Origin of the sequence: Propionispora hippei DSM 15287, from assembly GCF_900141835.1 — a bacterium.
GTDB classification, from domain to species: domain Bacteria; phylum Bacillota; class Negativicutes; order Propionisporales; family Propionisporaceae; genus Propionispora; species Propionispora hippei.
In genome coordinates, this window is the sequence record NZ_FQZD01000006.1 from 1 (window position 1) to 57,671 (window position 57,671).

The following is a 57,671-nucleotide window of genomic DNA, read 5'->3' on the forward strand; positions in this document are numbered from 1 at the left end:
CCAAAAGGACGGGCAACAGCAATTACACTCTTGCCTTTGGAAACATCAATTCCTACTGCGTTCATAAAGTACACTCCCATTACAGATTTGCAATTGGCGGCCCAGTCTTCTATCGTTGCCGATTCTGTCTGTTTGGTGACACGGACGCACTGGTGAACAGTGGTTCTACCTGCATAAATCGAACGCTGTGAACGAGAGGCTGGCTGACTGGCTTATAACCGGACGTGGTTAGTCCTTGGAGTGATACGTCGGCCTACTGCTCTCTCATTCTAACAGCTTAGGCAACAATGCGGTGAATAACATGGATGTCCATGTTTTGAACCGTAAATATATAGTAACAGGAGTGACATGGGATGCTAGTCAATACCAGACAAATGCTCAACATGGCCAAAAAGAATAAATATGCTATTGCCCAGCCTAATGCCTGGGATTCCCACAGCCTGCGGGCGATTATCCGGGCCAGTCAGGATAGCCGTTGCCCGGTTATTCTTGGCTTGGCGGAAGCCCATTTTGGATACTTAAGTCCGGAGGAAGTGGCCCATATGGTTTCTTTCTATGCCGGCAAGACTGATATTCCGGTGGCGCTTCATCTGGATCACGGCGCCAGCTATAACGCCATTGTCCGGGCGATCCGGGCTGGGTTTACCTCGGTGATGATTGACGCCTCACAACTGGCGTTTGAAGAAAATATCAAGGTTACGGCGGAGATTGTTAAAATGGCCCATGCCGTTGATGTGACGGTGGAAGCCGAGTTGGGCTATGTCGGCGTTGGTCTCGAATACGAAAAGCTTGATGCTGTGGCCAAGGATCTCTTTACCAAGCCGGAACAGGCCCGGGAGTTTGTCACAAGGACAGAAGTGGACAGCCTGGCTGTCGCTATCGGTACGGCTCATGGCGAGTACAAAGGAGAACCGCGGCTCGATCTGGAGCGGCTGGTAGAGATTGCCGCTGCTGTCAAAGTACCACTGGTGCTGCATGGCGGCTCCGGTACCGGCGACGAACGGCTGGAGTCGGCCATCCGTTGTGGCATCAGCAAGGTTAATATTTTCACCGATCTGACCAAGGCGGCTGCGGCCGAAACCCGCCTTGTCCCACCGTCTGTCAGTTATCCTGATGAAGGAATGCTGGGAGAAGAAGCTGTGATTGACTGCCTGCAGCATTACTTCCGTGTATTCGGCTGTGTAAATCGTGTCACTGATACCAGCTATGAACAGAAATTTACCATGTGCACCGATTTTACCGCCGGTGGTTCGGCCTGATACCAGGAAATGGGGAGCTATAGAATTGTATGAATGAATGGGAAAAAGACCGGCTTGCAGTGAAAGTGGCCAGCATGTATTATGCGGATAACCTGACACAGGATGAAATATCCCGTAAACTGGGTATTCACCGGACGACGATCAGCCGTTTAATTAAAACTGCCAGGCAGGAAGGGCTGATCACGATTGCAATCCGGGATGATCTGAAACCGTATTATGCCCTGGAAAACAAGCTGGAAACTTTGTTTGGTCTAAAAGAGGTGTATATTGTATCTTCCCAGCGGGTTCAGGAGGATTCGGAACGGCAGGCGCTGGGTAAGACCTGTGCCGAACTGTTGGCCCGTATTGTCCAGGATGGTGATACCATCGGGATTAGCTGGGGCAGTACTATGAAAGAGGTGGCCAATGCCCTGAAGCCGTCGCCCAATCAGCGGCCGACGCAGAGTCAGATTGTAGCTTTGTGCGGCGGTCCGGGCAATCTGGAAAGCGACAATCATGTCAACCCGATTGTCGGGAAGGTAAGCCAGGCTTTTAAGGCTAAGCCATATTACTTTTATGCGCCGATTATTACTTCCAAGCGGGAAACTAAGGAAGCCATTCTGCAGGATGACAGTTGTGTAACCGTCACCAATCTGTGGCATAAGGTCAGGATTGCCGTCGTCGGCATCGGGGCTTTTTCCGAGTCCAGTTCGGTGCTATCCACCGGCTATATTACACTGCAGGATCAGGAAGCATTGCGTCAGGCCGGGGCCGCCGGCGATATCTGTTCGCGGTTCTATGACCTGGCAGGGCGACGCATTCAGTTGGATTTAGCTGACCGGACGATCAGCGTTGATCTGGATATTCTGAAAGGCCTGAACTACTCGATTGCGGTAGCCGGAGGGGCTCACAAGGTGCCGGCGATTCTGGGAGCGCTGCGCGGGCGGTTTGTTAATGTCTTGATTACCACTGAAGAGACGGCCCGACTGTTGCTGGAAACCGCCAATGAAACGGTGGAAGCTGCGGAATAATCTGGCTGCGGTGACGTAGTCTGAAAAAACAAAGAATACTACTTGCCAGACGGAAGCGGATATGCTATATTTATCTCTAGAGTAGATAACTGGCGTGTTACGGTAACGGCATTAGCCAGTAAGGATAAGCGGGGGAAGGGAAGCCTGACTCAGATTATTCTTACTGGCTATTCCCTTTTATAAGCAGGGAGGAGTCATCATTGTCTACGATACAGGGACCATTTTCGGTACAACGGGTTTTGAGCAACAATGCGGTAATTGCTAATACCGTAAATGGTCAGGATGTCATTTTACTCGGTAAGGGGATGGGATTTGGCCGCAAGGCGGGCGATTTACTGACCAATCCGAAGTATGAGAAAATTTATGTGGTTCCGGCAGGGGTAGCGGAGCAGCAGGCGCTCAATTTGATCGAACAGGTCGATCCGGCAGTGATCCGGGTTACCGAAGAGATTATTGAACTGGCGAAAGAGCGTCTGGGCCAGGCCTTGCATCCCCGGATATATGTGGCATTGACCGACCATATCAATTTTACGCTCATTCGTTTGGCCCAGGGGATGGAAATAAAAAATCCGTTCATTTCCGAAATTGAGGCACTGTATCCTGACGAATTCCAGGTGGCCCAGCAGGGGGCCGGTCTGTTGACTGAGAAGCTGCGGGTAACCATTCCCCGTGAGGAAATTGGTTTTATTGCCCTCCATCTGCATGCCGCCAGACATAACCGTTCCGTCAGTGAAAGTTTGAAGTATTCCCAGATTATTAATAAGGTGCTGCAGCATATTGAGAAAAGGACCGGTTCCCTGCAGGAACAGGGCAGTTTGAATTATACCAGGCTGCTGACTCACCTGCAAAGCTGTATTCACCGGCTGGTTACCTTAACAACCATTGAAAATCCGTTCGTAGAGCAGTTGAAGCGGGATTTTTCCGAGTCCTACGAGCTGGCCTGCCAGGTTGGCGAGATGATCGGCCAAGAGCTGAAGCTCAAGGTGCCCGAGGCCGAAATCGGCTATCTGACCATTCATTTGGAGCGGCTTCGCAGCAAATTTGGCTAAGATAAGTGCATAAGTACAACGTGTTACTGGTAAAGCAGGCATGAGTTGATAGAGAGGAACGAATCGTTGTCCTCCCTACGGCTCATGCTTTTTTATTTCTCTTTTAAGGAGGTGACTGTGCTGCCTGGCAAAGCAAGTTTGTTGATGGTAAATCCAATAACAATAGATAATAATTTGAGAGGAGAAATACTATGTTTAAAAAATCTTTCGGTGTTTTACAACAGGTAGGTAAATCATTGATGTTGCCTGTAGCGTTGCTGCCGGCGGCGGGGCTGCTGCTGGCCTTCGGCAATGCGTTCCAGAATCCGGCGGCCATCAGCTTGCTGCCAATGCTGGACAATCAGGTGGTTCATGCGTTGGCCAAGGTTATGGAGCAGGCTGGCGGGGTTATTTTCGGCAATCTTTCCTTACTGTTTGCGGTAGGTGTGGCTGTCGGCCTGTCCGGCGGCGAGGGCGTTGCCGGGCTGGCGGCTATTGTCGGCTTCCTGATTATGAACGTGACCATGGGCCTGGTGGCAGGTATTACGCCGGATATGATTGCCGGCAATCCAGCCTATAGCAGTGTACTGGGTATACCGACCCTGCAAACCGGTGTTTTTGGCGGTATTATTGTCGGTATTCTGGCGGCCCAGGCGTATAAACGGTTTTACACCATTGAATTGCCTTCCTATTTGGGCTTTTTTGCCGGTAAGCGGTTTGTGCCAATTGTTACCGCTGCTGCTGCCCTCATTCTGGGTATTGTGATGACGGTGGTCTGGCCGCCCATCCAAATCGGTTTGACTTTGTTCTCCCGCAACATGATTGATTCCAATAAGACGTTGGCGGCTTTTGTTTTCGGCGTTATTGAGCGGGCTCTGATTCCTTTCGGACTTCATCATATCTTCTACAATCCGTTCTGGTATCAATTCGGTGAATATGTCAGCAAGAGCGGGCAAATTGTAAACGGTGACCAGAGTATCTTCTTTGCTCAGTTAAAGGATGGCGTTGCTTTTACCGCCGGTACGTTTATGACCGGTAAATTCCCCTTCATGATGTTTGGTCTGCCGGCAGCGGCGCTGGCCATTTATCATGAAGCCAAACCGGAAAAGAAAATCGCCGTGGCCGGTATTATGGCTTCGGCGGCGCTGACTTCCTTCCTGACAGGCATTACCGAGCCGATTGAATTTTCCTTCCTGTTTGTGGCACCGGCTTTGTTCGGGATTCACACCCTGTTTGCCGGACTGTCCTTTATGCTGATGCATATTTTAAATGTAAAAATCGGTATGACCTTCTCCGGTGGTGTTATCGACTATTTACTGTTTGGCGTCATCCCCAACCGCACCGACTGGTGGCTGGTTATCCCGGTAGGTCTGGCGTTCTCGGCTATTTATTATTTCGGTTTCCGTTTTGCCATCCGCACCTGGGATTTAAAGACCCCGGGGCGTGAAGATGACAACGAGGCAGAAGCAGGCAATGAGCAGGGAACGTCGGGCAGTCTGGCGGCCGATGTGCTGGCTGCGTTGGGGGGCAAAGCCAATCTGACTCACCTGGATGCCTGCATTACCCGGCTGCGGGTTAGCGTAAAGGATATCGGTGCGGTAAACAAAGATCGCTTAAAAGGCCTTGGCGCTGCCGGTGTCATGGTCGTGGGCGACAACTTGCAGATTATCTTTGGACCTAAATCGGATATACTAAAAACACAGATTCAGGGCATCCTTTCCGGCAAGGAAGCTGCCGGTCCGGCCCCGGTCGTACAGCAGGCTGCCGAAACGGCCGCCGACGCTGCTCCTGGTGTGATTGCTTCCTTCGTAGCTCCTTTGACCGGCAAAGTATTGCCGTTGACAGAGGTTCCCGATCAGGTATTTTCGCAAAAGATCGTAGGCGACGGTTTCGCTATTGAGCCGGTTAACGGGGAAATTGCTTCGCCGGTTGACGGAACGGTGACCAGCATTCTGGACAGCAAGCATGCCGTAGGCATTACGGCGGACAGCGGGCTGGAATTGATTGTTCACTTTGGTATTGATACGGTTAATTTAAAGGGAGAAGGTTTTACTTCGTTGGTCAGTCAGGGTGACAAGGTGAAAGCCGGACAGCTCATTCTGAAAGCCGATCTGCCTGCTATTCAGGCTAAGGTACCTTCGGTCATTACTCCGGTAGTGTTTACCAATTTGGGCGAGGGTTCCATCGTGGTTGAAGCAGGGAAACAGGTGAAACGCGGCGAACGTATGAATGTAAAAATACAATAAGCCGATATTCATGCCATAAAGAATTTTTCAGCACAAGGGCATCAGAAGTTTTCTGATGCCCTTGTGTTCTGGTATGCCGCAATAGAGGAGAGGTTCCCTTGAAGAATATGTTCCAGTATTTGCAGCAAATTGGACGATCTTTGATGCTGCCGGTGTCGGTTTTGCCGGCAGCCGGACTATTGTTGCGCTTTGGTGAGAAAGACTTGCTCAATATGCCTGCCGTCCGGGAGGCGGGAATGGCGGTGTTTGCCAATCTACCGCTCTTATTTGCGGTCGGGGTGGCTATTGGTTTTTCCGAAGGTCAGGCTGTTGCCGCTTTAGCGGCGGTTGTCGGCCATCTGATCTTTTTAGCGGTGCTCAAATCGGTAAATCCCGCCGTGGACATGGGCGTTTTTTCCGGTATTGCCATGGGTCTGATTGCTGCCGTTTTGTACCGGCGGTTTCACCGGATCAGGCTGCCGCAGGTGCTGGGCTTTTTTGCCGGAAAGCGGTTTGTGCCGATTGTGACGGCGGTGGCGGGGGTAGTGATGGCGCTCTTGCTTCAGGTTGTCTGGCCTTTTATGCAGGCCGGCATTGATACCGTTGGCCATTGGGCCGTTAATTCCAGTGCCGGGCCGGCCTTGTTTGCCGCCGGCAAGCGGCTGCTTATTCCCATCGGCCTGCACCATGTCTATTATCCGGCATTTCTCTATGAGTTCGGTCACTTTGTCACCAGTGACGGTACCTTGATTCGCGGTGATTTTAACCGCTATTTTGCCGGTGATCCCACGGCGGGTATTTTTATGGCCAGTGAGTTTCCGATTATGATGTTTGGTTTACCGGCCGCCGCTCTGGCTATCTACTGCAATGCCCGGCCGGAGCGGCGCAAGGCGATTGGCGGCCTGATGGCCGGCGGTGCGCTGACTTCTTTTTTGACGGGGATTACCGAGCCGATTGAGTTTACCTTTATTTTTGTGGCGCCGCCCTTATTTGTTTTTCATGTGCTCATGGCCGGTGTGTCGGGATTGCTAACAAGCTGGCTGGACATTCATCTGGGTTTTACTTTTTCAGCTTCCTTTATTGATTATCTGCTGTCCTATAAATATGGCCATCATCAGTTATGGCTGTGGCCCGTGGGGTTAAGTATCGGCCTTTTATATTTTGCTGTATTTCATTTTTCCATCAATTACTTTCAGCTGAAGACGCCGGGGCGGGAAGAGGAGCCACTGCCGGAGCAGGAACTGGACGTACAGCAAACGGCGCGCCGGCTTTTACGGACCTTGGGCGGCAAAAATAATATTGCTGCGCTGGATGCCTGCATTTCCCGGTTGCGGGTGACGGTGCGGCGGCTTGAGGCCGTAAAGAAAGAGGATCTGAACGGTTTGGGTGCTGTCGGGATTATGGATGTGGGGAATAATTTTCAATTTATTTTTGGCACCCGGTCGGACGGTATCCGGGAGGAGATGGCTGCCTTATGGGGCGGTATGGAAGAAGAAACGGTGGCGGAACCTGCTTGCCCTGTTTTGCCGCCACAGGCAAGCAGCCGCGTTCATGCCCCTGTCAGTGGGCAGATTCTTCCTGGCAGTAGTGAGCGCGTTATAGCGATTTGTACGCAGGACTGCAGTGTGTTGTCACCGGTAGACGGCAAAATACTACCCAGTAAAGAACCGGCAGCGCTGATATTGGATACCGGTGCTTTCCGGCTAAACATCCGGGTGGAAGCTGGTCTCGCTGCCCCGGTCGTGACAGCGGGACAGATTGTCAGCCAGGGACAACCGATTCTTAACTTGGCAGCAGACGAAAGTATAGTAATCACCGGAGTGAACGACGCTGACGGGAAAACGGTGGCTGTCACGCCGGCTGAAGAAGTAACCGCCGGTGAAGATGTAATCATGCAGGTGGAGGGCTAACTGTGTAAAAGCCTGACTGTGCCAGTCAGGCTTTTTTAGGTTTCAGCTATTATAGTGCCGGTTTGGGAGATATCGTAGCCACCCATACCGGCCAACTCATTATGGAAGCTTTTTGAACGTAAAATGGAAAGCAGTGTTTGAAATTGCGGTTTGGCCATATCTTCCTTGCGGATGACTAAATCATAGCGTTCCTTTTTTAAGGGGATAAAATCGACAGTAAGTACCTGAAGCGCCGCCTTTTCGATGCCCAGTCCGACATCGGCCTCTCCACGACCCACACAACTGGCTACTGCCAAATGGCTTAACTCTTCATGGCTATAGCCGGTAATGGCGGCATGTTCGATGCCTGCCAGCCGAAGCTGTTCATCCAGCAGTACCCGGGCGCCGGCACCGTGCTCACGATTTACAAAACGGATACCCGTCCGGGCCAGGTCCTGCCAGGTATTGATTTGCTTCGGATTGCCTTTGGCCACATAGAAGCCTTCCATCCGGTGTACCAGATTGATAATCAGCGTACGGTGTCCCGGCAGCAAATGGCGGACATAAGGGAGATTGTAGCTGTCAGTATCGCTGTCCCAAAGATGAGCAGTAACCGCATTGGCCGTGCCACGGTAGAGCGACAGTAAGCCGTCGACGCTACCGATGTATTTCCGGAGAAATTGGATATGGGGCATTTCCCTTTCCAGGTGTTTGGTCAGAATGTCAAGAATAATATCCTGGCCGCAGAGAATCAGGCCGTCATGAGCAGCAAAAGGGACATCTGGCGGATAGGTTTTTGCCGGTGCAGCGACAGGCAGGCCTTTAGATTTATTAATATAAATCTCCAGATCCGGCGCCTCTACTCTAACCTTCCGGCCAATCCGGTAGGCGGTCAAATCGCCGCGTTTAATCATTTCATACACGGTGAACCGTGATATTTTTAATATTTTTGCTACTTCTTCGGGAGTGTAAACCGTCGTTTCCGTCATGCTATCAACTCCATTCGATTGAAATAAACCGGCTTGCGGGTTTAGCCCGGCAGCTACTATAATATTACTAGACCGGAATCCTTCTTAGTCAGGAAATCGCCCAACCGGCAGCACATAGGCGGTGCTTCGCCGGGAGATACTTTCTCATAGGAATGCCAGGTTACTCTGCTAATTTTGAACATGGTGCTTTTCATATACGACACAAAGGGAAAAGGAGACGGGATTTATGCAAATCAGCGGCAGAAACAAGCTGCAGGCCACGGTGAAGGAAGTGGTGAAGGGAGAGGTGATGGCCAAGGTAGTTATGGATTATAAAGGAAATGAAATTGTAGCTGCCATCACAATGGACTCGATTAATGAGTTGGGTTTAAAGCCAGGCGATTCGGTGGCAGCCCTGATAAAAGCCACTGATGTTATGGTTATTAAATGACAATTAGTTTTTATGGAGAAACGTACCGGAGATTGGGTCCGGTACGTTTCTTTTTATTTTACAATATGGAAGGTATTGTAAAAAGAGGAGATTTGGAATTTTTTAGAAGGAAACATCCACCTGCAGACGGTAGACATTGTCTTCCACCTGGGATTTTCCATTGGCGGTTGAACCATGACTTTGAGGGTTGTATTTTTCATAGAAGAGACTGGCCGAAGTATTTTTGGTTAGCTGCCGCTTGGCGGTGACGCCCCAGTAAGTATAGTCTCCGTAAGAAATGCTTTTATAAGCGCTGGATAAGCCGTTATAGGAAGTAGTACCGATGTAAGAGGAATAATCCAGAGCATATTGCTGAATATCGCGGTATTCCACGCTATATTGCATATCACCCGGTTTTTTAGTTGCCGGTGTACGGGCGATCAGCTTCCAGGCTTTATCATGATCGTCAGCCAGACCCCAGATATATTCGGTGCCGGTATACAGGTAATTTTTGAATAGCTTGGTATTAGCCGTTATGGAGTAACCGGTTTTATTTCCGTTTTTTAATAACTTATAAGTAGTCAGGTCACTGCCGAATATCGGTGAATCGGTTGTATACCACATGGCCCCCACATTTACCTTATCAATCGGAGTCATAACGGCAATGCCTTTCACGTTATAATTGGCGCCGTTGTCATTCCGGTCATTGAGATTGCCATAAAAGGAAGTGAAATTCACCCTGCCCGATTTGTTTTGCAGTTTAACGCCTTGCAAGCCCGGATAGTTGCGGGCCCGTCCGCCATCAGGGCGATTGTCGGCAGCCGAATAGCCCGCGTCACCGACGTTGTGCCCGTCATCCATGCTGACCGCCAACCCTTCAAAGATAGTGAATTTCTGGCGACCCATGGTAGCCGACCAGTCGGGTTGTTTGTAGGTCAGGCTGGCAATGTCAATCTGCACGTCATCCGGTACAGTAGTGTAACCGGTTGTAGATTTTGGTCCTGTACTGAATAATGATTCACCTACTGTAATGCGGGTGTCAAAACGCCATTCGGAGCTGAATTTATAACCGGCGTTTAAGCGTATACGGTACTTGCTGGCATCGAAGTCATCCTTGTTAAAGTTGGCCTGCTTGTCGAAACGGAGTCGTACATCACCGCTGAAGGTCCAGGGGTCGCTGGCGGTATTGGCGGTAGCTGCAAAGCCGGCGGCAGGGATGTTTGCCAAAGCAGATATAATCAGTCCTATTAATACTTTTTTTCTCATAATGTCTCCTCCTCAATTACAGTGCAATCGGATATATTTCTATTATTACTAATAAAAGAATTGTAGGTTTGCAGCAGTGGAAACGGACGATGATCCATTGGCGTTGCGGTGCCAGGATGGAGGCGGTTCGGCAACTTCACGCCCCTTTTGCAGGAACAGGACTTCATTGCCCATTGCCAGGGCCTCTTCCGGCGAATGGGTAACCAAGATAAAGGGGATTTGCCAGATTTCCTGCAGTTTCTTCAGCTCGTCCTGCAATTCGTAACGGGTCTCGGCGTCAAGGGCGGATAAGGGTTCGTCCAACAAGAGAATTTCCGGTTCGGACATCAGAGCCCGGGCCAGGGCAACCCGCTGTTTTTCACCGCCGGACAATTGATGAATGGTCCGGCCGGGCAGGTGTTCGATTTTAAGCAAAGACAACAATTTTTGATAGAGGACATGGCTTTTGGGGGTGGTTTTCTTAACTCCGTACCAGATGTTGCTGCTGACATCCAGATGGGGAAAGAGTGCCAGGTCCTGAAACATATAGGCCACGTTGCGGTGTCTGGGGGGTAAGAAGGTACGGGGCGCAGAATTGAAAAAGGTTTTATTGCGGAATACGATCTTCCCTTCGTCCGGTTTAAGCAATCCGGCAATGGAACGGAGAATAGTTGTTTTGCCGCAGCCGGAGGGACCAAATAATACAAGTATTTTGTTTTCCATAGAAAACTGGATGCGCAGCGTAAAGTGCGATAATTTCTTGGTAATATCAACGGTAAGCATCGAAGTCATCCTCCCGGCAAAACATTATTTTCTTATTTTCCGAGCTTCCAGTGGTTTAAGCCGAAAATTAAAGAGAAGGTGGCGGCACTGATGATCAGCACATACAGACCTGCTATGGTTAAATCATTGGATTCGGCGGCGAAGTAAATCGCCAGCGGAATGGTTTGGGTTTTCCCCGGAATATTTCCGGCAATCATGATGGTGGCGCCAAATTCACCTAAGGTCCTGGCGAAGGAAAGCACCATGCCTGACAGCAGGCCCGGCCAGGCCAGAGGGACGGTAACTGTCCAGAAAACCCGCCATTCACTGGAACCCAGTGTCCGGGCTGCATCCTCCAAGGTAGGGTCAATGCTTTCTAAAGCGCCTTTAGTACTCTGATACATCAGGGGAAAAGAAACAACTGTGCCGGCTAAAACGGCGGCAGCCGGCGTAAAAATAATCTGGGTATCAAAGTATCTGGTCAGCAGGATGCCGACGGGGCCCTGTTTGCCGATTAAAACCAACAGGACAAAGCCGGTGACTACAGGCGGTAGTACCAATGGCAGGGTAAACAGGGCTTCGATGGCTGCTTTACCCGGTATTCGCAGATTTTTCATTAGATAAGCGGCAGAAACGCCCGACAGGAATACAAATACCAGGGAAATGAACGCAACTTTGAGGGAAAGTAGCACGGGCTGCCATTCAACTAAGGCCATAGGTCATTCATCCTTCGCAGTAGTTTTCTATTGGCTCATGGTAAAACCGTATTTTTCAAAAACAGCTTTGCTCTCCGGAGAGGCCAGGTAGGCAACGAACTCTTCGGCAGCTTGCAACTGTTTGGTCCCTGCCAGAATGGCGATGGGATAAATGATCGGCTTGTGAGAACCCTCCGGTGCCGTAGCGGCGACTTTTACTTTATTGCTGACGGCCGCATCGGTTTTATAAACAATGCCGGCTTCTACATTGCCTGTTTCCACATAGGTCAATACAGTGCGGACATCCTTGGCCAGAACCAGCTTATCCTGAAGTTGCTCCCAAATGCCAAGCTTTTTTAAGACTTCCTGGGCATATTGGCCGGCCGGAACTGTGGCTGTTTCACCGATACTTATTTTGTGAACCTCCGGCCCAGTCAAGTCTTCATATTTGGCGAGAGAAAGTTTGGAATCTTTCGGAATAATCACAACCAGTTTATTTTCCACCAGATTTTTGCGAGTATCCTTATTGATCAGATTTTTATCGGACAATTCATCCATTTGTTTTGGTGCGGCGGAGATGAAAACATCGGCGGGAGCTCCTTGTTCGATTTGCTTTTGAAGAGAGCCGGATGCCCCCAGATTATAGACCAGCTTGATATTGGGATTTTTGGCGGCAAAGTTTTTTTGAATTTCTTCCAGGGCATCTTTCATACTGACGGCTGCCGATACGTTAAGCTCAACAGTCTTGGCTGGCTCGGGCGCTTTTGGAGTGTTGCCGCAGCCTGCCAGCAGGGCGGCTGTAAGCAACACGGTGAGACATACTAACCACAAACTTTTCTTCATACTTGTTCCTCCTTGTTTGTTTACTAGCCGGAAGTGATTTCCGGATGTGTATTTGCAACACCGCAGGACGAGGCTGGGAGCTTAGAAGGTTTTATGTTATAAAGCGTTTGGTTATGTTAGTCTGCGGTGTGACAAAGCGGAAGAAATAAAAAAATCAACTGGCGCACCGAGTGCCAGTTGATACTTCTTCGTACCGTTTGTTTAGTACTTTGTCCGTATCCGGGATATGAGTGTCCCGGATAGGCGTATATGTTTTATATTGAGTATTATAATGTGTAATAAAGTAAAAATGCAATAGATTTTCGTGAGTTAATATTCTGTATATTTATTTTTGTTAGTTTATATTCGTTTAAGAAGGGGAGGCGATACCCGAGACATCGCTTTAGCGGAGTCGATATTTGTATTTTTATGAAGTGGCTTAGAGGATTTTCCAAGAAAATGTAGTAGTTTGTAGGATGAAGAATTAGCAGTGATAGGCTTACAATATTATGTTTATAAAGCAGGGTCTTGGTTGTCTTTAATTCGGTGAAGTACAGGAGGAAGTGATAGGACATGGCCGGAGGACAAATAGTGGGTGTGCAGGAACTGGCAGTGGGATCAGTATTGGCGGATGCCGTAATATCGCCAAACGGCAAGGTGCTGCTAGGCAAAGGAGTCGAGCTAACGGGACGTCATATTCATTTGCTGCAGACCTGGAATGTCTCGCATGTTTATATTGCGGGACAGGAAGAACCTTGTGATGAGCGGAAAGAAGATAAGGGACCGCTTCCGTCCCGTCAGCAAATATTCGAGGAAGAGTATGGCTATATATCCAATAACGTGCAACAGGCTTTTGAGTTTATTCGCAAGCAGAAGCTGATTCCTGTTCCCGCACTGAAAGATTCGGCTTATGATATCCACCGGTTATTGTTGAGTAACCGATCCCTGATCGCATGTTTGACGGCGACACAGGAAAGCCCGATGACTGATTTCATTCTGCAGCATTCGATGAAGGTTTCCTTTTTAGCTAGCTTTATCGCCCGCCAACTGCGCTGGAACGACCAGGAAGTCCGCGATGTGGCATTAGCCAGTCTGCTTCATCACGCCGGCAATATTATGGTGCAGGACGATGAAGTGGCCCACAATAAAGCTTATATTGCTGAAGCGGCAGCTATGCTGCGAAAGACTAAAGGCCTTTCCGGTGAGACTATTTTAGGAATTGTCCAGCACCGGGAGCATGTGGACGGGACTGGGGTTCCCACTGGGGTTGACGGCAACCGGATTCATCCTTATGCAAAGGTGATTGCCGTAGCCGATGCTTTCCATGCACGGGCCTGCCAAAATAAATTTGGAGCGCCATTTTCCAGCTTGGATTTTTTATCAAAAGAGATGTTTGGCAAATTGGACCCTGTGATTTGCAATGTGTTTATCAGCCGGTTTCAGGATGATTTACTGCAAAATAAAATTATTCTGGCTGATGGCAAGGAAGCGGAGATCGTATATTTTCGTCCTAATGGTTCCAATATGCCTGTGGTAAGAACGGTGGATAATCAAATTATTGATTTGTCCCAGCAAGGGTTTTCCGCAATTCACCGGATGGCAGTGCCCTTTTAGCGGCGCTTTGTTTCAGGAGACATATGACAGCAGGGTCGGTGCGCAGGTACCGGCCTTTATTTTGTCTATCAGTTGCTACCGCCGCAATTTATTTTATCCTTCTATTTTATTGGGCTGGATAAATAGGTATAATGTAGTAGAAATGCGGAATAAATATGTAAACTTCTTGAGCGAGGTGACTGCCATTTGAAAAAGAAGTTACTGGAAATTGTCAATGCTGAAGATAAAAAAAATCCCTATACTGATGATCAAATAGCCGGAATATTGAAAATTCGGCGCGACGAAGTGACTTCACTGCGCAACGAAATGCAGCTTCCTGACTCAAGAAAGCGCCGGGAGCCTTATTTGCTGGAGGCCTTTCAGACCATCCTGGCGAAAAAGGCGAAAATCTCCGACCGGGAACTGACGGCTGAATTGAATAAGGAAGGGTTTATCGTGTCGCGCTTTACCGTAGGACAACTCCGGCGGGAACGGCTGTCTGATATGCCAACGAAGGGAAGTGACACAAAACCGGTGGAGGTTGCCGGCGAGAGCGGGGAAAAACTACCGGAGATTAACCGGCAGGCTGCGGCTGCCTTTAGACAGGTGATCGGCTGGTCGGGCACTCTGAAGCCACAAATTCAACAGGCGAAGGCGGCGGTTCTGTATCCTCCCTTTGGTCTGCATACCCTGATTTTGGGGCCGACCGGCTCGGGGAAAAGCTATCTGGCAGAGGCTATGTACCGGTACGCCGTGGAATGCGAACGGATTTCCCGGAAAGCAAAATTTATCGCCTTTAACTGCGCCGATTATGCGGAAAATCCTCAGATGCTCCTGTCCCAGTTATTTGGCTACGTCCGGGGAGCCTTTACCGGCGCGGACGGCGCGAAGGAAGGGCTGGTTGAACAGTCTGATGGCGGGGTACTGTTTCTGGATGAAGTCCATCGGCTGCCGCCGGAAGGGCAGGAATTACTATTTCATTTGATTGATAAAGGCACCTTCCGGCGTATGGGGGAAACCGGAGAACCCCGTAAGGTGCAGATACTGGTTATTGCGGCGACTAGTGAAGAGGCCGAATCTTCTTTGCTGTTCACGTTCCGGCGCCGGATTCCCATGGTGATCGAACTGCCGCCCCTGGCCGAACGGACGGTGCTGGAGCGGTATGAAATGGTGCGGGACTTTTTAAGCAAGGAAGCCGATCGTATCGGAATGAAAATAAAAATTCCCCAGCCGGTGCTGCACACCTTGCTGCTTTATGACTGCCAGGGCAATGTCGGTCAGTTGCGCAGCGATATTCAGGTGGCTTGCGCCAGGGGATTTCTTACTTGTCTGAGTGAAAGACATAAGATGGTGGAAATCAATCTTCTGGATTTGCCGCTTCACGCGCGGCGCGGTTTGACCCATGTACACAGCCGGAATCAGGAAGTGGAAAATCTGGTGCGCGGCGATTTGGTCGTCAAACCCGGCGACAAAGGGGAAAGTCTGCTGCAAATGGATGATCTGTATGTGCTTCCCCGGGAAATATATGACTTTATTGAGACCAATTATCAGGAACTGCAGGCCAGAGGGCTGAATCAGGAAGAAATCAACCGGATGATTGATAGTGAACTGGAAGCCCAATTTCGTCAGTTTGCTCAGAAGGTCAATCATTATGACCATACCATGATCTCGCAAAATCTGGTCGATCTGGTGGGGCAGCCGATTGTTGATCTTGCGGAGACGATGGTCAAAGTGGCAGAAAATGAGCTGGGCAAGGTGGACAAGCAGCTTCTCTACTATTTGGCCATTCATATCGGGGCTACGCTGGAACGCTTGCAAAAAGGCAAGCCGGTGGTCAATCCGCAGCTTGCTAAGGTTAAAAAACAGTATATTGAGGAATATAGTATAGCCCAAAAGATGCTGGCCGCCATAGTTGATAAGACGGAGTTTACGCTACCGGAAGATGAAATCGGGTTTATTGCCATGTATTTACGCGCTATGACCCATCGCGAGGAGAGCCGGCAGGGCCGGGTAGGGGTACTGGTTATGTCCCATGGCAAAGTGGCCGCCGGCATGGTGGAAGTTGCCAACTGCCTGCTTGGTGTTCACCACGCCCGAGCCCTGGAGATGTCTCTGGATGAACGGCCGGAAGCAGCCTTACACAAAGCGGTGGAACTGGTTAAGCAAATTGATGAGGGTAAAGGGGTACTGTTGCTGGCTGATATGGGTTCGTTGATTACCTTTGGCGAACTAATCACCCAAAAGACCAACATTCCCACCTTTACCGTTCCCCGCGTAGATACCGTTATGGTTTTAGAGGCCGTGAGACGGGCTATGTTGCCGGATACGCAGCTTAGTGAAATTGTGGAAACCATTGATACCGACAAAGTGGGCTTAGGCAGGTTTATTGCCCAAACGGACAATACAGGTAAACCGCACAACAAGGCGATCCTTACCATTTGCATCACCGGGGAGGGAACAGCGAAAAAGTTTAAGCAGCTTATCGAGAAAATGGTGCCCGAGCTATGTGGTCAGGTGGAAATCATCACATTGGGAATTACCGGTAAAGAGGATATCCAGGAGCGAATTGAAAAGATACAACAGACCTATACGGTAGTCGCCATTGTAGGCAGTCTGCGGCCGAAGAACTCTGCCATACCTTTTGTCACAGTGGAGGAAATGTTGGACGGCCGGGCTGCGTCACGGCTGCGGGACATTGTGCTGGGCAGTGGTTTGGCCGTGACGAAAGTGCGGTCGCCGCTGACGGATTTTGTTGACCCGGAACTGATTATTGTTCGACCGGCCTATACCACCAAACAGGAGGTATTGGATTGTTTGGCCAATCTTTTGATTGAAAAGGGCTATGTAACTCCCGAATTTCTGCTGGATGTGTATAAAAGGGAGGTCATGGGATATACCTTATTGGAAAGCAAGGCGGCCATTCCTCATGGCAGTCTGGAGAACGTAATCAAGCCCGGCATGGCTATCGCCATACTGAATGAACCGATATACTGGTCCGACGACGGTATGGCAGAGACTGTTGCCATGCTGGCTATCACGGAGCAAGCCACTGAGGAAGTCACCTATGTTATCACCTTGTTGGAGGATGAACCCTTTTTAAGGAGTCTGGCTCATTTTCAGACGGCGGAGGAAATAAAAAGTGCTTTTTTGGAATTCAGGCTGCTATCTTAGTTTTGGTGAGAGGCAGCATATTGCATACTATGTGCGGTGAAAACCGTCATCATAGTATGTTTTTTTTTATGCTGCGTTAGCGGTGAATATGGACGGCGCATAATCTGCCAAATGCCTGGCATGAATCTTGCAACCTAAGAGGGGTGAGCGGCCACTTGGCAGTGGCGGTTATTTTTAAACGGTAGATAAAGGAGTGTTTTTGATGAAAGCAGCCATGTTTTACGGACCGGAAAACGTAAAGGTGGAAGAAGTACCGGTGCCGGTAGCCGGACCAGGTGAATTGGTTATCAAGAATCGGGTGGCACTTACCTGCGGTACCGATGTCAAAACCTATGTGCGAGGGTATCCGCTGTTTAAACCGCCCTACGGTTTTGGTCATGAAGCGGCAGGAGTAGTGGCACAGGTCGGCGAGGGAGTTGCCGGCTTTCAGGTGGGAGACCGGGTGGTGGCCCACAATTCCGCCCCCTGCAATGTTTGTTTTTACTGTAAGCAGGGGCAGCATTCCATGTGTGACCATATCACGTTTAACCAAGGGGCGTTTGCCGAATATGAGAAAATCCCGGCGGCCATCGTTAAGCAAAATGTGTTTCATATTCCCGACACGATGGATTTTGCCGATGCCGCGCTGGTAGAGCCTTTTTCCTGTGCGGTCTATGGTATTGAGCAAATTGGTATTGAAGCGGGCGATACCGTCGTTGTCAACGGTGCCGGGCCAATTGGACTGATGTTTGTCCGTCTGGCCCATTACCGCGGGGCCAGGGTCATCGCCACCGACCTTTCCGACGAACGTTTGGCGCTGGCTAAAAATATGGGGGCTGCCGTTACCATCAATCCGGGACAGACAGGCAATGCGGTGGACCTCGTTCGGAGCCATACGGAAAATCAGCGGGGAGTGGATGTGGCCATTGAAGCCGTCGGACAGACGGAATTGTGGGAAAAAACCATAAACATGGCCCGCAAAGGCGGCAAAGTGCTGCTCTTTGGCGGAACAAAAGCAGGAACCGCTGTTTCCATTGATGCCAACTTGCTGCATTATTCCCAATTGACCATTAAGGGAGTCTTTCACACGACACCCAGACATGTGCAGATTGCCTTCGATTTGATCAAAAACGGAATGATTACAGCCAGGGATTTTGTTGGCAACCGCTATCCGCTTGATGAAATTGAGAAGGCCATTTTGTCACATAAATCAGGGAAGGTAATAAAAAATTGCATCACATTTGACTGATTTTGTCCTAATTGAGTATGATGATTGCCGTTGAAGTGGAATAAAGTGTGGCAGAATTAGTTTTATGCTGTGAAATATAGTGGACGAAAACGTGAGCGATACAATAACTAAACCGGGATAATCAAGAGAAATAAAGCCTCGCGAAATCTGCCACCAGGTTGGCACGCAACTTGCAATAATAATGAGCAGCAGAAGGGTTTAGCAGTAAATCATAACTGGTTATCTTGCCAGCTTACATTTTGCAGAAAAGTACAACTAGCCGGTTAGGGAGGAAATGAAGTGAACAACGAAATTGCGGAACAAACAGGTTTTATTGGAACCACTCTGGAGGCTAAAACCAAGGAAGCGGCGATCAGCGCTTTAGCGGGACTATTTCTGGAAAATGGTTTTGTAAAAGACAGCTATCCGGGAGCGGTACTTGCCAGGGAACAGACCTTCCCCACAGGGCTGCCCACCGAAACCTTTGGCGTAGCCATTCCTCATACTGACTCGGTTCATGTTATACGGCCCGGTGTTGCCATTGGCGTATTGAAAGAACCTATCGAGTTCGGCATGATGGGCTATCCTGGTGAAGCTGTGCAAGTCAAACTATTGTTCATGCTTGCTATTAAAGACTCCAATATGCAGATACAACTGCTGCAGGATTTAGTCGGATTGTTTTCGGAGGCCCCATTGATGAATCAACTGATTGTCTGTACCGAGTCAGAAAGAATTGTCGAATTGGTCCAATCCTACTTACAGGAGCTTAAAGAAGCAATCAATAGTTGAAAAGCACAGTAGCCGGCGGGAAAATAAAAGGAACAATCCGGTCAGGAGGGGTTTAGATGAGTTTTATTGACGGCTATATGCGGTTTTTTCTTGGGATTCCCGGCCAGATGGCCTTTGAGTTTGCCAAGCATTATGAGTATTTCATTTATGCCTTTGGTATGGTTTACGGACTGTTTATTACCGTAGCGGCCTATAATTACCGCGCCATATTGCCGCGGCGGAGCGAGCGGTTTATCAGGGAACGGATTCGTCACATTAAAGCAACCCAGCAGGATATAAATACCGAGGAATTGGCCCACCGCGTTGTGGGTGAATGGAAACAAATGATTGACGCCCTGCCGAAGTATATGTGCATCATGGGTAAGCGGGACTATTGGGTGGTCTGGCCTGATGGGGAAAAATACGCTGAAAAGCTTAATATTAATCATCTGTATGTGAAAGAACTATGCAGCCGCCTGTAATGCTTCACGGCAAAGGAGGAGACGGGAGAATGGAACAGACGGAGTTTGATTTGCTGGAATATGGGCGCAACGGTTTGCAGGAAGAAGCCAACGCTCTGTTGACCGCGGCAGCAAGAATCGATGAAGAGTTTAAAACGGCGGTTGATCTGGTGTGCCGCTGCCAGGGCAAGGTGATTTTAACCGGCGTGGGCAAATCGGGGATTGTTGCTCATAAAATTGCGGCTACCATGGCCTGCGCCGGTATCCCAGCCTTCTTTCTGCACGCGGCTGAATCGTTTCACGGTGACCTGGGCGCTGTGCAGCGGCAGGATGTAGTGATTTTTATCTCCAACAGTGGTAACAGTGATGAAATAAAAAGGGGATTGGTTCAGGCATTGAAGCGGGTAGGTGTGAAGCTGATCGCCTTTACTGCCAAGCCTGATTCCATCTTAGGTCAACACAGTGATGCTATATTGGATATTACCGTTGAAAAGGAAATTTGTCCGCTGGGACTTTCGGCAACTACTTCAACAACGCTGACTATGGCTATGGGCGATATTTTAGCCATGGCGGTGATGAAAAAGAAGGGAACTACCTTGGCCGATTTTGGTTTTTTGCATCAAGGGGGAGCTCGCGGCAGTGAGCTAAAAGGCGAGGTATAAACCTATTCTCTTCTCTTAAGGAGGCTTTTCTATATGCTTACAAACAAGGTTGCCTTTATTACCGGGGCGGCCCAGGGAATCGGGCGGCAAATTGCCGTAGATATGGCTCGCGAAGGAGCGAAGGTAATCATTGGCGATATTTTGCCTAAAGCCGGTGAGACCGTCGAACTGATTAAACAAAAGGGGGGTGAGGCTGCCTTCATCCCTCTGGATATAACCAAGTTTGATGATGTACAGAACGCAGTGAAGCAAATTATGGACTCATACGGTAAGCTTGATATCCTGGTTCCCAATGCCAGCATCGTAACCCATAATAATCTTTTGGATATCAGTCCGGAGGAATGGAGCCGGGTAATTGCCATTAATTTAACAGGTACTTTTTATACGCTAAAGGCCGTATTGCCCCATATGGTGGCACAGGGAGCCGGTAAAATCATCATCATATCCTCCGGATCGGCTGCCACCGGCAGTGGCGGCGGGGCGCACTATGCGGCCAGCAAGGCCGGTCAGAACGCCCTGGTGAGAAATTTGGCCCGTGATTTTGGTCCAGATGGAATTACAGCCAATGCCATTGCACCCAGGGTCATACAGACGGAAATGCTGGATGCCTTATATCCGCAGGGAAGCCCGGCCCGGGAGAGCGTGATCAACCGCATTCCGGTGCGCCGCGTAGGTTTGCCGGAGGACATATCCGAGTTATGCGTGTTCCTGGCCTCCGATAAGGCCAGCTATATAAACGGTCAGATCATTTTGGTTGACGGCGGCCGGACGTACGCCTCGTAGCCCCACCCTGTTTGAATAATAATCAAATATAGTAGAAGAAGGAGATCATATCATATGAGTGTTATTATACAACCCTCGCTGTTTGCCGCCGATATGGGATATTTGGCCGAGGAGCTAAAAGCTATAGAAGCCAGTGGCATTACCGAACTGCATGTCGATGTGATGGATGGCAACTTTGTTCCCAACATTGCCTTTGGCCCTGATCAGGTTAGCATACTCCGCCCGCTGACCAAGTTGAAATTTGACGTGCACATGATGGTGGTTAATCCGGACCGGTATATTCCCCGCTATGCGGAGGCAGGTGCTGAGGTCATCACCGTGCATGCCGAAGCCTGTGTCCATTTGCACAGAACGCTTCAACTAATCAAAAGCCTGGGTAAACAGGCAGGTGTAGCCCTTAATCCGGGGACGCCGCTTGATGTGTTGGATTATGTGTATGATTTGCTGGATCAGGTTTTGATTATGACAGTGAATCCCGGTTGTGGCAGGCAAAAGACCATTCTCGGATTAACCGAAAAAATAAAACGGTTGTCAGAAATAAAACAGGCCAACCAGTATGGGTTTGCGATTCAGATAGACGGCGGCATTAATAAGGACAATATTAACAAGCTTATTGAAGCCGGTGCGGAAAATATCGTAATTGGGGCGGCTGCCTTCCAAAGAGGCAAGACAAAAAATACGCTGGAAGAATTTGTTGCTCTGGTTAAATAAAGCGGCTAACAAAAACAGATTGGCCACAAGAAAAAGCTGCAAAGGTGCCGAGAAACGGGAGGAATCACCATGATACAAATTGCCGCATCCATGATGTGTGCCGACCAGTTGGAATTAAGAAGGGAATTGCAAAGGCTGGAAGAGGCGAAAGTCGATTTGCTGCACTGCGATGTAATGGACGGATTGTATGTTCCCAATATGGCCATGAGCTATTCTATGCTGGAGCAGATCAGGCAATTTACGAGTATTCCGCTGGACATCCATTTGATGATTGTTGAGCCGGAAAGATATCTAAACCAGTTTGCCGATCTGCAGCCGGGATATATTTCCATCCATGCCGAAGCGGCGACGCATTTGCACCGGGCCGTTCAGATGATAAAAAAACGGGGAATTAGGGCGGCTGTAGCCCTGAATCCGTCCACGCCGCTTTCCCACATCGAATATGTTTTAGCCGAGCTGGACATGGTGCTGATCATGACGGTTGACCCCGGCTATGCCGGACAAAAATTCATTCCCGCCATGATTGAAAAAATTAGAGAATTGAAAAAAATTAGCCTTAAAAAGAAGCCCGACTTACTGATTCAGGTGGATGGGAATATCAACGGCCAGACGATTCCACCGGCTGTGGCGGCAGGAGCAAACATTCTGGTAGGCGGCACGGCTTCCATCTTCAAGGGACCGGAAGCCGACTACAAGAAGCTGGTACAGGATATGCGGGTTTCGGCTATGTTGGGAGGGCATGAATATGAAAGCGTTAGTTAAATTTGAGCAAGGACCTGGCAACTTGGAACTCAGGGAGGTGCCTACGCCGGAACCGGCTGCGGGCCAGGTGCGTATGAAAGTATTGCGGTCGGGTATTTGCCATACCGACCTGGACTATTACCATGTAGGCGGCGCGCCGTTAAAACCGCCGGTTATTCTCGGCCATGAAGTAGCCGGCGTGGTGGATGCCGTAGGCGAAGGCGTTGTCCAGTTTAAACCCGGTGACCGCGTGCTGACTCAGACAACCTACCGGGTTTGCGGCACCTGCCGATTCTGCCGGAGAGGCCAGTTGAACCACTGTATTGCCCGTCAGGGGATAGGATCGATAGCTAACGGCGGTTTTGCCGAATATCTGGTCAACCGGGAAGAAAGCATTATGAAACTGCCTGATTCGGTCAGTTTTGAAGAAGGCGCTGTGGTAGAGCCGCTGGCCTGCGGGGTGCATGCTCTGATGGAGCGGACCAATGTGTGCGTCGATTCAGTTGTCGTCATCCTGGGGCCCGGCGCTATCGGTCTGTTAGCGGCACAGGTCGCCAAGGCGCAAGGAGCCTTTGTGATTATGGCCGGTCTTACGCCGGACCGGGAGCGGCTGGATCTGGCACTAAAGCTTGGAATTGACCGGACGGTGGACATTGCCAAAGAAGATCTGGAAACAGTGGTCAAAAGCTATACCGAAAACTATGGGGCCGACATGGTGGTCGAAGCCACCGGAGCCAGGCCGGCTGTGGATATGAGCATGAAGATAACAGCCAAGGACGGGATTCTCATTCCCATGAGTTATTTCCCCCGTCCGATTGAAGTGGATTATTATCAGATCAAGCAGCGCGAACTGAACGTATTCGGTTCATCCAGTCAGATTCCCAGTTCCTGGAGCAAGGCGTTGAAGTTGATTGAAAACGGCAAGGTTAACGCCAAAGCGGTGATTTCCCATGTATTGCCCATGTCCGAATGGCAAGAAGCGTTTGCCATCGTGGAAAATAAGCAGGGCTTGAAAGTCATGCTGGATCCGACCAGATGATTTTCTTGGAGCACCTTTTATCTTAGGTTACAAAAGAATATCTGCCGGTGTAGGAGACCGGCAGATACACTCTTGTAATATACAATTTGGTCATGAGAGGTGATGAAGGAAAGCCGGGTTTCGATTTGTGCCAAAAATAAAAAACGTTAAGGAGGAATGGGATTATGGCGATCAAAAAAATCTTGTGTGCCTGCGGTACCGGAATAGCAACTTCTACAGTTGTTGCCAACAAGGTAAGGCAATTGTGCAAGGAAAACGGAATTGACGCTTCAGTGGATACCTGCAAAGTAACCGAAGCGGCACAAAGAGCGATTAACATGAAAGCAGACTTAATTGTAGGTTCTACTCAGGTGCCGGGAGACACACAAGGAATTCCCATTATAATCGGTATGGCTTTCCTCAGCGGTATGAAGCTGCCGGAAACTAAAGCGAAGATACTGGAAGTATTAAAGAAATAACTCCAAGATAATGAAAAAGGAGGAGTCTTTGTGGATTTAGTGTTAGGATTTTTTAAATATGTTATTGATATGGGTACCGCCGTTGTTATGCCTCTCATCATTATAGTATTAGGTTTGGGTTTAGGTGTCAAGTTAAGCCAGGCTATTCGGGCCGGGATTACCGTCGGGATTGCTTTTACAGGCTTAAATATTGTTATCGGCTTGATGGTTAATAATATTTCTCCCGTTGCCAAGGCTTTGGTTGAAACCTATGGGTTTCAGCTTACCAGCATTGACATGGGCTGGCCGGTCGGTGCGACGCTGGCCTGGGGCACTATTGTTGTTCCCTTTGTTTTCGTAGCCATACTGGGCACTAACATTGTCATGCTGGCGATGAACTGGACGAAAACAATGGACGTGGATATTTGGAACTACTGGCATGCGTTATTTACTGCTTCCATCATTTACGGAACGACCAACAGTTTCTTTCTTGCTATTCTAAGCTCTATTCTTAATATGGCGCTGGTATTCAAACTGGCCGACTGGACGCAAAAGGACTGCGAAGAAGTACTCGGTCTGGAGGGCGTTTCGCTGCCGCATATTCAAGCCACATCATGGGCGATTATTGACTATCCGATCAACTGGCTGCTTGACAAAATTCCTGGTGTTAAAAATATTCGCTGGACTACTGATACCGTACAGGAGAAACTGGGTATCTTGGGTGAACCTATGCTAATTGGTCTAATGATTGGTGTTTTACTGGCCGGTTTCGCCAAAATGCCTTTTAAAACAGTATTAGGTGTCGGTATTGCCGTAGCTGCCGTATTGGTATTGCTGCCTAAGATGATTTCTCTGTTGATGGAAGGCCTGATGGTTATTTCAGAAGCTACCTCCGAATTTATGAATAGAAGGTTCCCGGGCCGTGAGGTGTATATCGGTCTGGATGCCGCTGTAGGTATCGGTCATCCTTTCGTAGTGGCCACGGCCTTGATCGCTATTCCGATTACTTTGCTTTTAGCCTTTATATTGCCGGGAAATACTACTTTGCCGATTGCCGATCTTTCTGTTCTGACGTTTTTCAACATCTTCTCCATTGTTCCGAGTAGGGGAAACCTGTTTAGAGGGATTATTTGTGCAACTGTCAATTCAACGATTATCCTGTATCTGGCATCGGCTGGTGCTCCACTGATGACTAAACTGGGTGTGGCTGCCGGACTTAGCTTGCCGGAAGGTGCCGCTCAGATGACTTGTTTGGCTGTGGGCGCACAATGGTACACCTGGGTCACTTATTGGGGAGCTGTAGCTCTGCACACCATGTTCGGAATCTAATAATAAAATAATGTGATAGCAGAGCTAATACGGCGGGACTCCTGCCGTATTAGCTGCTATCAGCATAGTGGAGGCGTGGGCCGTGAAGGAAATAATGCGGGCGGCAATGCTGCATGGACCGGGAACCCTCAGGCATGAAGAAGTGGAAAAACCACAATGCGGTGATAAAGAGGTTCTTATTCGGGTGAAAGCGGTAGGTCTATGCGGCTCCGACATCCGATCTATCCGGTTTGGTCATCATAAATTGGTGTATCCGCAAATTATTGGCCATGAAATTGCCGGAGAAGTAGTAGAGGTTGGCAGCCGGTTTAACGGATCCTTTCAGATCGGAGACCGGTTATATATAGGATCGCTGATTCCCTGTCATGAATGTGAGTCCTGCCGGCGAGGCTGGCAGGGGCTTTGTGAAAATCTGATTGTTCCGGGGACGGAGATTGCCGGCGGTTATGCCGAGTATATGCTGCTCACGGAAAAGCTGCTGAAGCACGGTACGAATATAATTATGCCGGAAGCTGCGGGCTATGAGGAAATGGTTCTGGTAGAGCCGCTGGCCTCCGTATATGCTTGCCAGAGGAAAGTGGATGTGAAGCTGGGTGATACGGTCGTTGTCATTGGCCTGGGCCCCGTGGGCTGCCTGCACGTGGAATTGGCAAAATTGCGGGGTGCCAGTTGTGTCATTGCTGTGGAGCAATCGGCGCAAAGACTGGAGAAGGCTGAAGCATTCGGTGCCGATTATCTTATTAATTCCGCCGAGCGGGATCCGGTGGCGGAAGTCCGCAAGATTACTAAACAGCGGGGAGCCGATATCATTATATCGGCGTGTCCGGCTATCGAAGCCCAGCAGCAGGCGGTTGCTATGGCCGGAAAAATGGGCGTGGTGGTTTTTTTCGGCGGTGTACCGAAGGGTAAGATGACGCAACTGGATACAAATACCATTCATTATAACTTGTTAACCATATATGGGCATTATGGATATAACGATTGGGACCTGCAGCAAGCTTACTATCTGGTGGTTTCAGGAAAACTAAATGCTAAACGGTATATCACCCATACGATGCCGCTTAGGGATATTGAGAAAGCCATTGCGATGACTCAATCCGGAGAGGCGATTAAAATTGTGTTAGTTCCATAGGAGGATGCTATGATCTTTCAAAATAAAGTGGCGCTGGTCACCGGAGGATCGCGCGGCATCGGTAAAGCCATTGTCGAGCGTTTGTTCCGGGAAGGTGCCAAAGTGGCGATTAATTGCGCCACCAGTGTGGCAGAGGCACAGAAAGTCGCGGATTCATTAGACGCAAGTGGTAGCAGTACGGCCGTATTTCAGGCTAACGTAGCTGTCCGCCAAGAGGTGCGGGACATGTTTGCTCGGATCATAGAGCGGTTTGGCCGGATTGATATTCTCATTAATTGCGCGGGATTGGGGATTTCCCGTGATTCTGCCCTGGCACTCAGTCAGGAGGACTGGGACCGCGGCATTGATGTCAATTTTAAAGGCAGTGCCTATTGTGCAACGGAGGCTATCCATTGGATGAAAGAGCAAGGCGGCGGTGACATTGTTAATATTGCCACGTCGGCCATTTATGCTCCCCGGGGAGGCACCATTCCTTACAGTGCTTCCAAGGCGGCTGTTGTCAATATGAGCCGGGCGCTGGCCTGGGAATTCGGGCCTTGTGGTATTAGAGTTAATGTGGTGGCGCCTGGACCGACAGAAACCGATATGGTAAAAATGTTTTTTACACCGGAAAGGCTGGCTAAGACCATTCAGGAAGTCCCGCTGCGCAAAATCTGTCAGCCGGAAGACATCGCCGGTGCAGTATGTTTCCTATTGACGTCCGATGCTGTCATGATAACCGGACAAACACTGGTGGTTGACGGTGGCCGTTCTCTACGGCACCTGGAAAGCTAACACTCTTACAATTGGAAGGAGAAATGACAATGCTGACTAAAAGTGAACTGGCCCGGATGATCGACCACTCGCTGCTAAAGCCGGATGCTTCCTATGACGATGTGGCCCGGGCCTGTCAGGAATGCATTGATTTTGGTTTTAAGACACTTTCCGTTCATTCTTCTCTCGTGAAACGGGCCGCCGATATTTTGGACGGTACCGGCATTGGAATCGACGCTACGGCCGGGTTTCCGCTGGGTGCCATGTCGACGAAAGCCAAAGTATTTGAAACAAGCGATGTGTTTAACAATGGCGCCACAGAAGTGGATACCGTGATCAATCTTGGTGCGTTAAAGGCCAAGGATTACGAACTGGTGCGCTACGATATTCAGGAAGTGGTAAAAGCTGCCGCCGGGAATGTCGTGAAAGTGATTTTGGAGAATTATTACCTTACGCCGAAAGAAATTGCCATTGCCTGTAAGCTATGTGAAGAGGCAGGCGCTCATTTTGTGAAAACCTCTACCGGTTTTGCCCCCGGTGGGGCCGTGTTGGCCGATGTGCGTCTGATGCGGCAGTCGGTCAGTCCGGCCGTAGCTGTAAAGGTGGCCGGTGGGGTGACTACGCTGAAAGATATGTTGAACTTCCTGGAGGCCGGTGCCACTCGCTGCGGAACCAGCAAGAGTTTAAAAATTATGGCGGAATATGATGCTTATGCGAACGGATAAGCCGCTGTCAGGAAAAGTTGCTTTGGTGACCGGTGGGGCAAGAGGTTTGGGCAAAGCCTTTGCCTTGCGGCTGGCAAAGCTGGGAGCCGCCGTCATGGTCAGCGACCGGGATTTGAGCGGCGGTGCCTATGCGCAGGCCGAGCTGACCGTGGAGCAGGAACTGGACACGCTGCAGGCTGGCTACGATCTGTACCAGGGCGATCTTACCAAGGAAGATGAGGTTAAGGACTTATTTGCTGCGTTGGAGACCAGGTTTGGCCGTCTGGATATTTTGGTGAATAATATCGGCGGTACGGCAGGGCCGGCTACCGCTACCGAATGTGCCAAGGATATCTGGGATAAGACGGTGGCGATGAATTTGACGACTACCTTCCTTTGCAGTAAATACGCTGCGGTGCCGATGAAAAGGCAGCAGTCCGGCAAAATTATCAATATTGCTTCCGTCGAAGGCCTGGTGCCCTTATTTATTTATCACGCTCATTATCAAGCCGCCAAGGCCGGTGTCATTTCACTTACCCGATCGCTGGCGTTGGAACTGGCTGTTTATGGCATCACTGTTAATGCGGTGGCGCCAGGCTGCATTGGCACGGAAAAGTGGGTTAAGCATTATAAACCGCTCATTCCGGATATTGTCAATCAGATTCCTTTGGGACGGCTGGGTTCGCTGGAAGACTGCGCGAAGGTGATTGAGTTTTTGGCTACCGATTTGTCTGATTATATGACAGGCGAGGTTATCAAAATTGACGGGGGCATGATTAACTTAAATCCGTCGGTGGTGGGCAGACCCACCTATGAGGTGCGGCTGTAGACCGACTGTATAGGCAAGAAAAATAACCGGCAAAGCGAGAATATGTATGAGAAATTTTGATCTAATTCTATTTGATCTGGATGGAACGCTGTTGGATACTATGAAGCTGATTACTACTTCCTATCAGATTACTATCAAGCATTTTACCGGCAAGACAGTGGAGGCGGCACACATCAGCAAATTGGTGGGAACCTCGATCCATAATATTTTGAGCCATTTCGCAGTAGAACCTACTGCTGAAACGATCGGATTTTATAAAAAAACTTCGGCAGCCAGGCATGATGATATGGTGCTGATCTATCCGGGCGTGGCCGAAACACTGCAGTTATTAAAAGAAAAGCAGGTGCGTATCGGTCTGGTTACTTCCAAAATAAAGGATTTAGCGGCGATGGGACTGGCGTTATTTTCTCTGGAGCCTTTTTTCGATGTACTTGTTTGCATGGAAGATACCACCCAACATAAGCCCGACCCGGAGCCGGTGCTGGAAGCTTGCCGTCGTTTGGATGTCCAGGACTTGTCACGGGTGCTCATGGTTGGCGATAGTCCTTTTGACATACGCTGCGCCAAGCGAGCCGGTGCCAAAACGGCAGTGGTAACCTGGTCGGATTTTTCGCCGGAGGAATTGGCAGCCGAAGAGCCGGATTATACGATTGCTTCCCTGCAGGAGTTAATTGAACTTTGTGGTGTTTGAGGCTGATTGATTCGAATTCAGGCCGGTATAACCATAAAGCTGAAAGCAAAAGGAGTTGTCAAGATGAAAGTATTGATTATAAGTGGAACGACCGATGCCAAAGCCGAAAAAATAAGCAAAGAACTGGTGGCAGGCTGCAAAAAAAGAGGGATGAATGAGGTGGAGGCTGTCGCAGTCAATCTGTTTACCAGTGATTTAAAGGAAATGGAAGAAAAGCATAACCCTGATGTCATTGTACGTCTGACGCCGAAGAGCCTGGCAGCAGGGAAACCGGTCGTTGACGGTATGCCGCTGGTCTATGCGTTTATGGGGCCTGACAAGGTTTACAACGAGTTAAAACAATATTACAAATAGCCGGGAAGCCAGGAAGTTTGTTTTTAGATTGGTAATGGAAGAAGGGAGTTTTGTGAAAATGAAAGCATTAAATTTATATGGCCCCAGAGACTTGCGATATGAAGAGACTGCCAAGGCGGTATTGGAAGATAGTAAGGAAGTCATTATCAAAGTAAAGGTGGTGGGGATCTGCGGCTCCGATATTCACCGTTATGCCAAGCTGGGGCCCTACATCGCAGGAATGACCTGGGGGCATGAGTTTTCCGGCGAAATTGAAGCAGTAGGCAGCGAAGTAGACAGCTTGAAACCCGGTGACCGTGTGACCGCTTGTCCGGCCCTGTATTGCGGTCATTGCGAGTCCTGCCGGAAGGGCGAGTTTGCCCGTTGTGAGAAGCTGACTGTCATTGGCGCCAGACATCCGGGTGCTTTCGCCGAGTATGTAAAAGTACCGGCGGAAAACTGCGTTAAATTGCCTGACAGTGTGCCTTACGATGCCGCCAGCATGATTGAACCGACCAGTGTGGCTATTCACGGGCTTTACAAAACGGGTATCGAGGCCGGTGACGATGTGGCAGTAATCGGTTGTGGCACCATTGGTCTATTAACCATTCAATGGGCTAAAATCTTTGGCGCCAGACACGTTTACGCCCTGGATATTGATGATGCCAAGCTGGAACTGGCTAAGCAACTGGGGGCTGATTTCGGTGTTAACACAAAGGATATAGAACCTCATGTAAAAATATTTGAAATGACCGGCAATCGCGGGGTAGATATTGCCGTGGAATCGGCCGGCAGCACGATTACCTCTGCTCAGGTATTCTCGCTGCCCCGTAAAGGCGGCAAGGTTGTATTCATGGGAATTCCCTATGGCGATGTGATGGTGAAGCGGTTCTATTTTGAGCGGATTGTGCGCAATGAGCTGAGTGTCTATGGCTCCTGGAATGCTATTTCGGCTCCCTTCCCGGGGAAGGAATGGCAGACAACCGTCCATTTCCTGCAGGAAGGAAAAATCAAGGTAGAACCTATGATCACCCACCGGCTCAGCCTGGCGGAAGGTCCGGCAACCTTTGAAAAGATTATCAACCGGCAAGGGAATTTCGGCAAGGTTTTATTCTATCCGGAGAAATAGGATTAGTTTTTACTATAAAATATCCGTAAGCATCGGAGGATTGTTATGAAAATTGCCATTGGCTCTGATCATGCCGGTTTTGAAATGAAAGAGAAACTAAAACAGTTTCTGGCCGACCGGAAGCTGGAAGTTCTGGACTGTGGACCTCAAGCTGGCGACAGTCCGGTGGAATATGTCCCTATTGCCAAGGCAGTGGCCCAAAAGACTGCAGCAGCAGAGGTAGGTGGCGGCATTTTGATTTGTGGCACAGGTATGGGCATGTCCATTGCCGCCAACAAAGTTCCGGGTATACGGGCCGGTCTATGTAATGAGCTGTTTACCGCGAAATATGCCAAGAGCGATGTGAATATCAATGTGCTGTGTATGGGCAGCCGGGTAATCAGCCAAAGAATGGCGGAAGAAATCACTGCGTTGTGGCTGGATACCCCTTTTACCGGTGGCCGGTTTATTCCACGGTTAAAGCAACTCAGTGATTTGGAGGCCGAAGGGAGTCAGCCTTGTTGCTAATACTTTGACGGGAGCGATAAAGGATGGATGCAAATACCTATTCTGAAATAATTATCCGGGAAATTGGGCAGGTATTGGGCCAGGTCAACACAACCGCCTTGGAGGAACTGGCAGCAGCCATCAGGGCGGCCAACCGGGTTTTTGTAGCCGGTGCCGGCCGGTCGGGCCTGATGGCCAAGGCCTTTGCCATGCGCTTAATGCATATGGGCTTTACGGTCTATGTGGTGGGGGAAACGGTTACGCCTAGTCTGGCTGCCGGTGACTTACTGCTGCTGGCATCCGGTTCGGGTGAAACAGGCAGTCTTGTGACCATGGCGGACAAATGCAAGAAGCTACAGGCTAAACTGGCTGTGCTGACTGCTGCCCCTGGATCGACGATTGGACGCAGCGCCGACATTGTTGTGCAGGTGCCTGCCGTAACCAAAGAAGCGGCAGATACCCGAAGTATTACCGCTCAGCCTATGGGGTCGTTGTTTGAGCAAAGTATTTTGCTGCTGATGGATGCCATTATTGTCCGGTTAATGGAACTGCAAGAAAAAACTTCTACAGCCATGTTTTCCCGCCATGCCAATTTAGAATAAAAGGGCAGGCCAATATTATTGAAATCGAAATAAAACAGCAAACAGGCCTTCCTCAGCTATAAACTGGGGAAGGCCTGTTGTTTACGAACGGTCAGTCTAAACAAATCCGGGTACAGCCGGTTTGGTTGATTAGTTGCAATCTGTCACGGTACCGGTCAAAATCTTCGGTGGCATTATAAGAATGAAGCCAGTGGGAAAAGGCCGTGTCCAGCAGCGTTATCGGCGTGTCATATAGACGCAGTCCCTCAAAAAAGCCGGGCAGAATGAACTTGCGGAAGGCCTGAATCGTACCGGAAGGCCGGCTTAATTTTTCTAACCCCATGCAAGTGGACGTTGCGGATGGTTGGGACGTTTGTTCGGCAGCATGATAGAGCACCAGCGGTGCTGTGCAATATCTTGACTGATAGAAGGGAAGAACTTTTTTGCGGAACCACTGTAGGCCTGTCGGCAGGGAGCGATCAGGGCTAAAAAGGCCGAAGGTGTAACCGTTAAATAAATCCATAAACAAATGAATGTATTGCAGTGTCTTAAGTTTGCTGATCATGCGGCGGGTGCAGATGCACTCATAAACCAGCTTTTCTCCCGGTGCCGTGACTGACAGCTCCCGGTCGCAAAAGGCGGGATTGACCCGCTCGATAAACCGGATTTGATGTACGTCCAGGGTGTCCGGATTTTTTATGTACAACTGGATAAGTGCCTGGCATAAAGCAGCTTTGGACGTTATACCCAACTTTTGCTTGACTTGCAGCAGCTGCTGCATGGTCAACGAGAGACCCTGGCGAGTGAAAAAGTCCAGCAGCCGGAAATCGTTCCAAAAGGGATTGGTCAAACAGGTCTTAAGGATAAAATCCTCACTTGACGGTTGTGGCTGGGGTAGCGGTTCTTTTATGTGCAAACGGTAGGTCAGATTGGTTTTGGGCAGGGGAGTGGAACGCGTGGTAAATTTATCTTCCAAGCAAATAAGTTCTAAGGGACTTATGAATGATTTCGCCTTAGACATTAGTATAGGGCTGTGGTTTGGCATGATAGACACCCCCAAAAAATAAAAGAGCGGCGCGAACATGATAGTAGAACATGTTCGGCCGCATTGCCTCTTGTTTATTATGCAAATAACTGGTGTATTTATTATATAACTAGTTTGAGTTTATTTCAATTAGTTTTTGTTAAGTTTTATTGGTTGGTGTTAGGCCGCAGTGGTCAAGCAGTTGTCGGAAATCGGTGGGGAGCGGCGCCTGCACGGTAATTCGCCGGTTGTCGCCCAGTGTGCTGAATGTGACTGAAACGGCGTGAAGGGCTTGACGGGGCATAAATGGTGAAGGTTTTCCGTACATGGCGTCGCCAATGACGGGGTGCCCCAGGTGCGCTAAGTGCAGGCGGATTTGGTGGGTGCGCCCTGTTTCCAGTTCCAATTCCAATAAAGTGGCGACGGGAAATTGCTGCAGCGTCCGGTAGTGGGTAATGGCCGATTCTCCCTGGTCACTGACAATACGGCGGTTGGGACGGTGAGGATGAACAGCGATGCCGGCCGTTATGATTCCCTGGGGAGGCTGTACCAGGCCGGTGACACAGGCCTGGTACAGCCGGCTGATTTGCCTGGACTTTAGCTGCTCTTCCAGTTTAAACTGGCTTTGGGCGTCCTTGGCAAAGAGGATGCAGCCCGACGTATCGCGGTCGAGGCGGTGAATCGGGCGAAGCGTATAGAGCAGGCCCTGCTGTTGCCAGTGATAGGCCAGATGGTTGGCCAAGGTGCCGTGGGTTGTATGTCCGGCAGGATGAACAAGCTGATAAGGCGGTTTATTCAGTACCAACAGGTACTCATCTTCATATAAAATGTCGACGCCGCCTGCTTCGGGCTGCACACCGTAGGAGGCATCTTCCAGCACGGCAACCTGCAGCAGGTCACCGGTTTTAAGGTTTTTTTGCAAAAAAACGCTTCGTTTATTTAAGAGAATTCCTTTTTTTCTGGTTAGTTTCTGAATTTTTCTGCCGGAGTAACCAAGAATTTCTTTTAAATAGGCTTCGACAGGCAGCCCGGCATGCTGTTCTTCGATTTTGTAACTCGTAAATGTCTTCATATGCCGTATTCTTCCTTACATTTTGATGTAATGATCCGCCGCGAAAATTAAATTTATGGGGATGTTTCATAAGACAAAGCTATGTGCCTATCGGATTTAGGTCAGCCGATGATAGCGAAGCTTTGAAATTATTGTACGTTCAGAGTTAGTGAATACTAGCATCATACCGTAATTTGTGCCGGTAGACAAGTAGTATGGAAATAAATGGCGGGTATCAATGCACCTGATTGTGATATAATGCAAGTATGGCTTATTTTTACACAACCTACAGCTAGGAGGGATATATATGGAAGAAATCGTCAATGCGATTACTCATGGTATTGGCGCTGTACTGGCGTTGGTCGGACTGGTGGTGCTGGCAGTCGGCGCTTGCACGCAAGGCAGTGTCTGGCACATTGTAAGCTTTAGCATTTATGGCACCTCGTTGGTACTGCTGTATCTGGCTTCGACACTGTATCATAGTTTTACCAATGAACGGGTCAAACATATCTTTAAAATTTTTGACCATTCGGCCATATACCTCTTGATTGCCGGCACTTACACACCGTTTGCCTTTGTTCCGCTGCACGGTACACTAGGCTGGATCATTTTTGGTGTCGTGTGGACGCTGGCTATTGTCGGTATTGTGTTCAAGGTTTTTTTTGTCAGACGGTTTAACCGGCTTTCCACTTTGTGCTATATCCTGATGGGCTGGTTTGCTGTTGTTATGATTAAACCGCTGATTATGACCTTGCCGGCAGCCGGTTTGTACTGGTTGATTGCCGGCGGTGTGCTGTATACGGTAGGGGCTATTTTCTATCTGGCCCGTAAAATGCCCTATAGTCATGCGGTCTGGCATTTCTTTGTTATCGCCGGCAGCGCGGCGCACTTCAACAGTATTTTTTCTTATGTGCTTCCCCTTTCCGTATCTTAATAATTCGGGGTATATAGTACTCTGCTTTCCCTAAATGCATGGATCTTCGGGAAGGCTTCTTCATCTGCTTTAGCTGTCGTCGCCTTACATACATCCGGTATGCGTGGCTTCTCCGCCTGGCAGGACAAAAAAATCCTTGCAAACTTATCTTATTAGGTGCTCAGGGTACTAGAATGTTATGACAAGCATTGGGGCCGGCCTTCCGGTTCAATGCTTTTTCTTTTGGCTGATTTTAGTAGACAAAACATTTGCCCGTGTACTATAATTAAGTGTAACTTTTAAATAGTTATTTAAAACGAATGTTTAATTAGTGAGGTGACCAGATATTACGTGGTGGATTGTATTGATAAACCAACTATAAATAAAATTGTTGAGTCTGCAGTTACCTTGTTCTCCCTGAAAGGATATGCCCGCGTATCTGTTAAAGAAATCGCTGAAGCGGCGGGTGTAAACATTGCCTTAATTTCTTATTATTTTGGTGGAAAAGAAAAACTATATTCCTACGTAATGGAGCAGCAGCTTACGCTTTTTGGCAGACAGTTGGAGGTCATCCGTCAGGAAGAGCAAGATCCTTTGGAAAAGATAAGGTGCTTTATTCAAACAGCAATGGAGATACATAAAAAATTTCCTTATCTTAACCGGTTGCTGTATCGAGAATTGCTCAGCCCGACCAATTGTTTTGATGAGATTGTCCGGGGCGAGGCGGAGCGGTTTCATAATTTCTTGGGCGAATGTATCCAGGAAGCCATTGACCAGGGAAGGTTTCGGCCTGATCTTGATATTTACTGTGCCACAGTAACCTTATTCAGCATGATACATTATACCCTTTTTACCCAATGTCTGCCCGATACAATTTTAACGGCGAAGGCTGACCGGGAGGAATATTATCTTCGGCAGTCTTTGGAGATTTATTTACATGGGGTTCAATGCCCGGGGGTATAAGAACTGGAAAACGATATCTGTAATCTAACTATAATATAATAGTCATATATTAACATGTGTAAGAATGGCGAAATAGGAGGGGAAGTATTGATTAGCACAGGTTTGAAAAAAATGAGTTATGTAGGAGTCTTCTTGCTGTGCGGCGCTATATTGGCGGCCGGTTGCAGCAAACAGACGGCCCAAATGCCACAACAGGCTGTGGAAGTCAAGGCAATACAAGTTGCTCAACAGGATACGCCGGTCACCTATGAGTATGTAGGTCAGGTGCAGGCTAAAAATGAGGTAAAACTTCAATCCAAAGTTTCCGGCAATATTGTGGCTAAGATGGTTAATGGTGGGGCCATGGTGAAGAAGGGCCAGCCGCTCTTTCAAATAGACCGCCGGCAGTATGAATCATCCCTGCTTTCCGCCAAGGCTCAGTTGGCCCAGTCGGAAGCCACATTGGCCAATTCCCGTCTGGATGTCAGCCGCTATAAGAGACTGGCCGCTCAGGACGCTATTGCCCAACAGACATTGGATACCCAGGTTTCCGTAGAGCAGCAAAACATGGCGGCCGTAGAGGCCAATCAGGCGCAAGTACAGTTGGCGCAGGAAAATCTGGCAGATACGCTTATTGTTTCGCCCATTGACGGCCGCATGGATGTCAATGATTTGAGTGTGGGTAGCTATGTCACGGCCGGTTCGACTGTAATGGCTACCATTTCGTCGATTGACCCGGTCTTTGTACAATTCAGCATGAATGAAAACGAATATCTTCAGTTGGCCAATAACAACGGTGGATTGCCTAACTCCTGGGGTAATAGCCTTAAAATGGTCCTTAGCAACGGCACCGAATATCCGGTGACCGGCCAGGTGGAGCAGGTGGACCGGGGCATTAATCAAAATACCGGAACCATTACCATCAAGGCTTCCTTTGCCAATGCTCAGCAATTGCTGGTGCCGGGGATGTTTGCCCGGGTAATCGCCGCCGGTGAAGTACATAAGGGCGCCTTGCTGGTACCGCAGCGGGCAGTGCAGGAATTGTTAGGCAAAAACTTTGTCACCGTTGTAGGTGAAGGCGATAAAGCCGAATCGCGGGCTGTGACGATGGGCGCCAAAGTAGGCAATCTGTGGATTGTCGAAGAAGGCCTGCAGCCGGGAGACCGTGTTGTTGTCGAAGGCACCAATAAAGTTCAGCCAGGCGCGGCGTTAGCGGTAACCACGGTCGGATTGGATCAGTTTATAAATCCGGCGAAACAATAGGGGGTGTTAAGACATGGCTAAGTTTTTTATTGAACGCCCCGTTTTTGCCATTGTGCTATCTATTTTGATCACGCTAATCGGTGGGATTGCCGCGTTTAACCTGCCAATTGCGCAGTATCCGCAAATTGCGCCGCCTACCGTCCGGGTTGGTGCCACCTATCAGGGAGCCAATGCGGACGTTGTGGAACAAACAGTGGCCCAAACCATTGAGGAACAGGTAAACGGTGTTGAGGACATGGTTTCCATGAATTCAACCAGTACCGATGCGGGGTCATATACCTTAAACGTACAGTTTGAAACAGAAAAGAATGCCGATATTGCTACGGTACAGACCCAAAACCGGGTGTCGCAGGCTGACGCTTCCATTCCTGACACGGTACGGCAGTCCGGTGTGACAACGAAAAAATCGACCCAGGATATGGCGTTCATTTTCACCCTGTGGTCGCCCAATAACAGTTATGACTCAAACTTCTTAAAGAGTTACGGTACCATCTATTTGGAAGATGATATTAAGCGCGTAAAAGGTGTCGGCAATATTATGGAATTCGGCGCTGACTACGCTATGCGGATATGGGTAAAGCCGGATAAGCTGGCCCAGCTTGGCCTAACGGTAGGCGATGTGCAGAGTGCTATTCAGGCACAGAACATTCAGGCGCCGGCTGGCAATATCGGTACTATGCCGACGCCGCAGAACCAGGAAAAGCAGTATACGGCTAAAGTAAAAGGCCGTCTCAGCACGCCGGAGGAATTCGGCAATATTATTATCCGGGCCGAGGCGGACGGTTCTTTTGTCCGAATCAAGGATGTGGCCCGGGTGGAACTGGGCAGCCAGAACTATAACTTCAGTCCCAAAATGAACGGGAAAACGGCGGTAGGCTTCGCCATTCAGCTCAGCAATGATGCCAATGCCTTAGAAACGATCAGCAATGTGCGCAAAGTATTGGCGGATGCTTCCAAGCGTTTCCCGCCGGATTTACAATACAGTGTTATGATCGATAACACCAAGTTTGTCCGCGAATCAATGGTCGAGGTGGCCAAAACCTTTGCCGAAGCGCTAATGCTGGTGCTGCTGGTCGTGTTTATCTTCCTGCAAAACTGGCGGGCCACGCTGATACCGATGCTGGCTATTCCCGTATCACTGATTGGTACGTTTGGGGCGTTTGTAGCACTGGGCTTTTCCATCAATACACTGACCTTGTTTGCCATGGTGCTGGCTATCGGTCTGGTGGTTGATGATGCCATCGTGGTTATCGAAGCGGTGGAACATCATATGCGTTATTCCGGCATGGCGCCCAGGGAAGCTACCAAACGGGCGATGAGTGAGGTATCGGGACCGGTAGTGGCCATTGCCTTCGTGCTGGCTTCAGTATTCATTCCGGTTGCCTTCTTCGGCGGTACGATGGGGGTTTTGTATAAGCAGTTTGCGTTAACCATTGCTGTTTCGATGGGACTGTCGGCCCTAGTGGCTTTGTCATTGACGCCGGCGCTATGCGCCATGCTGCTTAAACCCTACAATCCTGATGAACATAAAGGCCTCTTGGGCCGCTTCTTTGACCGGTTTAACGACTGGTTTGAAAGAATGATTGAACGGTATGGCCACGGTCTGGGCAGGATTATTCCCAAAGCCAGTGTATGCCTGGCGTCGCTCCTGATACTGCTCATTCTGACCGGCTTTTTACTGAAAATGGTTCCTTCGGCGTTTATACCGGAAGAGGATCAGGGCTTTTTTATTAGTACGCTAACCTTGCCAGAAGCCGCAAGCATGAACCGGACTGATGAGGCAGTCAGCAAATTAGCGGAGGATGTATCGAAGCAGCCCGGTGTTCAGGATACTATGGCCGTTATTGGCTACGACATGTTAAGTGGCGGGATTAAATCCAATGCGGCAACTATGTTCGTAGGTCTTAAGCCATGGGATGAGCGGACCAATCCGCAAACTGCCGTAAATGCGCAAATTGGGCAGGTATTCCAAAAAAGCAGCCATTTGCCGGAAGGCCAGGTCATTGCCCTTAATCCGCCTTCGCTGCCCGGTCTGGGCATTGCCGGTGGCTTCACCATGATGCTGCTTGACCGCAGCGGTGGAGAAATGGGAGATTTTGACCGCGTTTCTCAGGAATTTTTAGCGGCGGCCCGTAAACGGCCGGAAATTGGTAAGGTATATACTACCTTCCAAATGAATACACCTGGTTTCGAATTTGAAGTGGATCGGGAAAAAGTAGAAAAATTGGGCGTTTCCCTGGACGAGGTGTTTACGACGCTGCAAACCTATTTCGGTGGCGTCCAGGTCAATGATTTCAATAAATTCGGCCGGACCTTCAAAGTTATGCTGCAAGCTGATGTGGATTACCGTTCTCAGGTGGATGCTACTCGGTTCTTCTTCCTCAAAGGTTCCAATGGAACTATGGTGCCATTAAATACCCTGCTTAAGCCAAAACCGATGAATGCGACGACGCTGATCAGCCGCTATAACGGGTCCCGCGCCATCCAGATCAACGGTATGCCGGCTAATGGTTTCAGTTCCGGTCAGGCAATTACTGCCCTGGAGGAAGTGGCTGCTCAGGTATTGCCAACCGGTTATACCTATGAATGGTCAGGTCAGAGCCGGGAGGAAAAGATTTCCGGTAGCCGGGCTCCTGTTGTATTTGGCTTTGCCCTGCTCTTTGTTTTCCTTTGTCTGGCAGCGCTGTATGAAAGCTGGAGCGTGCCTTTTGCCGTACTGCTATCGGTGCCGACAGGCATCTTTGGCGCTTTCCTCTTCCAGTATGCCCGGCATTTGGAAAACAGTGTATATATGCAGATTGGGCTGGTCATGCTGATTGGGCTGGCGGCCAAGAATGCCATTTTAATTGTTGAGTTTGCCAAGGTTCGGGTTGATAACGGTATGAACCCGGTTCAGGCGGCGATTGAGGCGGCGAAAATCAGACTACGGCCTATTTTGATGACCTCGTTGGCCTTCATCATCGGCTGCCTGCCGCTGGCTATTGCCACCGGCGCCGGCGCCGCAGCCAGAAACTCCATGGGGACGGCGGTTGTCGGTGGCATGCTGATGGCAACCTCGCTGGGTATCTTCCTGATTCCTGTGTTGTTTGTTGTCGTGGAAAAATTAACAATAAAAATTAAACAATGGAGAAAAGGAAAAGATACCTCCGTATCGGTTTCCAAATAAACAAAAGCAATAGCTGCCTGCTTGCGGGCAGCTATTGCTTTTTGTTATGATTAGACAGAGAGCGGGGGGAAAGATACGAGGAGGATGACAGTGCATTGTATAAAAGAAAAGAAAGATAGCAGGAAAAAGAGAGAATTCAAAGCTGTTATCTTTGACCTGGACGGAACCTTGATTGACAGTGAACCCAACTATTTTGAGGCGTTTAAAAAGATCCTGGAAGAGCATGGCGTGACCGGTTATACAGCTAAGATGAACCGGCAGTATTACGGTATGGGGGTAAAGGAAGTTCTCGAAGTGTTTAAGGAGAAATATCACATTCAGGCATCCATTGATGCAATAGTAGCAAAGAGCAATGAATATTATCTGGACTTTGCCAAACGGAATACGGTCGTGTTTCCGGAAATGTTCAAGCTGGTAAAAAAGTTGAAGGCCTGTTGTTATCCTTTGGCGTTAGCCTCCGGCTCATCACCGGAAATTATTGAAGATATATTGGCTGCAGCCCGGATTGGTGACTATTTTGATCTCGTTATTTCTTCTGAGAAGGTTGGTAAATCCAAGCCTGAACCGGACGTATTCCTGGAGACGGCCAGACGGTTGGCGGTGGCGCCGGAGCATTGCCTGGTGCTGGAAGACTCGCCTTATGGAGTTATGGCTGCCCAACGGGCCGGCATGTCCTGCATTGCTGTTCCGTCAGGGAATCTTTCGGCGTTGCATAGTTGCTTTTTTAAAGCCGATCTGCTGCTCGAAAACGGTATAAGCGATTTTTCTGCCGATAAAGCGTTTAAATGGATACAATCGGATGGCCTTGCCGTTTAATGCAAAACAGGCCACTGCTCCTGATTGGGAGCGGTGGCCTGTTTTATGTTTCGTCTGGTGAGATGAGACGATTGCTATTTTATTCGGCCTGCAAAAATTCAATCAAAGCGAGCAGCTCTTCCTGGTCTTCCGACCGGGCCAGAAAAACGGAACTGCCAGCTTGATGCTCTGTGCCGCACTGAGGAAAAGTGGCGACAAGCAGCCGGTCGTAGGCGGCGCGGATCTCTTCTTCTTTGTGGGCGTAGTCTTTACCGGCGCTTCTCGCGATATAGGCGCAGTGGAATTTTCGTGTGATGTCACTGCTAAACTGGTCGCCCTGCACCATATTAGCCCACTCCTGGTAGACATTGATGTCATTGGCGAAGTTGAAGATGTCCGGCATAAAGCCATTGCCCGGAAATAGCAGTAATTCTTCGACGAAAAGCTTATTCTTTTCATTCCGGCTAAACCGGATATGAAAGAAGCGGCCGGCAGCATTGGTGGCGGCAAGCAGTTTAGCGGCAGTCTTTGCCAAATCTTCCGGAATGTCCCGCAGTGAATAAAAGGCTGACTGTCCTGCCGATACATGGGCTGCGGTAAACGCGGGAGCACCCGACGCGTCCAGCAGGCCGTCAAATGAATAATAGGCTTTTTTCGTATGAGGGGCCAGAACATAGGTTGCATAGTTCGGCAGCTTGTCCAGCCAGGCGTTTAGCTCCTCTTCATTCTGCAGAATGGTGCAGGGGGCCTGTGAAATAAATGAATCAGGCTTGGCTATGACCGGGTAACCGGTTTTTTTCGCATATTCAGCAGCTTCTTCGCGGGACAAAAGCGCGTCACTAACCAGCGTATTGACACGGGCCTTCCGGCAGAGTTTTTTCATGCCCGTATAGCTGGCATGAAGGTCCAGTGCATCCAGATTGACTCCCGGTACATGAAAATCGGTGCGGAGTGCCGCTTCGGTAAAGAAAAGACGGGGATTGATATTTTCAATCCGGTTGATCTTCCCATATTTGTGGGTAAAATAGCCGGCAGCCCGCAGCACCTCGTCGTAGTTAGCCAGATTATCTACCTTATAGTATTCAGTCAGTGCTCCGGTAAGGGACTGTGACAATTGATCATAGGCCGTATCCCCGATGCCCAGGACGTGAACCCCTAAATTCCGCAGGTAAAGACAGAATTGGTATACGTTATGTGAAAAATCCGGCGATAAGATAATAATATTCATAAAAATGACAACCTCCCTGTAAAAGTTTGGAAAATATTCCATTTTAAAAAGGGATTCTACATGAATGATCAAAATCCTTTAATTTTGTAAAAATATTAGGAAACTGCTGATTTAATGAGCCTCCCGTCAGGAGGCGCAGGATGAATATAATTGGCGATTTCTTAGTCTTACCATACCTTTTGAGCCCTGGGGCGTGTTTTCAAACTATCCGAGAAGTCCTCCCGGCGACACTTTTTATACCCTTGAAGCAAGAGCGATTATTCCCTGTAATATGCTGTTTCGCCTGGCACAAAAATTACTTGCCATGGATTTTCCTGTTAGGTTGAAAGAACTCTGGCGAGCGGGAAAGGAGATTTCTGTCATAGGTCCGGCGCTTCCTTCATACTAGTTTATTGTTTGGGAAATTTACATGAAGAAGGGATAGGTGTGTTCAGCTTGCAAAAGATGAGGCCGGTCCTGTGGCTGGCAGTCCTCTGGTTAGTGATATTTTACGCAGGCAGTGAGTGCCGGGGCCAGTCTGGCGAAGCGGCGATTATCATTAACATTCCCAGCCGGACCCTGGAACTGTATGAGGGAGAAAATCTGGCCAAGGAGTACCGGATTGCCGTGGGAAAAGAGTCAACGCCGACACCGCTCGGGGACTTTTCTATTACCGATAAGGAAGTTAATCCGGTTTGGATACCGACCAACGGCGACCCTGCCGTTCCTTCGGGACCGCATAATCCTCTGGGATATCGCTGGCTGGGCTTGTACGGAACCTATGGCATACATGGCACCAATGCGCCCTGGTCGATTGGCGGCAGTATTTCCAACGGCTGCATCAGAATGTACGAAAGTGATGCGGAAGAGCTGTTTGACCGGGTAAAACTGGGCACGCCGGTCTCTATTACCTACGAGCGGTTAAAGATAAGGCTCGATGGCGGCAAAGCATTTATCGGAATTTATCCGGATATATACCATAGGAATTCGCTAAGTGCAGCGGAGGTAGGCGCTAAGCTGGGAGAACTGGGAATCAGCGGTTTGGTTGATGAGAATCTGGTGGTCAGGGCGCTGCAAAATAATGAAGAATGGAAGATGCAGCTAGGGAAAATATATGGTATGCATGTGAATGGTAGAACGCTGCGGGAAAAGGCGATCGAACTGGACGGAGCTGTATATATTCCGGTCTGGCCGGTGGCTAGCGCCGTGAAAACCGACATTCGCTGGGATGGGCAGGCCGGGCTGATTCAGGTGGGGCAGCAAGCGGTCAAAGGACTGGTCAGAGGTAATGTGCTGTATGCGTCGCCAGAGGACATCGGGCTGCTGTTCGGCGGCCGCCAATGGCTGGCACAGGGAGAATGGTATTATAACACCTTCAGTCTGGTGGTAAACGGTGTGTTGATCACCAATGAAATGGAGGTGGTAGATGGCGTGTTGGCGGTGCCGCTGACCTCCTTGTTTGAGGGATTGGGACTTCAAGCCGGCTATCAGCACGAGGGTGACCGCTTTGGATATCGGGGCAATGCGTTGCCAGTTACGCTGCTTCATGGCCGGCCGTATATTCCAATTAATAAGATCAGTCAGGTTTTGCCGGTGTATGTATACTGGGATCAGCCGACAGGTACGGTGGAGGTGACGGCCTATCAGCCTGGCACGGCGGCGGCCTTGACGCCATGAAGAGTACCTGCTCTCAGTTAAGGATAATGGAAAGAATTCTTGCCGTCACATCACTTTGTCTGTTGACGGAGCGGATACAGTGCTGTATAATTTTGGGTAGTAATGACTCCTGCTGGTATTTTACTGGCAGGAGTTTTTTACCATGAGTATTCTGTCTTTCAAGGTGTGTTTTCAAACTAGCTGAGATGCTCCCTGACGGTGCTTTTTGTGCCATACTTCGTTAACATTTTTTGAAATGGGGACCACTATTCCTGTAAAATGTTGCCGCGTATGGCGCAAAAATTACTCGTTATGGATCATCCCGTTAGTTTAAAAACTCACAATAAGGGAGAAGCTAAACTATTAATATTGTGAGGGGATACCGATGTCTCCAGAGTTTATGATTATTGACGGAAGCAGCCTGATTCACCGTGCTTTTTATGCCTTACCCCCGCTTTCCAACGCAGCGGGACAATATACAAACGCCGTATATGGCTTTACCACCATGCTGCTTAAGCTGTTGGCAGACTTAGAGCCCGATGCCATTGCTGTTGCCTTTGATAAAGGTAGAATCACCTTCCGCAACGAAACCTATGCGGAATATAAAGGTCACCGCAAGGCTACACCAGGCGAACTGTCCGAACAGTTTCCGCTGGTAAAAGAGGTATTGGCGGCTTTAGGGATTCAGGTGCTGGAAGAAGCCGGCTATGAGGCAGACGATATCATCGGGACCTTAAGCGTACAGGCCGTACAGGCCGGCTGCCAGGTTACCATTGTGACCGGCGACCGGGATGCGCTGCAATTGATCGGTCCCTATAGCAGGGTTTTACTGACGAAAAAAGGTATTTCCGATATGGAGAATGTTACGGAAGAGACCTTTCGGGAAAAATACGGTATTGCCTCAAGCCAGTTTATTGATGTTAAAGGGCTGATGGGGGATACTTCGGATAATATTCCCGGCGTTCCGGGGATTGGTGAAAAGACGGCGCTCAAGCTGGTCAGTGAGTTTGGATCGGTGGAAAACCTCTTGGACAATATCGATCAAGTGGCAGGGAAAAAATTGCAGGAAAACCTGCGGACCTACCGTGACATGGCAATTATGTCCAAAAAGCTGGCGACCATTGTCTGTGATATGCCGCTGGCTTTTTCGCTGGACCAATACGGCTATGCGCCTGATACGGAGAAACTAAAAGAGTTATTTGCCCATTTTGAATTCAAAAGTCTGCTGCAGCGTTTACCGGCGATGTTTGGCAGTGCTGCCGGCGAACCGGAAGCAGAGCCGGTCCGCATCGAAGCCCGGTACATCGAGACACAGGAAGCGGCGCAAGAGCTGACGGCGGCTGTCCGCCGCCAGGGACGGCTGATATTTTATCCGGTTACAGAGGGCCTGCTACCGGCGATATCGTTCAACGGCCTGGCTTTGTGGGACGGTAAAGAAGCTGTCTACATCTCCGCCGGCAGTGACGCCTGGTCCGGTGTGGCGGAGCTGCTCAAGGATGGCCGGCTGGAAAAGACCACCTATGACGCTAAAATTACCTATAATGCCTGCTACGGCACAGAGCTTGCCTGCGGTGAAATTCAAACCGATATTTTGCTGATGGCCTATCTGCTTGATCCTACAGCGGTGGAATATCCGCTGAACAAGCTGGTGGAAAAATATCTGTCCGGCTATGCCGCATTGCACCCGGATCAGTACAAGGACAGGACAGCGGCAGCTCTTTGGTCGGTTGAGACTATTGCCCGGCTGCAGCCGGTGCTGTATGCCGCCCTGCAGGACGCCAAGCTGGAGAACTTGTACCGGGAGATTGAACTGCCGTTGGTACGTGTGCTGTCTTCCATGGAAAACTACGGCATTACCGTGAATCGCGCCTCGCTGCTCGGCATGTCCGAGGGACTTTCTGTACGGATCGACGAGTTATTAGCGGAAATTTACCAACTGGCCGGGGAACCGTTTAATGTTAATTCCACTAAACAACTGGGAGTACTGCTATTTGAGAAACTGAAACTGCCGGTTATTAAAAAGACGAAAACCGGTTATTCTACCGATGCCGAAGTGCTGGAAAAGCTGGCTGGCAGCCACCCGCTGATCGGTATTATCCTGGAGTACCGGATGTTAATCAAACTAAAATCGACCTATCTGGACGGATTGCTGCCCCTGATTCATCCGGTTACCCGGCGGATTCATACCACCTTTAACCAGACGGTGACCGCCACCGGTCGCCTAAGCAGTTCCGAGCCCAATTTGCAGAATATACCCGTCCGTTCGGAAGAGGGAAGAAAAATCAGGGAACTTTTTGTGCCCGGCGAGGGTTACGATTACATTATGTCTGCCGACTATTCGCAGATTGAGCTGCGTATTCTGGCCCATATGTCAAAAGACAATGGACTGATTGAAGCCTTCATTCACGAGCAGGATATCCATACCCGGACAGCCGCAGAGGTATTCGGGGTTGCCATGAGTGAGGTTACGGCTGAAATGCGTTCGCGGGCCAAAGCGGTCAATTTCGGCATTGTATATGGAATCAGCGATTATGGCCTGTCCCGCGATATCGGGGTCAGCCGCAAGGAAGCCGGCCAATATATTGAAAGCTATTTTGCCCGTTATCACGGTGTAAAGGAATTCATTGATGCGATCATCGGTTTCGCCCGGCAAAACGGTTATGTCACCACCATGTTCGACCGGCGTCGCTATTTGCCGGAAATCAACAGCAGCAACTTCAATCAACGTTCTTTTGCTGAACGGACAGCGATGAATACGCCTATTCAGGGTACAGCGGCGGATATTATTAAAAAGGCTATGATTGATGTGTATCGGGAGCTCAGGAAAGCAAACCTCACTTCACGGATATTGCTGCAGGTACATGACGAACTGCTCTTAGAAGTGGTAGAACAAGAGGTTGAGCCGGTGACTCGCCTGGTCAAACTGGCCATGGAGCAGGCTGTGAACTTGCTGGTGCCTATGACGGTGGAGGTTAAAACAGGAAAGACCTGGGCGGCGGCTAAATAATATGGTGTAGAATGATGCGACGGAGGATACGGACATGCCTGAGTTACCGGAGGTAGAGACAATTCGCCGGAATTTGGCGGATAAAGTAACTGAACGTGTAATCAAAGAGGTCGACCTTTTGTTGCCGCGCCTGATCAAATGGCCCAGTCCGGGGGAATTTCAGGCCATCTTGACGGGAAAACGCATTACAAAGTTGGGGCGGCGCGGTAAATATTTGTTGTTTTATCTGGAGGATGACTTTGTTCTGGTTGTTCACTTGCGGATGACCGGGCGCCTTTACTTTATACAGGCTGGCGTGGAACGGGACAAGTACACCCGTATTCTATTCACCTTTGATAACAGGGACACGCTGCAATATGCCGATACCCGCACGCTTGGCACACTGTACTTAATGAAGGAAAGTGAACTGTGGCGGATTTCCGGGTTGCAGCATATGGGGCCGGAACCTCTGACCGCCGAGTTTACCGAGGCGTATTTCAGTGACCGGCTTAAAAAGCGGCAGGGCAAGATTAAGCCGCTGTTGCTTGATCAGACGTTGGTCAGTGGTTTAGGAAATATTTATGCCGATGAAAGTTTAGCCCTGGCTGGAATTCATCCGGAAAAAAGTGCGGCCCAATTGACGGGGAAAGAATGCAAGGCGTTATACGCGGCAGTGAATCAGGTCATCGCCGAAGGCATCGCCGATGGAGGAACCAGTTTCCGGGATTACCGCGACGGTAACGGGCAGCGCGGGGAGCACCAAAAGCACCTGCGGGTATACGGCCGTCACAATGAGCCCTGCTGTGTTTGTGGCACACCGATCAGTAAGATTGTGGTTGCCGGACGGGGTACGCACTATTGCTCCCGTTGCCAGATCAAGTGAGGGGGGACGCCATGTATTGTGTCGGATTAACAGGCGGCATCGCCAGCGGCAAGAGCACCGTCAGTGCGTTGCTGTCCAAGATGGGCGCCCGTCTTATTGATGCCGATGTGGTTGCCCGCAGCGCGGTTGCTGCTGGCAGTCCAGCCTGGCAGGCTATTGTGGAGCGTTTTGGTCAGGAAATTCTGCTGCAGGACGGTTCGCTCAACAGGGGAATGCTCGGCGGGAAAATTTTTGCCGAGCCGGCTTTGCGGAACTGGCTGGACGCGCTCACTCATCCGGCTATCAGGCAGGAGATATTTCGACAGATGCAACTGGCTAGGGAAGAAGACTGCCGGCTGCTCGTGCTGGATATTCCGCTATTGATTGAAGCCGGCTGGCGTGAATTTGTCGATGAAGTATGGGTGGTCTATGTCCGGCCGGACGTGCAGCTAAACCGGCTTATGGAGAGGAATATACTGTCACGGGAACAGGCGTTGCAGCGGATTCAGTCGCAAATGAGCCTGGAGGAAAAAGTCGGTTATGCCGATCTGGTTATTGATAATAACGCCGGCCTTGAAGAACTGGAAAAACAGGTAAGCGATGCCTGGCGCAGATTGCAAAATAAGGTAACTGCTATATAGAAAGGGAACATGTTTTTTTAGCCTGCTACATATTTTGTAAAAAAAGCTAAGGAACCGTTCAATGAAGTAGCGGTTCCTACATAGTAACGGAGTGATGGTTTTGCGTATAATGGCCTGGATGAGAGTCCTGGTAATTGGCGCGCTTGTAATGGCCGCAGGCGGATATGCCTTGTATAACAGCGACTGGTTTCAAAAAAAGTTTGTTTATCCTTTTCCCTATCAGGATATCGTGTATAAGTACGCACTGAAAAACAATGTGGACCCTTTTTTGGTGGCTGCCGTGATTCGCAGCGAAAGTAAGTTTTTTGCAAAGGCCCGCTCTCATAAGGGGGCTATGGGACTTATGCAGATGATGCCGGAAACGGCAGACTGGGTTGCCCAGCAGATTGACGCCCAGGATTTTAGTGTAACCCAGTTGGAACAGCCGGAGGTAAGCATCCGGCTGGGGACCTGGTATTTGGCTTCTCTGCAAAAGGAATTCGGCAATAACGAGTACCTCATGCTGGCTGCCTATAACGGCGGGAGGGGCAATGTGAAGCAATGGATGGCGGAGCAGCAATGGCCGCCGGATTTTAACCGGATCGAGGCAATTCCCTTTCGGGAAACCCGGGAATATGTAAAAAAAACCCTGGACAGTAAGGCTCGCTATCAGGCGCTGTATAAAGACTGAGCCTGGTACTTCACTAACCTTGAAAGCGGAAATTGCTGACGGTCAGAATTTCGCCATCATTTTTCAGTTTCAAAGTTGGCGGAGTACCGGGGCCTTGCGATCAGTAATATAATGATTAGGCTATGTTATTTAATAGGAATGAGGTGGGCTGTTTGCGACGGGGCAAGTGGTTTTTGCTGGCTTTAATCGTCGTGCTGGCGATAACCGGCTGCGGACGTTTTTCGCCGTCGGCCGATAAAAAACCGGAAGAAAGTAAAAAGGAGCTTAGACAGGGAGGACAACTGGTTTACGGGAGTCTGCAGGAGCCAAGTCTGCTTAATCCTCTGCTATCGGATCTTTTATCGGTATCCGAGGTCAGCAGCTTGCTGTTTAACGGGCTGCTTCGTGCCAATGATAAAGGTGAGTGGATGCCGGACCTGGCTTTGGATGTTCCCAATCTGCAAAACGGCGGAGTCAGCCGTGACGGCCTTACCGTGACGTATCGGTTGCGCCCCGGCGTGGTCTGGCATGACGGAGCGGCCTTTACAGCCCAGGACGTAAAATTTACCTGGCAGCTTATTATGAACCCCAAGGCCAATGTTATATCCCGTGGAGGCTATGATAAAATCGCGTCTATCGACACCCCGGACGCTACTACGGTGGTTGTCCATTTTCGGGAGTTTTACGCTCCTTATCTGACGTTATTTTCCGTTATCTTGCCGAAGCATATTCTGGAAAACGTCCCGGATATCAACAAGGCAGCCTTTAATCGTTCGCCGATCGGAACCGGGCCATTCAAACTAAAGGAATGGCGTATGGCCGAAGCGATCATTCTGGAAGCCAATCCACAATTTTTCCGGGGGAAGCCCGTGCTGGACAGTATTGAATATAAAGTGGTGCCTGAAATGAACTTGCTGTTGACACAACTGAAAGCGGGGGAAATTGATATTGCTTCCAACTTGGACTTGTCCCAGCTTGATCAGGCAAGATCACTGGATAATGTCAATGTGGTGACCACGCCCAACTCGATTTGGGAACATGCGGATTTTAACCTGGACAAGCCGCTGTTTCAGGAAGTGCAGGTGCGTCAGGCCATCGTTGCCGGTGTTGACCGCCAGGCTATTGTCGCTACGGTGTTGAAAAATGCCGCGGTGCCGGCCGCCGGTGATCAGCCGCCGGTTTCCTGGGCCTATAATCCTTCGGTGACGGTGGCCGGCCGAAATGTTAACGCGGCGAGGGGTTTGTTGGACCAGGCCGGCTGGGTGACGGGACCGGACGGAATTTACGCTAAAAATGGCGTAAGACTGTCCTTCACACTGGCGTATCCCCAGAATGACAAAACCAGGGAAGCTGTGGCCCAATTGCTTGTGCAGCAATTAAAGGAAGTGGGAATAGAAGCTCGTCCGCTGGCGGTGGAAAAAGAGACGTTTTTTAACAACACATTAAAAAACAGGCGCTTCGATATGGCGCTGTATGCCTGGGCTGCCGGCAGTGATCCCGATAATAGCGACCTATGGAATTCCAGGCATATACCAGGCTGGAACAACGGCTACGCCGGTAGAAACTATCCGGGATGGCGGAACCCGGAAGTAGACGGGCTGACTGAACAGGCGGTCAGGACGCCGGATCTGGAAACCCGAAAGCAAGCGTATTTTCGCATTCAGGAGATCATCAATCAGGAATATCCTGTTTTGCCGCTGTATTTTCACACACAACTGGCGGCGGTGAGAAAAAATATAGCAAACTATAAACCTGGTCCGGCGGGAGCTTTGTGGAACGCCTGGCAATGGGGATTCCGATAATGACAAAAAAGACTGTCGGCAGGCAAAATGCCTGGCCGACAGTCTTTTTTCATTATTGGCCATATGGGGGGAATGCTTATCAGGTGTCCGCTGGAAGTAGCCGGACCGTTGCTTATAACTGGGCAATTAATGTTTTACTGATTGATTTGGTTTGATCCTGTTCCGGGCTTAGGCGCTGCTTTTGCAAGGCAAGGGCCGTCGCGCTCAATTCAACAATATAAGCTGGGGAGTCCTGGTAGCTGGTGTCGGTGTTGGTTGAATCCCGCGTTATGTCTCCCGCCTGGGCGGTTTGTACCTGGTTTGTCGAAGCCTGTTGTAAAGCCGTATTGCTCAATTCCACGATATAAGCGGGCGTCGCGGATGCGTCGTCGGTCATGGTATCGGCAGCCGGCTGGTTCAGACTGTTATTTATACGCTGCAATTGTTCGGCAGATAGTTTCGGTTTATCCAAGCCTGAGGACTGATTCCGTAAAATGGAAATAGCCACGGTGATCGCCTCCTTTAATTTTAGTATCCTACGAAAGAGCGGGAATGTCAAGTGTTGTGCCGGGTTAAAGGATTTTAGAAAGAACTTAAATAATTTTTTTAAAAAAAACTAAATTTCCTCTTGCAAAGCTATGTTATGTATGCTAGAATATCAAATGTAGCTAACAACTGAACAAACAGTTCAGAAAGCTGCAGTGAACAGATAGATGCGGTCGTGGCGGAACGGCAGACGCGCTAGCCTCAGGAGCTAGTGGGGGCAACCTCGTGGTGGTTCAAATCCACTCGACCGCACCATTTAAGCTGTGAACCATGTTACTCTGAACCGATAGTTGAGGTAAGAACATGGGTGAACCGCTTGGTTCTGAGCGGGAGCGAAGAACGTCCTATCCATAGTTGCGCGGTAGTGGCGGAACGGCAGACGCACCAGCTTGAGGGGCTGGCGGGGGCAACTCCGTGCTGGTTCAAATCCAGTCTACCGCACCATTTAGTAAAAACCGGCTGGAAAGCCTTTTTTTGTTTCTGGCGGTTGTCATACGGTTACGTAAGGATGCTTTATAGTTTTCTATAAGGTGTCCTTTTTGTTTTTTCTGTAGCGTACAGGAAAAATATGCATAAAAAGTGGACATTCCATGTATAAATAGGAATATATACCATTATGAGACAAGCGGAGGTCGTTATGGATACTGATATTGTGGTCAGTCAAACTATCGATCAGTACGAGCAATTTGTTAATCCGGCTTTGGCCAGGCTGTTTCGTTTTATGGGGCTGAATGCTGTGGAATGGGAAGCGCAAGGCTATCGTATAACCGATAGCAACGGTAAAGAATATATTGATTGTCTTGGCGGCTACGGGGTGTTCAGTTTGGGGCACCGCCATCCACGGGTAGTGGCTGCCGTGAAACGTCAACTGGACAAAATGCCTTTGTCAGGCAAGGTGCTGTTCAATAAAGAGATGGCCGACCTGGCTGCTTTGTTGGCCGCCATTACGCCGGGAGATCTGCAGTTTAGCTTTTTTGGCAACAGCGGTGCCGAGGCCGTGGAAGGAGCTTTGAAGCTGGCGCGGCTGCATACGGGACGAGTCAAGGTAGTATCAACGGTTAACGCCTTTCATGGCAAGACCTTCGGTGCTTTAAGCGCCACCGGGCGGGCAGTTTTCTGCGAGCCTTTTCGTCCGTTGCTGGAAGGCTTTGTACATGTGCCTTATGGTGATGTGGCTGCGATGGAGCAGGCGGTAGACAAGGCGACGGCGGCTGTGATTGTCGAACCTGTTCAGGGAGAAGGCGGGATTATCGTACCGTCGCCCGATTATCTGCGCGCCATCCGGGCTTTATGTGATGCTCACCAGGCCGTGATGATTTGTGATGAGGTGCAGACCGGGCTGGGCCGGACGGGCAAAATGTTTGCAGTGGACCATGCCGGTGTTGTACCGGATATTCTGACACTGGCCAAAGCCTTGGGTGGAGGGGTGATGCCCATCGGAGCGTTTATTGCCAGGCCGCCGTTTTGGGAAAAACTGATTGCCAGTCCTTTTTTGCATACGTCCACCTTTGGCGGTAATCCGCTGGCCTGCGTTGCCGGACAAGAGACCATCCGGGTATTGCAGGAAGAAGGGCTGGCTGAACGGGCGGCGGAGGCAGGAACATATTTTCTTCGCCGACTGACTGATTTGCAACACCAGTATCCTACCGTCATTAAGGAGGTCCGGGGTATCGGACTTATGCTTGGTCTGGAACTGGCCCAGGAGGGGTTGGGCGGGGTGGTCATGGCGGAATTGATTTCCCGGGGAATTTTGGTTGCCTATACCCTTAACAACCCGAAGGTCATCCGTCTGGAGCCGCCGTTGAACCTGCCGCTGGCGGTGATTGACCAGGTAATTGAAGCGCTTGCGGCAGCATTGACTGCCGCTGTGGATTTGTTAGATGAACTTTAGGAGGATTTGACATGCCTTATGTCGAAGTTTCTTTGCCGGTTCAGTGTGAACCGGTCGTGGCGTATCCTTTTATTAAGGATATGGAAAAGTATCCCGAATTCATGCCCGATCTGCTCAGTGTTACGGTGGTGGAGCGCACGGCCGGCAGTACCGTCAGTGATTGGGTGTCCAATGTGGACGGGCGTATCATCAAGTGGCGCGAATTGGATCTTTTTGACGATGCTGACATGCATATTGTCTATAAACAACTTGCGGGGGATTTGAAAAAGTTTGAAGGCGAATGGCGGCTGTTGCCGCTGGCGAATGGAACTGAGATCAGATTAACGGTTGATTTTGATTTTGGCATTCCCATGATAGCCGGACTCTTAAATCCCATTTTGAAAAAGAAAGTCCGTGACAACAGTATGAATATGTTGCGCTGCATTAAGGAAAAAATAGAAAACAACGTATAATTTGACTATTGTTAATTTTCGCTAAAATACATATAATGATAATGCGTGCAAAATATGGGGGTGATGGCCAAAAATATCTGTCAAAGATAGCAGGTCCTTTATTACAATCCCTGGAGGTTTTGATATGAACAACGTCAGGACAACCGTTCTGCTTGCCGGTTTAACAGGGCTGCTGCTGGCGATAGGAAGCTTGTGCGGCGGCAGTGAGGGCATGACGGTTATGTTTGTCATATCCATGGTTATCAATTTTGTTACGTATTGGTTCAGTGACCGAATTGTGCTCGGCATGTATGGAGCGCAGGAGGTTACCGCCAAAGAATCTCCTGATTTAATCCGCATAGTTGCCGCACTGGCTCAAAAGGCCAAACTGCCTATGCCGAAAGTATATATTATCCAAACCGATGCGCCCAATGCCTTCGCTACCGGACGCAAGCCGCGCCAGGCGGCAATTGCCGTCACCACAGGAATGCTGAAAGTGGTGGACCCGGTGGAATTGGAAGGGGTCATTGCTCATGAATTGGCCCATATCAGGAACCGGGATACTTTGGTCAGTTCGATCGTTGCCAGTTTGGCCGGCATGATCACTGCTATTGCTCATATTGCTCAATGGGCGGTTTTTTGGGGAGCCGGGCGCAATGGTGAAGAAGGCAGTCTGCTTGGCCGGGCCATGGAAGGCCTGATTCTCATTATATTAACACCATTAGCCGCTACTTTACTGCAGCTTGGTGTTTCGCGGTCGCGGGAATATCTGGCTGACGAAACCGGTGCCGCCATAGCGGGAAATCCGCTGGCGCTGGCCCGGGCACTGGAAAAGCTGGAATATCATGCCGCCAGCAAGCTTATGCCGGAGGCGACGCCTTCGACCTCTCATATGTTTATTGTCAGTCCTTTCAGTTCCGGTTCCCGAGGATTGCTAGCCAATCTATTCAGTACTCATCCAAGTACAAAAGATCGGATAGCACGGCTCCAAGAACTGGCTAAGCGCATGTAATTTGTTTTTAAAGAACTCCACTGAACGGCTTCGGTGGAGTTCTTATTAGTGCCAGTACCTCAAGCGTCGGGAATCTAACGTGTACGCCGACCTTTTTAGTGCTACGCCCTATAATCCTACTAATGCGGAGCGATACTTTTTGACAATGAATCCCATCTCCCGCTATAATGATGGTGTGGCGGCGAATAGAAAGCCTGGTTTGCTGCACACTAAGATTTAGGAGAACACTGATTTATTCCCAGCATACATTAGGACAGAGGCTTTTCCGCCTGACTGTGGCGAAAAAATCTTGTAAAGACGCTGCTATTTTTGCGGCTGTTTTTTCTGGCCGGCAGAGCATTTTTTTGTTGTGCCGGTGTGCTCATTAAATCAGCAGTTTTCCAGAAGACAGGAGGGATGGCGTTGAATACCGAAACATTAACCTGGTTAAAACAGCTTGCCGAGGTGTCCGGTGTTTCCGGCTTTGAGGGACGGGTAAAAAAATTGCTGGCAGACCGCCTGAAGGATTGTAGTGAAATATCGCATGACAAAATCGGCAGCATTATCTTCAAACAGCAGGGAACAGCCGGTGCGCCCAAGATTATGCTGGCCAGCCATATGGATGAAATCGGATTTATGATCAAACATATTACCAAAGAAGGTTTCTTGAAGTTTACCACACTGGGTGGCTGGTGGGAGCAGGTCATGCTGGGACAGCGGGTTACCGTGCTGACGTCTAAAGGCGATCTGCCCGGTGTGATTGGCAGTAAACCGCCTCATATATTGACGCCGGAAGAAAGAAAAAAGATCGTGCCGAAAAAAGATATGTATATTGATATCGGCGCGGCTGATGAAGAAGAGGCCAGACGACTGGGTGTCCGTCCCGGCGACGCCGTTGTGCCTTACAGCGAATTTACCGTCATGGCCAATCCTCAGTTCTTGCTGGCCAAGGCCTGGGATAACCGGGTAGGGTGTGCCATTATGAGTGATGTTTTGCTGGCCTTGCAGCGTGAATCGCATCCGAATACGGTGTACGGTGTCGGTACGGTGCAGGAGGAAGTGGGGCTGCGAGGCGCCAAGACAAGTTCAGGTGTCATTGATCCCGATCTTGCTTTGGCAATTGACACCTGTGTGGCGGGCGATACGCCGGGCGTAACCAGTGACCAGGCCTCCAGTAAGCTGGGCAAGGGAGTGGCTATCAGCATTTATGATGCCAGTATGATTCCTCATACTAAGCTGCGGGATTTTGTTATTGAAACGGCTGAACAAAATCAGATTCCCTACCAGCTTGAATTTACTGAAGGAGGCGGGACCGATGCCGGACGGATCCATATCCACGGTCAGGGTGTTCCCAGTCTCGTGTTGAGCATACCCACCCGCTACCTTCACAGCCATAACAGCGTGATTCACAGCGGAGATTACGAAGCGGCAGTGCGTCTGCTGGTGGCTGTGCTAACGCGGCTGGATGAAACACAGTATAAGAAAATGGTGATGTGAATTGAGGCAGAAAGCGTTAATCGCTTATCAGGGCCGGTCCCCGCAGGTGCCTGATAATGTGTTTGTTGCACCGGGAGCCTATATAATCGGTGATGTAACTCTTGGCGAATATGCGAATATTTGGTATAATACTGTTCTCCGCGGTGATATTCATCCCATCAAAATTGGCCGCTATACCAACATTCAGGATAACTCTACCGTTCATGTCATGCACGATTTCCCTGCCGTGATCGGTGATTTTGTGACCGTCGGGCATAATGCGGTCATCCATGGCTGTACGGTCGGTGACAATTGTTTGATCGGCATGGGCGCTATCCTGCTAAGCTACTGTGAAATTGGCGAGAACTGTATCATCGGAGCCGGTGCTTTGGTTACCGAGCATAAGAAAATTCCACCTAACTCTTTGGTAATGGGTTCACCTGGCCGGGTGGTGCGTACTCTGACAGAAGAAGAGATTGCCGCCATTCACCAGTCTGCGCTTAATTATACGCAAGAAGCACAAAAATATTTGTAGTCAAATTCGTAGGAGGGACTCACTGAATGCTAGAAAATACGTTGGTCTTATTAAAACCTGATGCAGTTAAACGTTCCATCAGCGGTGAAATTATCGCCCGCTTTGAACGGCGGGGACTTACCGTTGCCGCCATGAAATTGATGCAAGTTTCCCAGGAACAGGCAAAGAAGCATTATGATGAACACCGGGAAAAGCCCTTTTTCGGTGAATTAGTTGATTTTATCACCTCCAGCCCTGTCGTAGCGATGGTCATTCGGGGTGAAAGCGCTGTAAAGATGGTCCGTTCCATGATGGGAGCCACCAATCCTTTAGATTCGGCGCCGGGAACCATCCGGGGCGACTATGCAACCGAAATGTCCAAAAATGTCATTCATGGCTCGGACAGCCCGGCAAGCGCCGAACGGGAAATGAATATCTTCTTCACGAAGGATGAAATTTTTTAGAGGTGAAGCTGCTGTGAAGGTGTATACGAAAACTGGCGACCAGGGAAAGACCGGCCTTTTGACTGGAGAAAGGGTCGATAAAGACAGTCTGCGGGTCGAGGCTTACGGTTCGGTGGATGAAATCACTTCAGCCCTAGGACTTGCCAGGGCTACTTGCCGGAACCGGCAGGTATGTGAAACCGTTTATGAACTGCAAAAGCTGCTGATGCTGGTCATGGCCGATCTGGCAAGTACCGGAGAGACTGCCTATATTACAGCGGAGAAGATAGCTCGTTTGGAAGAAATCATTGACCGGTTTGACGGGCAGTTGCCGCCGCTCACTCATTTCATCATTCCCGGCGGTACAACAGGTGCTGCCGCGTTGGACCTGGCCCGCACGACCACCCGCCGGGCCGAACGGAATGTGTTGCGTCTGGCCAAGGAAGAGGCGGTGAATACGTCGTTGGCTATTGTCCTAAACCGTCTGTCCGACTTATGCTTTGTTCTTGCAAGGGCGGAAGCAGAGCTGCCTGGTTAAATCCTTGCCGGCTTGGTTGTCACAAAATGTAT

General features: G+C 49.6%; 54 protein-coding genes and 2 tRNA genes. 47 read left to right on the plus strand and 9 right to left on the minus strand.

Annotated elements, in window-relative coordinates; all coding sequences use genetic code 11:
* Positions 1 to 353 precede the first annotated feature (353 nt).
* The 5 genes from F3H20_RS03265 (at position 354) to F3H20_RS03285 (ending at position 7,432) form a co-directional block, all read left to right on the plus strand.
* Positions 354 to 1,259 (plus strand): class II fructose-bisphosphate aldolase, encoded by a 906-nt coding sequence (locus F3H20_RS03265; RefSeq protein WP_149733545.1) that lies wholly within the window; start codon positions 354 to 356, stop codon positions 1,257 to 1,259.
* A 29-nt stretch (positions 1,260 to 1,288) separates the two neighbouring features.
* Positions 1,289 to 2,269: a sugar-binding transcriptional regulator gene (locus F3H20_RS03270; protein WP_149733546.1), complete on the plus strand. Its 981-nt coding sequence runs from the start codon at positions 1,289 to 1,291 to the stop codon at positions 2,267 to 2,269.
* Between the two features lie 200 nt (positions 2,270 to 2,469).
* A complete protein-coding gene (locus F3H20_RS03275; protein WP_149733547.1) occupies positions 2,470 to 3,318 on the plus strand; it encodes a PRD domain-containing protein in 849 nt (282 codons plus the stop codon).
* A gap of 191 nt (positions 3,319 to 3,509) precedes the next feature.
* Entirely contained in the window at positions 3,510 to 5,543 is a 2,034-nt protein-coding gene (ptsG, locus tag F3H20_RS03280; RefSeq protein WP_149733548.1) for a glucose-specific PTS transporter subunit IIBC, read from the plus strand.
* 107 nt (positions 5,544 to 5,650) lie between these two features.
* A complete protein-coding gene (locus F3H20_RS03285) occupies positions 5,651 to 7,432 on the plus strand; it encodes a PTS transporter subunit EIIC (RefSeq protein ID WP_223191608.1) in 1,782 nt (593 codons plus the stop codon).
* Between the two features lie 35 nt (positions 7,433 to 7,467).
* Here the strand turns inward: F3H20_RS03285 and F3H20_RS03290 are convergent, their stop codons facing one another.
* On the minus strand, positions 7,468 to 8,400 hold the full coding sequence (locus tag F3H20_RS03290; protein ID WP_149733550.1) for a helix-turn-helix transcriptional regulator: 933 nt from the start codon (positions 8,398 to 8,400) through the stop codon (positions 7,468 to 7,470).
* 226 nt (positions 8,401 to 8,626) lie between these two features.
* Between F3H20_RS03290 and F3H20_RS03295 the strand changes: the two genes are divergently transcribed.
* The gene (locus F3H20_RS03295; RefSeq protein WP_149733551.1) at positions 8,627 to 8,830 is read left to right on the plus strand and encodes a TOBE domain-containing protein; all 204 of its coding nucleotides are present in this window, start codon (positions 8,627 to 8,629) and stop codon (positions 8,828 to 8,830) included.
* Between the two features lie 102 nt (positions 8,831 to 8,932).
* Here F3H20_RS03295 and F3H20_RS03300 read toward each other — a convergent pair whose 3' ends face one another.
* From F3H20_RS03300 to modA, 4 genes are read right to left on the minus strand one after another with little or no spacing between them, the layout of a single operon-like run.
* Positions 8,933 to 10,075: a hypothetical protein gene (locus tag F3H20_RS03300; protein ID WP_149733552.1), complete on the minus strand. Its 1,143-nt coding sequence runs from the start codon at positions 10,073 to 10,075 to the stop codon at positions 8,933 to 8,935.
* 48 nt (positions 10,076 to 10,123) lie between these two features.
* Positions 10,124 to 10,837 carry an ATP-binding cassette domain-containing protein gene (locus F3H20_RS03305; protein ID WP_149733553.1) on the minus strand — a complete coding sequence of 238 codons (714 nt, stop codon included), beginning with the start codon at positions 10,835 to 10,837 and terminating at the stop codon, positions 10,124 to 10,126.
* A gap of 32 nt (positions 10,838 to 10,869) precedes the next feature.
* Positions 10,870 to 11,532: a molybdate ABC transporter permease subunit gene (modB, locus tag F3H20_RS03310; RefSeq protein ID WP_149733554.1), complete on the minus strand. Its 663-nt coding sequence runs from the start codon at positions 11,530 to 11,532 to the stop codon at positions 10,870 to 10,872.
* Positions 11,533 to 11,559: 27 nt separating this feature from the next.
* On the minus strand, positions 11,560 to 12,354 hold the full coding sequence (modA, locus tag F3H20_RS03315) for a molybdate ABC transporter substrate-binding protein (RefSeq protein ID WP_149733555.1): 795 nt from the start codon (positions 12,352 to 12,354) through the stop codon (positions 11,560 to 11,562).
* Positions 12,355 to 12,906: 552 nt separating this feature from the next.
* Here modA and F3H20_RS03320 point away from each other — a divergent pair.
* The 21 genes from F3H20_RS03320 to hxlB all read left to right on the plus strand — a co-directional run bounded on the left by F3H20_RS03320 (position 12,907) and on the right by hxlB (position 31,894).
* A complete protein-coding gene (locus tag F3H20_RS03320; RefSeq protein WP_149733556.1) occupies positions 12,907 to 13,947 on the plus strand; it encodes an HD-GYP domain-containing protein in 1,041 nt (346 codons plus the stop codon).
* Between the two features lie 186 nt (positions 13,948 to 14,133).
* A complete protein-coding gene (locus tag F3H20_RS03325) occupies positions 14,134 to 17,097 on the plus strand; it encodes a sigma 54-interacting transcriptional regulator (protein ID WP_149733557.1) in 2,964 nt (987 codons plus the stop codon).
* A gap of 202 nt (positions 17,098 to 17,299) precedes the next feature.
* Complete coding sequence (locus tag F3H20_RS03330) at positions 17,300 to 18,325, plus strand: zinc-binding dehydrogenase (RefSeq protein ID WP_149733558.1); 1,026 nt, start codon at positions 17,300 to 17,302, stop codon at positions 18,323 to 18,325.
* A 279-nt stretch (positions 18,326 to 18,604) separates the two neighbouring features.
* Complete coding sequence (locus tag F3H20_RS03335) at positions 18,605 to 19,093, plus strand: PTS sugar transporter subunit IIA (protein WP_149733559.1); 489 nt, start codon at positions 18,605 to 18,607, stop codon at positions 19,091 to 19,093.
* A 56-nt stretch (positions 19,094 to 19,149) separates the two neighbouring features.
* Entirely contained in the window at positions 19,150 to 19,554 is a 405-nt protein-coding gene (locus tag F3H20_RS03340; protein ID WP_149733560.1) for a hypothetical protein, read from the plus strand.
* A gap of 29 nt (positions 19,555 to 19,583) precedes the next feature.
* Positions 19,584 to 20,195: a KpsF/GutQ family sugar-phosphate isomerase gene (locus tag F3H20_RS03345; protein ID WP_188128181.1), complete on the plus strand. Its 612-nt coding sequence runs from the start codon at positions 19,584 to 19,586 to the stop codon at positions 20,193 to 20,195.
* Positions 20,196 to 20,228: 33 nt separating this feature from the next.
* Positions 20,229 to 20,978 (plus strand): SDR family NAD(P)-dependent oxidoreductase, encoded by a 750-nt coding sequence (locus tag F3H20_RS03350; protein WP_149733562.1) that lies wholly within the window; start codon positions 20,229 to 20,231, stop codon positions 20,976 to 20,978.
* A 54-nt stretch (positions 20,979 to 21,032) separates the two neighbouring features.
* Positions 21,033 to 21,689: a ribulose-phosphate 3-epimerase gene (rpe, locus tag F3H20_RS03355; protein ID WP_149733563.1), complete on the plus strand. Its 657-nt coding sequence runs from the start codon at positions 21,033 to 21,035 to the stop codon at positions 21,687 to 21,689.
* Positions 21,690 to 21,758: 69 nt separating this feature from the next.
* Positions 21,759 to 22,451: a ribulose-phosphate 3-epimerase gene (rpe, locus tag F3H20_RS03360; protein ID WP_149733564.1), complete on the plus strand. Its 693-nt coding sequence runs from the start codon at positions 21,759 to 21,761 to the stop codon at positions 22,449 to 22,451.
* Positions 22,435 to 23,469: a zinc-dependent alcohol dehydrogenase gene (locus tag F3H20_RS03365; protein ID WP_188128182.1), complete on the plus strand. Its 1,035-nt coding sequence runs from the start codon at positions 22,435 to 22,437 to the stop codon at positions 23,467 to 23,469. Before rpe (F3H20_RS03360) ends, F3H20_RS03365 begins: the two co-directional genes overlap by 17 nt.
* 164 nt (positions 23,470 to 23,633) lie before the next feature.
* Positions 23,634 to 23,927, plus strand: a complete 294-nt coding sequence (locus F3H20_RS03370; protein ID WP_091744074.1) for a PTS sugar transporter subunit IIB — start codon at positions 23,634 to 23,636, stop codon at positions 23,925 to 23,927.
* A 30-nt stretch (positions 23,928 to 23,957) separates the two neighbouring features.
* Entirely contained in the window at positions 23,958 to 25,235 is a 1,278-nt protein-coding gene (locus tag F3H20_RS03375) for a PTS galactitol transporter subunit IIC (RefSeq protein ID WP_091744073.1), read from the plus strand.
* 82 nt (positions 25,236 to 25,317) lie between these two features.
* The gene (locus F3H20_RS03380; protein WP_149733566.1) at positions 25,318 to 26,367 is read left to right on the plus strand and encodes an alcohol dehydrogenase catalytic domain-containing protein; all 1,050 of its coding nucleotides are present in this window, start codon (positions 25,318 to 25,320) and stop codon (positions 26,365 to 26,367) included.
* A 9-nt stretch (positions 26,368 to 26,376) separates the two neighbouring features.
* Positions 26,377 to 27,141 carry an SDR family NAD(P)-dependent oxidoreductase gene (locus F3H20_RS03385; protein ID WP_149733567.1) on the plus strand — a complete coding sequence of 255 codons (765 nt, stop codon included), beginning with the start codon at positions 26,377 to 26,379 and terminating at the stop codon, positions 27,139 to 27,141.
* 29 nt (positions 27,142 to 27,170) lie between these two features.
* Entirely contained in the window at positions 27,171 to 27,845 is a 675-nt protein-coding gene (deoC, locus tag F3H20_RS03390) for a deoxyribose-phosphate aldolase (RefSeq protein WP_149733568.1), read from the plus strand.
* Entirely contained in the window at positions 27,826 to 28,653 is an 828-nt protein-coding gene (locus F3H20_RS03395) for an SDR family NAD(P)-dependent oxidoreductase (RefSeq protein ID WP_188128183.1), read from the plus strand. The genes deoC and F3H20_RS03395 overlap by 20 nt, the downstream gene beginning before the upstream one ends.
* Before the next feature lie 46 nt (positions 28,654 to 28,699).
* A complete protein-coding gene (locus tag F3H20_RS03400; protein WP_149733570.1) occupies positions 28,700 to 29,344 on the plus strand; it encodes an HAD-IA family hydrolase in 645 nt (214 codons plus the stop codon).
* Between the two features lie 63 nt (positions 29,345 to 29,407).
* On the plus strand, positions 29,408 to 29,698 hold the full coding sequence (locus tag F3H20_RS03405; protein WP_149733571.1) for a PTS sugar transporter subunit IIB: 291 nt from the start codon (positions 29,408 to 29,410) through the stop codon (positions 29,696 to 29,698).
* Positions 29,699 to 29,756: 58 nt separating this feature from the next.
* The gene (locus tag F3H20_RS03410; protein ID WP_149733572.1) at positions 29,757 to 30,806 is read left to right on the plus strand and encodes a galactitol-1-phosphate 5-dehydrogenase; all 1,050 of its coding nucleotides are present in this window, start codon (positions 29,757 to 29,759) and stop codon (positions 30,804 to 30,806) included.
* A 45-nt stretch (positions 30,807 to 30,851) separates the two neighbouring features.
* On the plus strand, positions 30,852 to 31,313 hold the full coding sequence (gene rpiB, locus F3H20_RS03415) for a ribose 5-phosphate isomerase B (RefSeq protein WP_149733573.1): 462 nt from the start codon (positions 30,852 to 30,854) through the stop codon (positions 31,311 to 31,313).
* Positions 31,314 to 31,336: 23 nt separating this feature from the next.
* Positions 31,337 to 31,894: a 6-phospho-3-hexuloisomerase gene (gene hxlB / locus F3H20_RS03420; RefSeq protein WP_149733574.1), complete on the plus strand. Its 558-nt coding sequence runs from the start codon at positions 31,337 to 31,339 to the stop codon at positions 31,892 to 31,894.
* 91 nt (positions 31,895 to 31,985) lie between these two features.
* Here the strand turns inward: hxlB and F3H20_RS03425 are convergent, their stop codons facing one another.
* Positions 31,986 to 32,849 carry a hypothetical protein gene (locus tag F3H20_RS03425; RefSeq protein WP_149733575.1) on the minus strand — a complete coding sequence of 288 codons (864 nt, stop codon included), beginning with the start codon at positions 32,847 to 32,849 and terminating at the stop codon, positions 31,986 to 31,988.
* 208 nt (positions 32,850 to 33,057) lie between these two features.
* On the minus strand, positions 33,058 to 33,969 hold the full coding sequence (locus F3H20_RS03430; RefSeq protein WP_149733576.1) for an RluA family pseudouridine synthase: 912 nt from the start codon (positions 33,967 to 33,969) through the stop codon (positions 33,058 to 33,060).
* A gap of 286 nt (positions 33,970 to 34,255) precedes the next feature.
* Between F3H20_RS03430 and trhA the strand changes: the two genes are divergently transcribed.
* The 5 genes from trhA (at position 34,256) to F3H20_RS03455 (ending at position 41,048) form a co-directional block, all read left to right on the plus strand.
* Entirely contained in the window at positions 34,256 to 34,882 is a 627-nt protein-coding gene (trhA, locus tag F3H20_RS03435; RefSeq protein ID WP_149733577.1) for a PAQR family membrane homeostasis protein TrhA, read from the plus strand.
* Between the two features lie 330 nt (positions 34,883 to 35,212).
* On the plus strand, positions 35,213 to 35,824 hold the full coding sequence (locus F3H20_RS03440) for a TetR/AcrR family transcriptional regulator (protein ID WP_149733578.1): 612 nt from the start codon (positions 35,213 to 35,215) through the stop codon (positions 35,822 to 35,824).
* Between the two features lie 90 nt (positions 35,825 to 35,914).
* A complete protein-coding gene (locus F3H20_RS03445) occupies positions 35,915 to 37,066 on the plus strand; it encodes an efflux RND transporter periplasmic adaptor subunit (protein WP_394349560.1) in 1,152 nt (383 codons plus the stop codon).
* A 13-nt stretch (positions 37,067 to 37,079) separates the two neighbouring features.
* Positions 37,080 to 40,232, plus strand: a complete 3,153-nt coding sequence (locus F3H20_RS03450) for an efflux RND transporter permease subunit (protein WP_149733579.1) — start codon at positions 37,080 to 37,082, stop codon at positions 40,230 to 40,232.
* Between the two features lie 90 nt (positions 40,233 to 40,322).
* Positions 40,323 to 41,048 carry an HAD family hydrolase gene (locus tag F3H20_RS03455; RefSeq protein ID WP_223191587.1) on the plus strand — a complete coding sequence of 242 codons (726 nt, stop codon included), beginning with the start codon at positions 40,323 to 40,325 and terminating at the stop codon, positions 41,046 to 41,048.
* Positions 41,049 to 41,127: 79 nt separating this feature from the next.
* Here F3H20_RS03455 and F3H20_RS03460 read toward each other — a convergent pair whose 3' ends face one another.
* Positions 41,128 to 42,255 (minus strand): hypothetical protein, encoded by a 1,128-nt coding sequence (locus F3H20_RS03460; RefSeq protein WP_149733581.1) that lies wholly within the window; start codon positions 42,253 to 42,255, stop codon positions 41,128 to 41,130.
* A 426-nt stretch (positions 42,256 to 42,681) separates the two neighbouring features.
* On the opposite strand from F3H20_RS03460, the gene F3H20_RS03465 reads away from it, so the two are divergent.
* The 6 genes from F3H20_RS03465 (at position 42,682) to F3H20_RS03490 (ending at position 50,830) form a co-directional block, all read left to right on the plus strand.
* Positions 42,682 to 43,911: a L,D-transpeptidase gene (locus tag F3H20_RS03465; protein ID WP_149733582.1), complete on the plus strand. Its 1,230-nt coding sequence runs from the start codon at positions 42,682 to 42,684 to the stop codon at positions 43,909 to 43,911.
* Between the two features lie 364 nt (positions 43,912 to 44,275).
* The gene (gene polA, locus F3H20_RS03470; RefSeq protein WP_149733583.1) at positions 44,276 to 46,897 is read left to right on the plus strand and encodes a DNA polymerase I; all 2,622 of its coding nucleotides are present in this window, start codon (positions 44,276 to 44,278) and stop codon (positions 46,895 to 46,897) included.
* Positions 46,898 to 46,931: 34 nt separating this feature from the next.
* The gene (gene mutM / locus F3H20_RS03475) at positions 46,932 to 47,759 is read left to right on the plus strand and encodes a DNA-formamidopyrimidine glycosylase (RefSeq protein WP_149733584.1); all 828 of its coding nucleotides are present in this window, start codon (positions 46,932 to 46,934) and stop codon (positions 47,757 to 47,759) included.
* 11 nt (positions 47,760 to 47,770) lie between these two features.
* Positions 47,771 to 48,379, plus strand: coding sequence for a dephospho-CoA kinase (coaE, locus tag F3H20_RS03480; protein ID WP_149733585.1), 609 nt, complete (start codon positions 47,771 to 47,773; stop codon positions 48,377 to 48,379).
* 109 nt (positions 48,380 to 48,488) lie between these two features.
* On the plus strand, positions 48,489 to 49,049 hold the full coding sequence (locus F3H20_RS03485; RefSeq protein WP_449421255.1) for a lytic transglycosylase domain-containing protein: 561 nt from the start codon (positions 48,489 to 48,491) through the stop codon (positions 49,047 to 49,049).
* A 152-nt stretch (positions 49,050 to 49,201) separates the two neighbouring features.
* Positions 49,202 to 50,830, plus strand: coding sequence for a peptide ABC transporter substrate-binding protein (locus F3H20_RS03490; protein ID WP_223191589.1), 1,629 nt, complete (start codon positions 49,202 to 49,204; stop codon positions 50,828 to 50,830).
* 112 nt (positions 50,831 to 50,942) lie between these two features.
* On the opposite strand, the gene F3H20_RS03495 is transcribed toward F3H20_RS03490, so the two are convergent.
* Complete coding sequence (locus F3H20_RS03495; RefSeq protein WP_149733588.1) at positions 50,943 to 51,317, minus strand: hypothetical protein; 375 nt, start codon at positions 51,315 to 51,317, stop codon at positions 50,943 to 50,945.
* 207 nt (positions 51,318 to 51,524) lie between these two features.
* Between F3H20_RS03495 and F3H20_RS03500 the strand changes: the two genes are divergently transcribed.
* The 9 genes from F3H20_RS03500 (at position 51,525) to F3H20_RS03540 (ending at position 57,639) form a co-directional block, all read left to right on the plus strand.
* Positions 51,525 to 51,610: transfer RNA gene (locus F3H20_RS03500), tRNA-Leu, on the plus strand.
* A gap of 103 nt (positions 51,611 to 51,713) precedes the next feature.
* Positions 51,714 to 51,799, plus strand: a tRNA-Leu gene (locus F3H20_RS03505).
* 193 nt (positions 51,800 to 51,992) lie between these two features.
* Entirely contained in the window at positions 51,993 to 53,246 is a 1,254-nt protein-coding gene (locus F3H20_RS03510) for an aspartate aminotransferase family protein (protein ID WP_149733589.1), read from the plus strand.
* An 11-nt stretch (positions 53,247 to 53,257) separates the two neighbouring features.
* A complete protein-coding gene (locus tag F3H20_RS03515) occupies positions 53,258 to 53,698 on the plus strand; it encodes a type II toxin-antitoxin system RatA family toxin (RefSeq protein WP_149733590.1) in 441 nt (146 codons plus the stop codon).
* Positions 53,699 to 53,822: 124 nt separating this feature from the next.
* Positions 53,823 to 54,689, plus strand: a complete 867-nt coding sequence (locus F3H20_RS03520; protein WP_149733591.1) for a zinc metalloprotease HtpX — start codon at positions 53,823 to 53,825, stop codon at positions 54,687 to 54,689.
* Between the two features lie 402 nt (positions 54,690 to 55,091).
* On the plus strand, positions 55,092 to 56,165 hold the full coding sequence (locus F3H20_RS03525) for a M42 family metallopeptidase (protein ID WP_223191590.1): 1,074 nt from the start codon (positions 55,092 to 55,094) through the stop codon (positions 56,163 to 56,165).
* 1 nt (position 56,166) lies between these two features.
* A complete protein-coding gene (locus tag F3H20_RS03530; protein WP_149733593.1) occupies positions 56,167 to 56,679 on the plus strand; it encodes a gamma carbonic anhydrase family protein in 513 nt (170 codons plus the stop codon).
* A gap of 26 nt (positions 56,680 to 56,705) precedes the next feature.
* Positions 56,706 to 57,122 carry a nucleoside-diphosphate kinase gene (gene ndk / locus F3H20_RS03535; RefSeq protein WP_149733594.1) on the plus strand — a complete coding sequence of 139 codons (417 nt, stop codon included), beginning with the start codon at positions 56,706 to 56,708 and terminating at the stop codon, positions 57,120 to 57,122.
* Positions 57,123 to 57,135: 13 nt separating this feature from the next.
* Complete coding sequence (locus F3H20_RS03540) at positions 57,136 to 57,639, plus strand: cob(I)yrinic acid a,c-diamide adenosyltransferase (protein ID WP_149733595.1); 504 nt, start codon at positions 57,136 to 57,138, stop codon at positions 57,637 to 57,639.
* The last annotated feature ends 32 nt before the right edge of the window (positions 57,640 to 57,671 follow it).

Coding starts and splice junctions, on each gene's coding strand:
- F3H20_RS03365 (WP_188128182.1), top strand. CDS start 22,435: ATGAAAGCGTTAGTTAAATTTGAGCAAGGACCTGGCAACTTGGAACTC.
- ndk (WP_149733594.1), top strand. CDS start 56,706: ATGCTAGAAAATACGTTGGTCTTATTAAAACCTGATGCAGTTAAACGT.
- F3H20_RS03345 (WP_188128181.1), top strand. CDS start 19,584: ATGGAACAGACGGAGTTTGATTTGCTGGAATATGGGCGCAACGGTTTG.
- F3H20_RS03520 (WP_149733591.1), top strand. CDS start 53,823: ATGAACAACGTCAGGACAACCGTTCTGCTTGCCGGTTTAACAGGGCTG.
- F3H20_RS03290 (WP_149733550.1), bottom strand. CDS start 8,400: ATGACGGAAACGACGGTTTACACTCCCGAAGAAGTAGCAAAAATATTA.
- F3H20_RS03385 (WP_149733567.1), top strand. CDS start 26,377: ATGATCTTTCAAAATAAAGTGGCGCTGGTCACCGGAGGATCGCGCGGC.
- F3H20_RS03295 (WP_149733551.1), top strand. CDS start 8,627: ATGCAAATCAGCGGCAGAAACAAGCTGCAGGCCACGGTGAAGGAAGTG.
- modB (WP_149733554.1), bottom strand. CDS start 11,532: ATGGCCTTAGTTGAATGGCAGCCCGTGCTACTTTCCCTCAAAGTTGCG.
- mutM (WP_149733584.1), top strand. CDS start 46,932: ATGCCTGAGTTACCGGAGGTAGAGACAATTCGCCGGAATTTGGCGGAT.
- polA (WP_149733583.1), top strand. CDS start 44,276: ATGTCTCCAGAGTTTATGATTATTGACGGAAGCAGCCTGATTCACCGT.
- F3H20_RS03350 (WP_149733562.1), top strand. CDS start 20,229: ATGCTTACAAACAAGGTTGCCTTTATTACCGGGGCGGCCCAGGGAATC.
- F3H20_RS03400 (WP_149733570.1), top strand. CDS start 28,700: ATGAGAAATTTTGATCTAATTCTATTTGATCTGGATGGAACGCTGTTG.
- F3H20_RS03320 (WP_149733556.1), top strand. CDS start 12,907: ATGGCCGGAGGACAAATAGTGGGTGTGCAGGAACTGGCAGTGGGATCA.
- F3H20_RS03285 (WP_223191608.1), top strand. CDS start 5,651: ATGTTCCAGTATTTGCAGCAAATTGGACGATCTTTGATGCTGCCGGTG.
- F3H20_RS03340 (WP_149733560.1), top strand. CDS start 19,150: ATGAGTTTTATTGACGGCTATATGCGGTTTTTTCTTGGGATTCCCGGC.
- rpiB (WP_149733573.1), top strand. CDS start 30,852: ATGAAAATTGCCATTGGCTCTGATCATGCCGGTTTTGAAATGAAAGAG.
- F3H20_RS03265 (WP_149733545.1), top strand. CDS start 354: ATGCTAGTCAATACCAGACAAATGCTCAACATGGCCAAAAAGAATAAA.
- F3H20_RS03450 (WP_149733579.1), top strand. CDS start 37,080: ATGGCTAAGTTTTTTATTGAACGCCCCGTTTTTGCCATTGTGCTATCT.
- deoC (WP_149733568.1), top strand. CDS start 27,171: ATGCTGACTAAAAGTGAACTGGCCCGGATGATCGACCACTCGCTGCTA.
- trhA (WP_149733577.1), top strand. CDS start 34,256: ATGGAAGAAATCGTCAATGCGATTACTCATGGTATTGGCGCTGTACTG.
- hxlB (WP_149733574.1), top strand. CDS start 31,337: ATGGATGCAAATACCTATTCTGAAATAATTATCCGGGAAATTGGGCAG.
- F3H20_RS03270 (WP_149733546.1), top strand. CDS start 1,289: ATGAATGAATGGGAAAAAGACCGGCTTGCAGTGAAAGTGGCCAGCATG.
- F3H20_RS03330 (WP_149733558.1), top strand. CDS start 17,300: ATGAAAGCAGCCATGTTTTACGGACCGGAAAACGTAAAGGTGGAAGAA.
- rpe (WP_149733563.1), top strand. CDS start 21,033: ATGAGTGTTATTATACAACCCTCGCTGTTTGCCGCCGATATGGGATAT.
- F3H20_RS03460 (WP_149733581.1), bottom strand. CDS start 42,255: ATGAATATTATTATCTTATCGCCGGATTTTTCACATAACGTATACCAA.
- F3H20_RS03305 (WP_149733553.1), bottom strand. CDS start 10,837: ATGCTTACCGTTGATATTACCAAGAAATTATCGCACTTTACGCTGCGC.
- F3H20_RS03370 (WP_091744074.1), top strand. CDS start 23,634: ATGGCGATCAAAAAAATCTTGTGTGCCTGCGGTACCGGAATAGCAACT.
- rpe (WP_149733564.1), top strand. CDS start 21,759: ATGATACAAATTGCCGCATCCATGATGTGTGCCGACCAGTTGGAATTA.
- F3H20_RS03510 (WP_149733589.1), top strand. CDS start 51,993: ATGGATACTGATATTGTGGTCAGTCAAACTATCGATCAGTACGAGCAA.
- modA (WP_149733555.1), bottom strand. CDS start 12,354: ATGAAGAAAAGTTTGTGGTTAGTATGTCTCACCGTGTTGCTTACAGCC.
- F3H20_RS03515 (WP_149733590.1), top strand. CDS start 53,258: ATGCCTTATGTCGAAGTTTCTTTGCCGGTTCAGTGTGAACCGGTCGTG.
- F3H20_RS03300 (WP_149733552.1), bottom strand. CDS start 10,075: ATGAGAAAAAAAGTATTAATAGGACTGATTATATCTGCTTTGGCAAAC.
- coaE (WP_149733585.1), top strand. CDS start 47,771: ATGTATTGTGTCGGATTAACAGGCGGCATCGCCAGCGGCAAGAGCACC.
- F3H20_RS03430 (WP_149733576.1), bottom strand. CDS start 33,969: ATGAAGACATTTACGAGTTACAAAATCGAAGAACAGCATGCCGGGCTG.
- ptsG (WP_149733548.1), top strand. CDS start 3,510: ATGTTTAAAAAATCTTTCGGTGTTTTACAACAGGTAGGTAAATCATTG.
- F3H20_RS03485 (WP_449421255.1), top strand. CDS start 48,489: ATGGCCTGGATGAGAGTCCTGGTAATTGGCGCGCTTGTAATGGCCGCA.
- F3H20_RS03410 (WP_149733572.1), top strand. CDS start 29,757: ATGAAAGCATTAAATTTATATGGCCCCAGAGACTTGCGATATGAAGAG.
- F3H20_RS03405 (WP_149733571.1), top strand. CDS start 29,408: ATGAAAGTATTGATTATAAGTGGAACGACCGATGCCAAAGCCGAAAAA.
- F3H20_RS03395 (WP_188128183.1), top strand. CDS start 27,826: ATGCTTATGCGAACGGATAAGCCGCTGTCAGGAAAAGTTGCTTTGGTG.